This is a genomic window from Microbacterium sp. HD4P20 (genome assembly GCF_019449275.2).
Taxonomy (GTDB): domain Bacteria; phylum Actinomycetota; class Actinomycetes; order Actinomycetales; family Microbacteriaceae; genus Microbacterium.
This window is the reverse complement of the sequence record NZ_JAHZQZ020000012.1, coordinates 568,635-612,751: the sequence shown is the minus strand read 5'-3', so window position 1 is coordinate 612,751 and position 44,117 is coordinate 568,635. Positions and strand designations below refer to the sequence as shown.

Below are 44,117 nucleotides of genomic sequence, written 5' to 3'. Positions count from 1 at the left end.
GCCGCCGCGGACGCGACCGGGCCTGCTACGGGAGAAGTGCGCCGACCTCTTCGGCGAGCGCGGCGATCGCCTCGTCAGTCGTCGCGCGTCCCGCCGCGATCTCGCCGAGCGCGTTGTTGACGGCATCCTGAATCTGCTGCGCATTCGCGCCCAGCTCCGGAGCCACCGCCACCGCTTCGAGCGAGTCGAACACGGCCTGCCGGTTGGCCGGCGGCGTCTTCTCGAGGTAGGGGGCGAGCAGTGCCTCGTCACTGATCGCGGGCAGCTCCCAGCCGGCCTCGAGCCGCACGTCGACCATCTCCTTGGAGCTGCTGAGGTACTCCGCCCACTTCTGCGCGGCCTCCTTGTGCTCGGAATCGCCCGAGACCACGACGGCGTTCGAGAAGGTGGCGCTGGCCTTCTGCGCGTCGCCCGGCTCGACCGCGATGTCCCACTCGAACGGCAGATCACCGACCAGACCGATCATCCAGATGCCGGTGTGCCACATCGCGAGCTTCCCCTCCTTGAACAGGTTGAGGTCGAAGTCGGGTGTTCCGGCACCCTCGGCGGCGGTCGGCATGACCGTGCCCGACTTGCCCGCGAGCCAGTCCGCGGCGGCGATGCCCGCTTCGGAGTCGAAGGCGACGGTGCCGTCCTCGACGAACTGGCCACCGGCCTGTTGCACGCTCTTGTAGTACTCGTGGTACGAGATCGGCTGGTAGTCGCCCCAGACGCCGGCCGCGGCATCGGTCAGCTGCTCGGCGGCAGCCTGCTCGTCGGCCCACGTCCAATCGGCCGTCGGGTACTCGACCCCGGCCGCGTCGAAGAGCTCCTGGTTGTAGAACAGCACGACGTTCGAGAACGACGTCGGCAATCCGTACTGGGCACCGTCGACGTTGTAAGCGTCGAGCACCGACGTGCGGTATGCCGCGGCATCCACGCCTTCCAGCTCGGCGAGGACGCCGCTGGCCTGGATGTTGGCGAAGCTTCCGGCGTCGACGTCGAAGACGTCCGCCGCCGTGCCGGCTGCCAGATCGGTCTGCAGCTTCGTGAAGTAGTCGGCATAGGCCGAGGTGGTCACGTCGACCGTGATGTCGGGGTTCTCCTCCTCGAACGCGTCGACGATCGTCTGCAGGTTCTCTTCATTGCCCCCGTTGGCGATGAAGTTGGAGTAGGTGATCGTGACGCCGTCGCCGTCGCCGTCGCCGGCATCGCCTCCCGACGTCGTGCAGCCGGTGAGGCCGACCACCGCGAGTGTCGCGACGGTCGTCGTCGCGATGAGTGTCTTCTTCATGTGAGTGCAATCTCCTTCGATCGGTGTGGTGCGGGTCGGGTGAGGAATCGGGAACGGATGCCGGCTCTACTTGAGTCCGGTTCCGGCGACGCCCTGCACGATGTACTTCTGCGCGAAGACATAGAGGGCGAACATCGGAATGATGCTGATGACCGAGCCGGCCATGAGCACGTCCCACTCGGTGGAGTACTGGCCCTGCAGACTCGACAGGGCGACAGGCAGGGTCTGCATGAGCGGGTCGCGCAGGATGATGAGCGGCCACAGGAAGCTGTTCCACGTGTTGAGGAAGGCGAACACCGCGAGCGTGGCGAGCGCGGGACGAACCAGCGGCAGCACGATCTGGAAGAACACGCGGAAGTGTCCGGCGCCATCCAGCGTCGCGGCCTGATCCAGGTCGCGCGGCACGGTGTTCATCGCCTGCCTCAGAAGGAAGACACCGAACGCCGAGGCGATGGTGGGGAGGATGGCGCCGAGGTACGTGTTGATGAGGCCGAGCGCCTTCATCTCGGCGAACAGCGGCACGATGAGCACCTGGAACGGGATCATCATGGTCGCCAGGTAGAGGACGAAGATCGCGCCGCGGCCGGGGAACGGCATCCGCGAGAAGACGTACGCCGCCATGGCACTCGTCACCAGCTGCAGCACCGTGCTCACGACCGCGATGAGCACTGAGTTGACGATCACCTGTCCGAACGGCACGCGATCGAACAGCTCGAGGTAGGGCGCCAGCGACGGGTTGTCGGGAATGAGCTTCGGGGTCGTGGTGAGCGTTGCACCAGGCGTGATCGAGGTGACGATCGTCCACACGAACGGAAACACCATGATGAGGGCGCAGACGATGAGCACCGCGTACAGAAGAGTGCGGCGGAGGCTCGGGGCGGCCACACGGGTGCGGGCACGTGTTCGCGCGCGGGTGTCAGTCATAGTTCACCCACCTGCGCTGGCCGTAGAACTGGATGAGCGTGACGACGAGGATCACGAAGAACAGCAGCCACGACAGCGCCGAAGCCATGCCCGCCTGCCCGTAGCGGAAGGTGAGGTCGTACACCTGCTGCACGACGACCTGGGTGGAGTTGTTGGGGCCGCCTCCGGTCATCACGTACACCTGGTCGAAGACCTGGAAGCCGTTGATGAGCGACAGCACGATCACGAAGAACGTGGACGGCGACAGCATCGGGAGCGTGATGCCGAAGAGGCGCCGCCACCACCCCGCACCGTCGATCTCGGCCGCCTCGTACAGGTCCGCGTTGATCGACTGCAGCCCGGCGAGCAGGATCACCATGACGAAGCCGAGGTCCTTCCACGCCGATGCCAGGATGATCGACGGCATCGCCCACGCCGGGTCGGCCCACCAGCCGGGACCCTCGATCCCGAACCACGCGAGCACCGCGTTGACCACGCCCGTGCTCGGGTTGAGCAGCCAGCGCCAGACCAGGGCGACCACGACCCAGCTCGTGATGACGGGGAGGAAATACACGCCGCGCAGGAAGGCACGCCCCCGCAGCCGGGTGTTGAGCGCGAGCGCGAGCGCGAGCCCGCCGACGTAGACCAGTGGCAGGTACCCGACGATGTAGTAAACGGTATGAAGGAACGCCTGGTGGGTTGCCGGGTCGCTCAGCAGGCGGGCGTAGTTGTCGAGCCCCACCCACTGCATCGGACCGATCAGGTTCCACGAGTGCAGGCTGGTCCACGCCGCCGAGATCATGGGGCCGATGACGAACGCGAGCAGCGGGATGAGGCTCGGCAGCAGGAAGACCGCGATGGTGAGCGCGTAGGTGATTCGGCGCCGTCGCGACCGCGGGCGGGGCGCGGCGGCCAGCTCGTCTGTGACGGATTCGGATGCCTCAACCGCGACGGCGATCGTCGTCATGGCTTCGCCTCTATCGAAGCCACGAGCCGTTCCCGCACCAGGCGGCCTTGATCGCCGGCGAGGCCCTGCGCGTCGAACGGCGTCGCGAGCACGAGAGCCGCAGCACCCTGGGCCCAGCGGTCGTCCTGCCAGCGCTCGACCACGACGGGCGTGCCGCGCTTGCCGGGGACGAGGGCGCTGCGCAGAGCACGGTCGAACGATGCCGCCCAGTGGTTCCACGCTTCGACGCCTTCACCGAGCAGCACGACGATCTCTGGATCGAGCAGGTTCACCGCTCCGGCGAGGGCGCGGCCTAGCTGGTGTCCGGCGTGGGCGAAGATCTCGCGCGCGTCGGCGTTGCCTGCATCCGCGAGGGCGCGCAGCTCGTCGATGCCCTCGTCGGCACCCACGAGACGGATCGACCGGGCGTCGTTGACCAGGGCTGCCTGCCCGATGATCGCCTCGAGACATCCGCGATTGCCGCATTGGCACAGTGGGCCGTCCTCGCGCACCGGAACATGGCCGAGATCCCCCGCCCCGCCGGCCCGCCCGCGCACCATCGCGCCGTCCGACACGAGGCCCGCACCCACGCCGTTACCGATCGTGACGACCAGCACATTGCGGAACGAGCGTCCCTGACCGAAGAGCTGCTCAGCCACACTGAGCGCGTTGACGTTGTTCTCGACGACGACGGGAAGGTCGAGCGCGCGACGCAGCAACTCGCCGAGCGGCACCTGGTTCCAGCTCAGCTGGGTCGAGTCCACGATGCCGATGCCGCGTTCGGCGACGGTCCCTGGCAGCCCTACGCCCACGCCCAGGATGCTGCCGGCCCCCTCAGCATGGACGAAGGTGCGCACGAGCTCTACCAGGGCGGAGGTCGCCAGCGGAGACACCGCGTCGAACGGGCTGATCTCGGATCGGCGGACGGCGCCGTCGATGCCGACCTCGACCAGGGCGACGTGATCGGGCGCGACCTTGACGCCGACCGCCGTGAGGTCCTGTGAGACGAGCCCCAGCATGCGGGCGGGTCGCCCCCCGTTGCTGCTGGATTGCTCGAGCTCTTCGAGAAGTCCATCGGCGAGGAGGTCGCGGGTCAGTTGCGTGACGAGTGCCGGCGAGACATCGAGCGCCCGGGCGAGGTCGGCGCGCGAGGCCGATCCGTGGGCGCCGAGATGGGCGAGGATCGCGGTGCGGTGCACGTCGGCCTGCGGTCGCGTCGGCGCCATTACTTCACCCCTTTGTTAAGTCGTGAACAAAGAGTATGAACGTCAGCGCCAGCTGTCAAGCACGGTCACTCGGCGGGGCCAGCGTCAGGGCAACCCGGTCACGGTGACGCCGAGCCATTCCGCGAGGTCCGTGACCTCGGCGCGCACCATCTCGGACTCCTCCTCCTCGAACGGGAGGAACTCGTGGATCGCGTTGATCTGCAGCACGTCGCGCTTGCGGTCGACCCCGGCATCCAGCATCCCCACGAATCGATCCCCCATGAGGATCGGATGCGCGAAGAAGCCGTACTTGCGCTGCGGCTTGGGCTTGAACTGCTCGAGCACGTAGTCGAACTCGAAGACCTCCGACAGGCGCGGTCGATCGAAGAGCAGGCCGTCGTATGGGTTGAGGAGGGCCACACGTCCGCCGTCGTCGTCACCGAGAGCGGCAAGCGCGGCCGGGTCGACACGGAACTTCCACTTGCTGCCCTCGACGATCGCCGGCTCGCCGGCTTCGCCGACCGGCGTCCACGGCGACTTCTGCTTCACCAGGCCGGCCGCCTGAAGCCGTCGCTCAGCGAGCATCCGTGCCGCGTCGTCCTCGTCGTAGTCGGGCAGATCCGTCGGGTAGACGCGCTCTGCGAGATCCCAGATGCGGTTGCGTCCCTCACGGCCGGCGACCGCCACCTCACCCTGCCGCATCAGGAACTCGAGCATGTGCGGCACCTGATTCGTGCCGTACCAGCCGTCCGGCGCGCGGCTCACCTGCGCCGTGTCGGGGATCGCACTGGCCGGCAGCGGGCCGTCGGCGCGCAGGTGCGCCAGAACGTCGGCACGGAATCGCGCGTTGGCCTCGAGCCACTGCTTGCTGCTCTCGCGCTGCGGCCACCGCCGCATACCGGGGAGCATGAGTGGGAGCAGTGTGACCGGCCGGAAGGCGCCTTCGAACTCGAACAGCAGCCGGTCCCGCTCCACGGCCTTGGTGAGCTGCCCCGGTTCGTAGGACCAGCCGATCCGCGACCACAGCACGGTGTGCTCGCACGGCGCGATCGTCGCAGTCGGGTCGATCTTGACGTAGCCCAGCTGCTCAGCCACCTCGACGACGTCGCCCGGCCGATCGGCGTCGAGCAGCTGCGCGCGCACGATGAGCCGGCGCGCGTCGTCGCGGGTGAGCCGGTGCGCAGTCATCCCGACGAGGCTATGCCACGCGACGCACGAAGTCCCGAAGGAGGAGGTTGACCCGCACCGGATCACGCGCCTGCGGAAGATGCCCGCCGCCGTCGATGACGACGTGCTCGCCGCGCGTGATCTGCGCCAGCCGCCTGCCGCGCTCCGGATTCTGGCAGCGGTCGAGCGAACCGGTGATCACGAGCACCGCACATCGCACCGCTTCGGCGATCGCGACCGTCTCCGCCTCGTCGCCCGGATAGGGCGGCGAGTAGCCGGCCAGGATCATGGCCTCCGGGGTCGTCTGCAGCGCCCACCCGACGCAGTCCTCTCGCTGCTTGGTCGAATGCGGCTCCGGGAACATCTCGGTGAAGAAGAACCGCGCGAAGTCCGGCCAGTCCCTACGCCAGTAGTGGCGATTCATCTTCTGCCAGCCCTCGTAACGCTCGCGCGGCGCGTCGAAGTCGAACGCGACCTTGTGGGGCAGCGGCGCTCCGAGCTGCAATCCGGGGTTGATCGCGCAGACGCCGAGCACGCGTTCCGGCCTCTCTGCTGCCATGAGCACCGCGTACCCGGCACCGGTGCAGAGCCCGACCAGCACCGCCTCCGCGGCGCCGACTGCATCCAGCACGGCCCACGCGTCGCCGATCATGAGCCGGTCGTCGAACCCGTCGCGGGTCGAGGGGGTGCCGCTCCCCCCGTTTCCGCGCGGATCGCTAACGACGACGCGGAAGTGACGCGCCAGGAAGGGGATCTGTGCCTTCCAGCCTCGACTCTCCACGATCGTGTCGGGCATGAGCAGGTACACCGTCGGCGAGCCGTCGCCGTAGACCTCGTAGTGGATCGAGACATCGCCCCGGTCGACGTAGCCGGTTTCGCGAGGCTCCAGGGCACGCATCAGATCAACTCCCCGAGCAACTCGGCGGCGTGAGCGGCGCCGTTCGTCTCGACGGGGCGGTAATGCACCTCGCGCGACGCCTCGGCGACGAGCGCTGCGGCCAGCGCATCAGGATCGACCGCCTCGGCGTAGCGCATGCAGGTACCCGCGCCGTACCGCTCCAGGCGGTGGCGCACGTGGAGGTTCTGCTCGAAGTGGTTCTCGAGCGGCACGTACACGAAGGGTCGCCGCGCCGCCGCTAGCTCCATACACGTCGTCAATCCCCCCTGGACGAGAGCGACGTCGCAGGCCGCGAGCGTGCGGTAGAGATCGGGGACGAATCCGCGGACGGATGCGGCCCGCCGGCGCGGCATCGACGCCGGATCGATCCGCGGGCCTGTGACGACCAAGAAGCGCAGTCCCGGCAGCATCCGTCGCGCCACCGGCACGGCATCCATCACACGACGCAGGAGTGCACCGCCGACACCCGATCCGCCGACGGTCACGACGCACAGCAGTTCGCCGGGTCGGATGCCGAGCCCTGCACGGACCGCGGCACGCTCCTCCTCGGACGGCGGTGTGAACCCGGTGACGTAGCCGGCGAAGTCGTAGTTCTCCTCCGTCCACTCGCGGATCCGCGGCAATCCGGGGCCGAACGAGGCTTCGACGATGTCGTCGGGATTGCCGACGAAGACCGACCGATCGCGAAGACGCCGGTAGCGGGCTCGCTGCTCGATCATCTCGGCGTTGTAGTCGGCGGTGAGCTCGGCTTCGGCATCCCCTCCTGCCGGCATCGGCAGCCATCCGACGAAGTCGGTCATCCACGCGAACGCGAACCGCTTCAGCTCCGGGTTCTCGTGCAGGAAGTAGTCGACGTCCCACGCCTCGTCGCCGATCACCAGGTCGTAATACGTCTCGTCGACGACGTCGTTGAAGACCATGAAGTTGTTCACCAGGATCTCGTCCATCCGCCGGATCGCCTGGAACGCATGCAGGTCGTGGTCGGCGGACTCGTCTTCGATGTGCGCCGACTCATTGGCGAGGAAGGCGGATGCCGGATGCACAGGTTCTCCGGCATCCGCCAGCACGCGCGTGACCGGATGCTGCGCCAGCCACTCGATCTGCAGGTCGGGGTGGATTCTGCGCAGCTCGTGGGCGACCGCGACATCGCGCCGCGCGTGACCGAGCCCGATCGGGGACGAGAGGAACAGGGCCTTCTTCGGGCGGCGCTGCGCCCGCACCCAGGTATGGCTCTTCCCCATGGTCGCCATCCCACACTCCTCTGACGGGTCCAGTGTGCCCCTCTCGTCCCCCCGGCGTCAGGGCCTTGCCTCGATGACGCGGTTGAAAGGCGTCTCGGCGACACTGCGGAACCGGGTGAACCCTCCGGCGGCGGTCACATCGCGGATGCGCGCCGGACCGGCTTGCGTGCCGAGCGCGAGTCCGACCTCCTGGGACAGCGACGAGGGCGTGCACAGCAGCGTCGAGAACCCGTAGTAGGCGCGTCCGACCGGGTTGAGGTTGTCTTCGACGTGGTCACCGGCCATCGGCTCGACGATCATCCACGTACCGTTCTGCGCGATGACCTCCCGCACGCGTTGTGCGGCGCCGACGGGGTCACCCATGTCGTGCAGGCAGTCGAACATGGCCACCAGGTCGAACCGCTGTCCTCCCGGTGCGGCTCCGAAGTCCTGCGCGGAGGCGACCTCGAAGCGCACGTTGTCGACACCGGCCTCGGCGGCGCGTGCCCGAGCCGTGCGGATGGACTCGGCGTGGTAGTCCGAGCCGATGAACGTCGAATTGGGGAACGCCTTCGCGAGCAGGATCGTGGACGCCCCGTGCCCGCAGCCGACGTCGGCCACGAGCGCCCCCGCCTCGAGCTTGGGCTGTACCCCCTCGAGCGCCGGGATCCACGAACCGACGAGGTTCGCATGGTAGCTGGGACGGAAGAACCGCTCGCAGCCGACGTGCACGTCGGAGTCGTGCTGGTGCCAGCCGTAGCCGGCACCGCTGCGGGCGGCATCGACGATGTGCTGCGTGTCGTGTACCGTGCCGAGCGCGATCTGGAAGAAGCCGGGCAGGAATGCCGGGCTGTCGGCATCCGTCATCGCAAGCGCGTGCTCGGGCGGCAGCATGTATCGCTTGGTGGATGGGTCGTACGTGACGTAGGCGCCCGCGGCCTGCGCGTTCAGCCACTCGCGGGCGTACGGCTCGGCGGTCTGCGTGCGCTCTGCGAGCTGAGCAGGCGTCGTGGGGCCGTGTGCGGCGAGGTCGCGGTAGTAACCCAGCTTGTCGCCCATGACGACGAGCGCAGCGTTGAGTGTGGCCCCCACCTCATCGACGGCCCTGAAGACGAAGCCCATGAGCTTGTCGGTGTCGATCGCGGGAGCATCCGCCGATGTGCTGGCGGCGGTTTCGGTGGTGGACATCATCGTCTCCTTCGTGGAATGTCCGGATGCCTCGACCGTAGGAATCGCGCGTTGCGCACCGCATCCGGGAGCCCCCCTAGTCGTTTTCGGCCAGGTGCCTAGACTCAGGGCATGCTGGTGGGTCGGCAGGCCGAGCAGCAGGCGATCGATCAGGTCCTGGCGGCCGCGCGCCTGGGTACGAGCGGCGTGCTCGCGATCACCGGTGAGGCGGGTGTCGGCAAGACCGCGCTCCTCGACGCCGCCATGGGCGGCGCGACCGAGATGCGGGTGCTGCGAGCGACTGGCATCGAGTCCGAGCGCGAGATCCCGTTCGCGATGCTGCTGCAGTTGCTGCGCCCCGCACTCGGCGCGCTCGAAGGCATCCCCACCGCCCAGGCCGACGCTCTGGCCACCGCACTCGCGCTTCCGGTGCCCGACGCCGCCGCGATCCCGGGAGGACGTGACCGGTTCACGATCGGAGCGGCGGCGTTGAGCCTGATCTGCCGCTTTGCGGAGGACGGGCCGGTGGCAGTCGTCGTGGACGACCTTCATCTGGCCGACACGCCGTCCGTCGACGCGCTCCTGTTCGCCGCCCGCCGGCTGGCTGCCGACCCGGTCGTCGTGCTCGTCGGCGTCCGCAGCCCCGAGGGCGATGAACTGGTCGCGGGTGTCCAGGTGCTGCGGGTGAGCGGCCTCGACCTCGAGGCCGCCCGGCTGCTCATCGAGCAGGAGACCGGGCGCGCGGAGTCCGACGACCGCGTTCGCCTGCTCCACCGCGCGACCGCGGGCAACCCGCTCGCCCTCCTCGAGCTCGGCAGCGACCGCGATGTCGTCGAGAGCCTCGAGACCGAGCTTCCGCTGCGGGTTCCGCCGGCGCTCGTGGCAGCGTTCGGCCGCCGGCTGGAGCGAGTGGACGCCGAGTGCCGCGCAGCGCTGCTGGTCGCGGCAGTGTGCGGCGGAGGCATCCGGCTGATCACCGACGCGTGCGAGGTCCTCGGGATCGATGTGAGCCGTCTCGGCGAAGCCGAGGACGGTGGACTGGTCGCTCTGACGCAGGGGCGGGTCGAGTTCCGGCATCCGCTCGTGCGGTCCGCCGTCTACTCTGGCGCCTCGGTGCAGGCGCGGCGGGCCGCGCATCGTGCGGCGGCCGATGCGCTGCCGGCGGCGGACGTGGACCGACGCGCGTGGCACCTGTCGGAGGCGGTGTGGTACGCCGACGAACACGTCGCCGCCCTGCTTGCCCAGGCGGGCGATCACGCCGTAGCCCGTGCAGCGTACTCGGTCGCCGCCGGCGCGTTCGAGCGATCGGCAAGCTTGACTCCTGAGGCGCACGAGCGCCGCACCCGGTTGCTGCGCGCCGCGGACGCGGCGTGGACCGCCGGAGACGGGTCGCGTGCACTGACACTGCTGGATCAGCGCAGCGCGGTCGGATCGTCGCCCGTGGAGGACGGTGATGTGCGTGAGATCGAGCTGCGGGCGTCGATCGCCGCGCGCAGCGGCTCGCTGCGCGAGGCGCTCGAGCTGCTCGTCGCCGCCGCGGACCGCGCTCCGTCGGCGGACGCCGAGGCACTCGCGCTGGCCGACGCGGTGCACGCGACGTACTACCTCGGCGACGCACGCACCGCGGCCGCCCTCGCGGACCGGATCGACGCGCTCCAGCCGCGGATCGCCGGCACCCGCCCTCGGGCACTCGGGCTGATGGCGATCGGCATGGCCCGCACGCTGGCTGGTTCAGGCGGCGCGGCGGAGATCCGCGCCGCTGTTCCGCTGCTCGAAGCCGACCCCGAACTGCGACACGACCCGCGTCGCCTGTCGTGGCTGCTTCTTGCACCCCTGTTCCTGCGCGATGCGACCGGAGGTGGGCACCTGCGTGGACTCGTCGAAGAGGTGCGCGGCGCGGCCGGGGTCGGGGCGCTGCCGGCCGTGCTCTTCCATGTTGCCCGTGATCAGTCGACCACGGGCGCATCGTGGGCGCGGGCCGAGGCGAACTACGCAGAGGCGATCCGGCTGGCGACCGAGACCGGTCAGGAGACCGAGCTCGCGATGTCGCTCGCCGGGGCTGCCTGGCTCGACTCGCGCGCGGGACGCCCCGCTGCCTGCCGCGCGCACGCAGCCGAGGCTCGCGCACTCTGCGCGGCGCGGGACATCTACGTCGGGGAGGCCTGGGTCTCTCACGCCGTTGGTGACCTCGAGCTGTCGCTCGGACGCACCAAGGCAGCCGTCGACCACTTGTCGGAGCTCGTCGCGCTCCTCGCGCGACTGAGCCTCGACGACGTCGACCTCTCGCCGGCACCCGAACTGGTCGACGGCCTGCTTCGCGTGAACCGAAGATCGGATGCCGCGGCTGCCGCGTCGGACTATCACGAGCGCGCCGCGCGCAAGGGGCAGCCCTGGGCGCTCGCCCGTGCCGACCGCGCGCGCGGGCTGGTTGCAGAGGTCGACTTCGATTCGCTCTTCCACTCGGCGCTGGCGTCGCACGAGGCGACGCTGGACAGATTCGAGACCGCGCGCACGCGCCTCGCTTTCGGCTCTCGGCTGCGACGTGCCGGGCGGCGCGTCGACGCGCGGACACAGCTGCGCGAGGCGCTCGACACCTTCGATGAACTCGGGGCTGCGCTATGGCGCGACCACGCGGCCACCGAGCTCAGGGCGACCGGCGAGCACGTCCGCGCGGCGGGCGCGAGCGTGTTCGAAGCCCTGACGCCGCAGGAACTGCAGGTGGGCCTGCAGCTCGCCGAAGGCAGGACGACGCGCGAGGCCGCCGCAGCACTGTTCCTGAGCCCGAAGACGATCGAGTATCACCTGCGCAAGGTGTACACGAAACTCGGGATCGGCTCGCGGTCCGAGCTTGCCGATCTGCTGGCGCCCACTGATCGCACCAGCGCAAAGACCCCCGCGCACCGTGACGCCGGTCAGTGACCGGGAAGCCGCCCCGACCGCGCCGGCGTGCGCGGGATCCTCACGATCCCTCTCCGTCCTCGTGGCGGGCATGCCGCAAAGGGGATGCCGCAGCCACCGCGGCCGCGGCGACGAAGACGACCACGACGCCGACGAGCGCCGGCGCGATCCCGGCGACGCCGACAGCCAGGCCGGCCGCCAGGGCGCCGAGAGCCGCCATGCTGCGGTTGGCCGACCTGATGGTCGCACTGGTGCGACCCAGCAGCGCGTCGGGCGTCACCGCCTGGCGGTACGCCATCTCGTTCGGGTTCTCGAGTCCCGCGACGAAGCCCTGCAACGCCATCGCGACGAAGAGCGCGACGAGTGCGCCAGAGCCTCCGGCATCCGTGATCGCCGCAAGCGCGATCACAAGCCACGCCACGGGATAGACCGCGCGGGTGATCACGATCGAGCGCCCCGCGCCGATGACCCGACCGGCCCACGGCGCGACGGCGGCCCCGACGAGCGTCGTGATGCCGGCGACGGCGAAGAGCAGGCCGAACGTCGCCGGCGACAGGTCGAGGTCGCGGAGCACGAAGAGGGCCAGCACCGTGAGGGCCCCCGCGTTCGCGAAGAACCACACGTGCGTCGAGATCGCGAGCGGCGCGAGCGAGACATGCCGGTAGGTCCACCTGAGCCCCTCGGCGACCTCGCGGCGCACGCTCCGCCGCTGCGGCGACGGTTCCCCGGTTCCGGCGGTGCGCAGGGGCTTCGTCAGTCGCAGACGCGCGACGAGAACTGCCTCGACGAGGTAGCTCACCGCGTCGATCGCGATCGTGAGGGGAGCGCCGAGCAGCCCGACCAGACCGCCGCCCAGGGCGGGACCGGCGGTCTGGGCCGCGGCATCCGACTGGTCCAACCGCGAGTTGGCTCCCAGCAAGCGCGATCGCGGCACGACCTGCGGGAGGAGGGACTGGGATGCCGCGAAGCCGAACACCGCGAACGACCCGAAGAGCAGCAGCAGCAGCACGAGTGACCAGATCTCAAGCACCCCGGCGAACCACAGCACCGGAATGAGCCCGAGCGCGAGGCCCCGCCCGACGCTTGACCACACCAGCACGCGCACGCGACGCCAGCGGTCGACGTAGACACCGGCCAGCAGCCCGAGCACCGCGTACGGCACGAATTGTGCGGCGTTCGCGATCCCGACTTCGATGGGCGACGCGCCGAGAACCTGCACCACGAGCACCGGCATCGCGACGGCCGTGATGGCGGTGCCGAAGGAGCTGATCGTGGCTGCGACCCAGTAACGGGTGAAGGATGCTCCGCCCCTGGGCTCTGCCGCTGGCATCGAGTCGTGCTCCTTCCGCGCGCTCCGCTCCCAGCCTAGGCAGGGCCCGCCTGCCGGAAAGCCGCGCGCAGCACGCGCTCCCAATCCGCGTGGAACGCGCGCGTGACGCCGGCATTGCGGAAGACCGCATCGAACCCGTGGAACGCTCCGGGCACCACATTCAACTCGCACAGCACACCGGCCTCCTCCAGCCGCCGCGCATACGCGACGTCCTCGTCGTGGAAGAGATCGAGCGTGCCCACGCCGATCCATGCCGGCGGCAGACCGCTCAGGTCTTCCCGGCGCGCGGGAACGAAGGAAGAGGGGATGCCGGGGGCTCCGGCATCCGTGCCGAGATACGCCGACCAGGCATACCGGTTGCTCTCGGCAGACCACATGCGCAGATGACGCTGATCGATGTCGTCGCGGAGGACGGTGCGGTCGTCGAGCATCGGGTAGACCAGCAGCTGGAAGACCGGCTGGGTGCCGCCTTCGTCGCGCAGGCGCTGGGCGAGACCGGCGGCCAACCCCCCTCCCGCGCTCGCGCCGCCGATTGCGATCCGTGTCGGGTCGATGCCGAGCTCGTCGGCACGGGCGACCAGTTGACGGAATCCGGCGGCAAGATCGTCGAGGGCGGCGGGTGCGGGATGATCGGGCGCGAGCCGGTACGCCGCCGAGAGGACCGTGATGCCGAGGTTGCGCGCGAGGGCGAGGTTCGAGGCGTCGTCCTGCTCGGGCGTGCCGAGGATGAGCCCGCCACCGTGGATCCACAGCAGGGCGGGCGTCGGCCGCGTCGACTCGACCGGGCGGAACACGCGATAGAGCATGTCGCCCGCCGGTCCGGCGAAGGGCACGGTGTCGACGCTCATGTCGGCGACGGGACGGATGCCGGGCGGCGACAGCCGGAACATCCACAGGGTACGCGGCCCGGCGCTGACGAGCGGCAGCCAGCGCGCGAGGCGCAGGTCGGGGTGGAACGGCTCGGGTTTCGTTCCTGTCGGCACCGGACGATGCTATCCGGCCCGCGCGCCGTGTGCGGGTAGGCGTATCGAACTACGCTCTCACCATGACCGCGCACGCCGACCCCGGCTGGTACGACGACGGCACCGGCAAGCAGCGCTGGTGGGACGGGACGCGCTGGACCGAGGAGTACATCGACCTTCGCGAGCCCGACGTCGAACTGCACCGCGATGCGGCGCCGACCGCCGGCGCGGCCGCAGCCGGCTGGTACGACGATCAGCGCGGCCGCCTGCGCTGGTGGGACGGCCGCCAGTGGACGACGGCAGTGCGCTACAGCGGCGAGGAACAGGAGTTGGCGGGTGTCGTGATCGACGGTCGCTGGGTGCATTTCGGCGAGTCGAGCCAGCCGGTGGCCGGGGCGGAGGCATCCGTCGAAACCGGCGATGCGCTGCTGCGGCGGCCCACATTCACGCGGAGTGCCGTCGAGCGTCGCTTAATCGGCCCGCTCGGGCCGATCACGCCGCGCGCGCTGAACCGCCTCATCCAGCGGCCGCTCGTGTACCTCGTCGTCGCGGGCACCCAACAGGTCTGGGTGACCGCCGTTCCGCAGGGACAGGATGCCGCGGCGCGGCGCTTCGCCGGCTGGGTGAACACGAGCGCGGAGCACTACCGCTACCGCTGAAACGGGTGCACATCCGGCGCAGACGGAGCCTCGATCGACGCCCTCGTGGAGGCGGCGCAGCACGCGACGTCCAGGAAACACACCGGAACCGTCCAGAAAACCCGGGCAGACTCGCAGACTTGTGCGCCGCCGGAGCGGTGCACGGCGCCGTACCCGACGGCGTGGATCTATACGGAACTCAGGTTTTCATGCGCTCGATCACGTCCTCCGCCCCCATCCGCCGCGTACGCCGAGAGGCTGCCCGCCGCTCCCGCCGCCGCCCCGCGATCGTCGCGACCGGAGTCGCCTTCGCCGTCCTCGTGACCGCGGGAGTGACCGCGACCGCGCCGACATCGCAGGCTGAGGCGTCCGGGTCGCTCGCGAACTTCGCGCTCGCGTCATACACGACCCCGATCCTGTCAGACGCGCCGGCCGGGGCCATCGGCGCCGACGAGATCTCCACCGCGGCTCGCGAGGCGCTGGCCGCTGCCGACACCTCCATCGCCGCCGCCACCACCGTCACCGCCGACATCGCGGCGTCGGGCCTGGACGTCGGACGAGCCGACACCGCCGTCGACACCGCGGCGCTGCAGGCTGCCGCCGAGCGCCTCGAAGCGGGCGATCTGCTGCCCGCGCCGCTCGTGCCCGCCCTGACCGACGACGTGACGGCGCTCATCGCCTCGGTCGACGAGCATGTCGCGGGACTTCGCGGCAGCCTCGACGCCGCCGTCGCGCTGAAGGCCGAGCAGGAGGCTGCCGAGAAGGCGCGCCTGGAGGCCGAGGCGGCAGCCGCAGCTGAGGCCGCCGCGGCGAAGCAGTCCCCCTCGTCGGGATCCTCGGGATCGTCGGGTTCGTCCGCACCCTCGCCGGTCTACGCGGCGGCTGGAACGAGCGCCGCCGAGGCGCAGGCCATCGCCCGCAACATGATCGCCGGCTACGGCTGGGGGGACGACCAGTTCGCGTGCCTGGTGTCGCTGTGGCAGAAGGAGTCGGACTGGAACACGCTCGCACACAACCGCTCGAGCGGTGCCTACGGCATCCCGCAGGCTCTGCCGGGAAGCAAGATGGCCACGGCCGGTGCCGACTGGCAGACCAACGCCGCCACGCAGATCTCATGGGGCCTCGGCTACATCTCGGGTCGCTACGGCACCCCGTGCGGCGCGTGGTCGCACTCGCAGTCCGTCGGCTGGTACTGACGTCGAAGGCGAGTAAAAGGGCGGATGCCGCGAGTGCGGCATCCGCCCTTTCGCTATCGGGCAGCTACTGCGTGGTCGCCCGTTCGATCGACATCACCAGGATCACGCGGTCGGCCTTGTCGCGCGGTGGCGTGGTGCTCGGATTCCCGTAGAGGTTCTGCAGCCGCACGTAGAACGCGCCCTCGGGATCGGGGATCACGTCGACGAGCTTTCCGGCGACCTCGAGGTAGCGGAACGGGTTATCGGGGTCGAGGATCGACAGCGACATCGACGGATTGTGCTGCAGGTTGCGGTACTTCTGCCGGTAGTTCGTGTGAGTGAAGCGGATGTGCTCACCGTCGAACTCGAACCACATCGGGTTGACCTGCACGGTGTCGTTCGGGCGGATCGTGCCGAGGTGCCCGTAAACGGGAAGGTCGAGCAGATGACGGCGGTTGGTGGGGACGATCTCGTCAACGGAAGGCATGAACCCATCCTGCGGCGGCTCGGGATCAGTCAGGCAGCGCGAGGGGCAGCTCGCGGGAGTCGTCCCAGGGCTCGGTCCATCCGAGGCGGTCGAAGAGTCCGTCGAGCACCATCCCGGTGAATCCCCATACAAGGTGCTCGCCCATCCGATTGCTCTGCGCATCGAAGCGCGGCACGAGGAAGCCCGGACCACGCCATTCCTGTCCGTCTCGCCTGATCACGGTGACACCGCGGTTCGCGGGGTCCAGCAGGTCCGCGACGGGCGCCCGGAACACGTCAGCGGACTCGGCCTCGTCGACGACGCGGACCGGTGACGGATGCCGCCACCACGCCAGCACCGGTGTGACCAGATGCAGCGAGTACTCGAGGGGGATGTTCTCCAGCGTCCCGAGCACCTCGACGCCGGCGGGATCGAGCCCGGTCTCTTCCCACGCTTCCCGCAGCGCTGCCTGCACCGGCCCGTCGTCGCCGGGATCGAGGCGTCCGCCGGGGAAGGCGACCTGACCGGCATGGGACCGGAGCGTCGTCGCGCGAGCGAGGAGCAGCACGTCGAGGTCGCGCGAGACGGCACGAGCGTCAGCGTCGTGGTCGCTCGGCAGCGAGTCGAGCACACCGAAGAGGATCAAGACGGCGGCGGCACGGGAATCCGCCGGCGTGGGCAGGTCGGCGAAGGCCCCGAACCCCCGCGAACCGTCGCCCGCCGCCGCTTCGGCCACCGCCGCCAGCTGGGCTCGGGCGCTCTGTTGATCCCGGACGCTCTGAGGACGCGGATCGGCAGACACCCGTTCAGGCTAGTCCCGCCCGCCGACACCGCGGGCGGTGACAGACGCCGGGGGCCGGCATCCGTCATCTCAGGAAGTCGGCGGGGTCGAACTCGTCGATCGGGATGACGCGCACGCGCGGCAGGGGAGCGTCGAATGCTTCGGCGTCGTACTCGATGTCGAAGAACTCGACCCCGGGCAGCCCTGCGAACTCGCTGCTGCGGAACTCGTGGAAGGCGACCAGTCCGACGCGCCGCTCGCCATCGGCGAGGCGCGCCACGTCGTCGACGAAGTCGCGGTCGTGACTGACGAGCACGACGTCGCCCTCACGCGCGGCGAGCTCGCGAAGCGTGCGCTGGATGGCGATGTCGACGATCTTCTCGTCGGCGGGCCCCGACAGCGGCACTGGCTGGTAGCCGAGCGCGAGCAGTGCCTGCACGAACGGCATCGGCAGGTGCGAGCTCGCGTTGAGGAAGAACAGGCCGCGCGCCGGCTGGTTCCACCGGTCGGTGACGAAGCTGAGCAGCCGGTCCCAGCGCGGTCGTTCCTCGGGCTGCGGCCGCCGGCCGAGGATCTGTCCGCCGAGCGTCGCGTCGATGTTCTCGCCGTCGACGAGTACCCAGCTGATCCGCTCCGCCATGTTCCGCCCCCGCTCCGCGCCGACTCGCTCGCCGGCGCGTTCCCGACGGTATCAGGACGGGTTCAGGCGGCGCGCAGCACCTTCTCCATCGCCTTGCCCTCGGCGACTCGTCGACCGATTTGTCGATCCGCCACTCGATCACCTGCCTCTCCTCGCTCCCGAACCTCGTCCGACCGTTGCCCACAGTGCCGCCCACTGCTCGGGTCGCAACTCACGCGGCAGCGCGTCGTCGGGCACACCGATGCCGTGCAAGGCTGCCCGCGCACGTGCCCGGCTGATGCCGTTGCGATGCTGCACGATCGACGCCAGCCCACTCCCCCGGCCCGTGAACACCTCATGCACGAAGCGGTCGTATGCGCCGCGTTGGCGGGGATCGATCAGCGGCGTGCCTCGGCGCGTGATGCTCAGGATGCCGCCGTCCACGCTGGGCATCGGGGTGAAGTGCCGCGCGGGCACCCGTCCATGGAGGACGAACTCGAACCACGGAGCGGCTTGCGCCGTCATCATCGTGCCGCCGCCGACACCGGCCCGCTTTCGCGCCACTTCCCACTGCGTCAGCAGTATGGCGTGGCGCCACCCGCCTTGTGACAGCAGACGCCGCATGATCGGCGTGGTCAGGTGATACGGCACGTTGCCGACGACGACGGGTCGGTCGAGCGGATGCCCCAGCGCGTCGCCGTGCTCCACGCGAGCCTGCGGGAGCCGTTGCCGAAGCCGCTGCACGCGGCGTTCGTCGATGTCGATCGCCTCGATCTCGCGCCCGAGGCGGGCAAGCGGAATCGTCAGCGCGCCATCACCAGCGCCGATCTCGAGGATCGGCCCGCGGGTCGCGGCGACGAGCTCGACGATGCGGTGGATCGTCGGGCGGTGGTTGAGGAAGTTCTGGCCGAGTTCGTGTCGGCCGCCGTGAAGGGAACGGTGACGCATGAGGGCGCTCCAGGGAAGAAGGATGGAGCACCCCGACGCACGCTGCATGCGGCTGTGTTTCGAGAAGGACGGTCGTCGGAAGGACCGTGGATCCCGATCATGTCGGAGGGGCGCGCGACCGGGGTGCGAGGACTCCCGGATGACGGCGCGCTACGCGAAGAACCGCGAAGACGCCGTCAGGCGCGGCGGTCGCGGATGTACCAGGCGCACGCCATCATCGGCGCGCTGCACAGAGTTCCCATGCCGAAGATCCTAGCCGACGGGTCTGGCGGGCGTCCGGCGCCCGGAGTAGAACCGAGGAATGACGAAGGCAAGCGAATGGCTGGACGGTTACATCACCGCGTGGACCTCGAAGGATGAGACCGATGTCCGCGCGGTCTTCACCGAAGATGCCGAGTACTGGTTCCGGCCGGACGACGATTCACCGGTGATCGGAATCGACGCGATCGTCCAGATGTGGCGCGACCCGGAGCCGACCGAACCCGTTCACGATCTCGACGTGCTCATCGAGGACGACGAGCTCGCCATCATCAAGGGCACGGTCGACTACCCCGGGCACGAACGCTATTCGAACATGTGGGAGGTGTGGTTCGCCCCGGATGGGCGCGCGAAGAAGTTCGTGGAGTGGTTCATGACTCCGCGCAAGGCCGAGTGAGAGCGGGCGTCGCTGGTCATTCCGCCTCGGGCACGGGAGTCTGCTGGTAGAGCGCGAGGCGCCACTGGTCGCCCTGGCGCACGTACGCGCTGGTCATCGCGCCGACGAATGCGGGACCGCCGGCCGCACGAAACGCGCGGCCCGTGTACACGAGGGCTGCGGCATCCGGCCCGATCTCGACCAGGCGTTCGTCCGAGATCTCGAAACTGTTCCACGTGGGCGCGTCTCGCAGCGATTCCACGACGCCCTCACGGTCGCGGATGGAGCCGTCCGCGAGAACCATGACGCCGTCTTCGGTCATGATCCTGCCGTAGAAGGCGTCGCCGGTGCCATCGCACAATGACGTCCAGCCGGCGTGCTCGAGGCGCAGCAGTTCGGTGATGTCAATAGCCATACTTCAGGGTCGGCCAGGGGATCGCCGGGCCGCAAGGGGTTGACGAAGGCCCCGAGTGAGTCGATATGGTCTGCTCCGATCGAGTGGATGGTCCCGGCGGGAAGCCCGCCCACCGGGACCATCGCGCGGTGACGGGAGTCTGCCGACGACCCGAACGTCGATGCTCGACCGTTCCGCGTGTGTTGCTCTGCAAGCGTACGGACCGGCGACAAGAACCTTCCGACCATTGACTCCCACCCACGCGGGCTGCTAAGGCGCAGTCGGCGGCGGGCTCAGCGCCCGCCAGCGGCGAACTGCTGCATGCCGAGCACACTGAGCAGCCGGATCTTCTCCTCGCCCTCGCTGCGGGGCTCGGGCGTGAGCACGAGAAGCGCCTGCGCACGGTCCTCGGTGAAGAGCACCTGGCAGTCGACCTCCACCGCGCCCACCTCGGGGTGGATCAACACCTTGTGATCCGCGAAGCGCTGCGCCACCTCCTGCCGATCCCACAGCTGGCGGAACTCGTGGCTACGCTGCAGCAGCTCGGCGACGAGCTCACCAGCGCGGGATCGCGGGCCCATCGAACCGAGCGCCGCCCGCAGGCCGGCGACCTGCGCGCGGCTGTGACGCGGGCGATCCTGCTCGGGGTAGCGCTGCCGCTCGGTCTCGGCGAATACGAACCAGCGGAACGGCTCATATCGCTCCCATCCCGTCGCGCCCGCGTTGTCACCCAGCAGAGCAGCGGCGAGCGCGTTCTGCACGAGGGTCTCACCGAGGTTCGAGATCACGAGCGCCGGTGTGTCGGAGAGCCGATCGAACACGCGTCGCAACGCCGGCGCCACATGGTCGGTCGTGCTGAGCCGGTCGGGCACGGCGTGGCCGGCCATGCGATAGAGGTAGTCACGCTCATCGGCGGTGAGCCGCAATGCGCGAGCGAGCGATGCGACATCTGCGTGCTGGGCTGAGGACCGCGCTGCTGCTCGAGCCGCGTGTAGTAGTCGGTCGACATCAGCGCCAGCTGCGCCACCTCCTCGCGGCGCAGGCCCGGCGCGCGCCGTCGCGGTCCGGCGGCGAGCCCGACGTCTGCGGGCTGCAGCTGTTCGCGGCGCGTGCGCAGGAACTCGGCGAGGGCTTCGCGATCCATGGGTCCATCATGCGCGCGCACGAGCGCGGCATCCAGGGACTCCCGCTCCCCCGATAAACGCTCTCTGCCACGCGGCGCGCCGGCCTCGAACACTCGAAGCATGCGAATCAACGGAAACACCATCTTCATCCCGGGAGCCACGAGCGGCATCGGCCTTGCTCTGGCGGAGCGCCTGCACGAGGCCGGCAACACCGTCATCGTCGGCGGGCGTCGCCGTGAGCTCCTCGGCGAGATCGCGCAGCGGAAACCCGGCATCGACACGATCCAGATCGACACGACGGATGCCGCGTCCATCGCCGCGGCGGCTGCCGAAGCGATCGCGCGCCACCCCGAGCTCAACGTGCTCGTGACAATGGCAGGCATCATGCGTCTCGAGGACTGGACCACTCCCGCCGGCTTCGTCGAGACCGCCGAAGCGACCGTGACGACCAACCTGCTCGGCCCGATCCGGCTGATCGGCGCCTTCATCGAGCACCTGCGCGCTCAGCCGGATGCCACGATCATGACCGTTTCGTCGGGGCTCGCCTTCGCACCGCTGCGCGTCACGCCGACCTACAACGCCACGAAGGCCGCCATCCATATGCTCAGCGAGTCGGTGCGACTGCAGCTGGCGGGAACGTCGGTGCGCGTCGTCGAGCTCGAGCCGCCGTCGGTGGCCACTGATCTGATGGCAGGGCAGCGCGAGAGTGCCTTCGCCATGCCACTCGACGAGTTCGCCGACGAGGTCATGCAGATCCTGCGCGACGAGCCCGACGCGACCGAGGTGCAGGTGGAGCGCGTGAAGTTCCTGCGCTACGGCGAAGCCCGCGGCGACTACGCGGACGTGGTCGCAACGCTCAACGCCCACGACCCGCACGCCGCGGCGTGAGAGCACAATGAGACACAGACGAGAGGACCGATCATGACGACACCCGATCTTCCGGGCGCGGTCCAGCAGTTCGTGGACGCGATCAACTCCGCCGACACCGACGCCTTCGTCGCGGCGTTCACCGAGGACGGCTTCGTCGACGACTGGGGTCGCGTGCTGCGTGGCCACGACGGCGTGCGCAGCTGGGCGGGTTCGGATGCGATCGGCGCAGGCGCGCGCATGACCGTGCTCTCGGCATCCGTCGACGGCAGCACCGTGCGCATCCACTTCGACTGGCGCAGCGACGTCTTCAACGGCGAGTCGGACGGGATCTTCGAACTCGACGGCGACCGCATCGCCGGATTCACGATCCCACCCGTGCACTGAAGTGTGATGCGAGGGGGTGCCGCGACCGGGGCCGCCCGGTACCGTCGGGGCATGCGCTGCGTCGCGTTCCTGCGAAACGTCAACCAGGGTCAACGGGGTCACCCGTCGACCGCCGACATCCTGGCGGGGTTCGCCGATGCCGGATGCCCCGAAGCGGTGCCGTTCCAGAGCAACGGCACCGTCGTGTTCGAGGCCGACGACCCCGACGAGGTGATCGAGACCGTGGTGGCAGCGACCGCCGCCCGGGCGGGGCTGGATCGTGACGGGTTCTGGCTGCCGCTCGAGGAACTCAACCGCGTCGTCGACGCTCACGGGGCGGCCGGCGACCCGCGCCGGTTCGAGTTCACGGTCCACGGCGGCGGCATCATCGACATCGGCGATCCGGGAGTCGTCGAGGCCGCCGCATACCGGCGCTGCGAGATCGTCGACTCGGGCCCCGGCTGGACCCTCACACGCAACCAGCGCGAGGGGGAGGCCAATGCCACCCCGGTGATCGAGCAGCTGACCGGTGGCCGGGCGTCATCCCGCGGCCTTCCGACGCTCGTGCGTCTCGTGGACCGCTTCGCACCGGAATCGTGAGATCGGCGGAAGATTCTCGACGCCATGTCGATTTCGTTCTCACCCGTTCGACGCGATAGTGAGAAGGAGCGAACGGTTCCTTCCGAGAGAACCGAACAAGGAGCGAGCAATGAAGCACATGCTGATCATGCGGGCGACGCAGCAGGCCGTTGAAGACTACGAGAACATGGATTTCGAGGCCATTATCAACGCGATGGGAGCCTACAACGAGTCGATGATCAAGGCCGGCGTCCTCGTCGCGGGCGAGGGTCTGGCCCAGGAGGCCGGCTACGTCGTCGACTTCGCCGGCGAGACGCCGATCGTGAGCGACGGCCCCTACGGCGAGGTTCACGAATTGTTCAACGGCTTCTGGATCGTCCAGACCGCGACGGCCGAAGAGGCGCTCGAATGGGCCAAGCGGGCGCCCCTCACCGCGGGCAACAAGCTCGAGGTGCGCCGCGTGACCGACGAGACCGACTTCGCGGGCTTCGAGGGCAACGAGTTCCTCGAGAAGGAGAAGGGCTGGCGAGCAGAACTCGGCACCGAGTGAGCTTCGACCGGGACGCGTAGGAATCATGAACGACACCCGGCGCACGGTCGAGGCCGTCTGGCGAATCGAAGGGCTTCGGATCGTGGCATCCGTCGCCAAGATGACCGGCGACCTCGGCCTCGCCGAGGATGTCGCCCAGGAGGCGTTGGTCGAAGCCCTCGGCTCGTGGCCGAGGGACGGCATCCCGTCGAACCCCGGCGCGTGGCTGACCGCCGTCGCAAAGCGCCGTGTGATCGATGCGTGGCGGCGGCGCGAGAAGCTCGACGAGCGCTACGCGGCGATCGCGCACACGCTCGACGAGGCCACCGACGACGAGTGGCAGCCGATCGATGACGACGTGATGCGCCTGATCTTCACCGCGTGCCACCCCGCGCTGTCGCGCGAATCGCAGGTCGCGCTGACGCTGCGCGTCGTCGCGGGCCTCTCGACGGAAGAGATCGCACGGATGCTGCTGACCACGGTCCCGACCGTGCAGGCACGGATCACCCGCGCCAAGAAGTCGCTGGCGGCCGCGCGAGTGCCGTTCGAGACACCCGACCCTGCAGAGTGGAAGGCGCGGCTGTCGGCCGTACTCGGCGTGGTGTACCTCGTATTCACCGAAGGCTATGCGGCCACCGGCGGCGACCGGTGGGTTCGCCCCGACCTCGCCGACGAGGCCCTGCGCCTCGGCCGCATCGTCGCGGGGCTCCTGCCGCGCGAGCCCGAGCCGCTCGCGCTGGTCGCGCTCATGGAGTTCCAGCGCTCCCGCTTCGCCGCGCGCGAGACCCGGACCGGCGAGCCGGTGCTGCTCGCCGACCAGGACCGTTCGCGGTGGGACCGTGGCCAGATCCTGCGGGGTGTGGAAGTGCTCAAGAAGGCGGATGCCGCAGCCGCGGCACGCGGCATCGGGCGCGGTTCGTACGCGCTGCAGGCCGCGATCGCGCAATGCCATGCGGTGGCGCCGAGCGTCGAAGAGACCGACTGGCAGCGCATCGTGCTGCACTACGAGGTGCTCGGCCGTCTCGCTCCCAGCCCAATCGTCGAGCTGAACCGCGCGGTCGCGGTGTCGATGGCGTACGGCGCGGCCGACGCCCTGCCGATGGTCGATGCACTCGAGGCATCCGGCGAACTACGGGGTTCGCACCTCGTGCCGAGCGTGCGCGGCGAACTGCTCGCGCAGCTGGGCAGGGTGGATGAGGCTCGTTCCGAACTGCTGACGGCGGCCGGTCTGACGGCCAACGCCGCGCAGCGGAGGGTGCTGGAAGCGAAGGCCGACGCGTTGCGCTGAGCGCGGACGCCCTCCGCTAGGCGATCCGGACCTCGCGCGCAACCGGGTGCCACTGATCTGGCGCCGCACGTACGCTTTCGCGACATGAGCACCAACCGCGACTACGACATCGTCCTGCTGGGTGCATCCGGGTTCGTCGGCGGGTTCACGGCTCGGCACCTGGCGCAGTCCGCACCCGAGGGCGCGCGGATCGCGATCGCCGGTCGCTCCCCGGTACGCCTTCAGGACGTGAAGCGCGACCTCGGCGTCGATTGGCCGATCATCCACATCGACACCGCCGACGACGCGGCGGTCGCCCGCCTCGCGGCGTCGACCTCGGTCGTCGCGACGACGGTCGGCCCGTATCTGCGCTACGGCATGGGCGTCGCCTCCGCGTGCGCTCGCGCGGGCACGTCGTACGCCGACCTCTCAGGCGAGAGCATCTTCGTCGCGCGCAGCATCGAGCGCAATCACGACGACGCCGAGAAGAGCGGCGCCAGGATCGTCCATTCATGCGGCTTCGACTCGATTCCCTCCGACCTCGGCCTGGGTCTGGCTCACCAAGCTGCGGGCGGCGTGCCGATCGTCGCCGCGACACTGCGGGTGCGGTCGCTGCGCGGCGGCGTCAGCGGTGGGACCATCGACTCCCTGCGCCAGCAGATGAAAGAGGCGAAGACGGATGCCTCGGCCCGCCGTGTCATCCGAAACCCCTACGCCCTCACGCCGGGACCGTCGGTGCGCCTTCCGGGCCACGGCGGCAGCGGCTGGGGCAAGGAGCGGGGTGCGTGGCAGGCGCCGTTCGTCATGGGCGCGTACAACCAGCAGATCGTGCAGCGCAGCAACTACCTGACCGGCTGGCGCTACGGCGAGCTGATGCGGTACCGCGAGGTCGTGACGACCGGCAGCGGGTTCGCCGGGTTCGCACGGGCGGGAGCGCTCAACGCTGGGACCGCCGCCCTGGTCGCCGGGTTCGCCTTCCCGCCGACTCGGGCGCTCCTCGACCTCGTTCTGCCGGCCCCGGGCACCGGGCCGAGCGACAAGGCGATCGAACACGGCCGCTTCGTGCTCGACGTCGACGTCTACCCCGTGGAGGGTCAGCCGGTGCGCACGCGGATCGCGGCTCCGTTCGACCCGGGTTACGGCGGGACCGGCGTCATGCTCGCCGAGTCGGCACTGAGTCTCGCGTTCGACGAGCTCCCCGACCGCGCCGGCGTGCTGACCCCGATGGTCGCGATGGGTCCATCGCTGGCGGAGCGCCTGCGTGCGCACCGGTTCACGCTGGACGTCAGCGCCCTGAGCTGATCAGCGCAGCGAGCCGGCGCTCGCAGCGCGAGCGACACCCTTCTCAGCGGTTGTCGCCCGAGACATCGATGAGCACCTTGCCGACGGCCCCGTTCTGGACTGCGTCGTGGGCCGCCCCCGTCTGCTCCAGCGGGAACCACGACAGCGGGAGCCCGGCCTGCTCGCCGACCGGAAGCGCACCGTCGCGCAGAGCAGCGGTGATGTCCTCGGCGGCGGCTGACAAGGCCGCGTCTCCGACCGTGTAGAGCAGCAGGCCCTGGATCCGCACGTTCTTCGCGAACGTGGGCAACACCGGAATGGCGGCCACCTCGCCACCCTCGGTTGCGTAGTAGGCGATCGAGCCGTGATTGGCGACGACCTGCCCGTCGAGTGCGGCGTTCTTCGCGATCGACACCTCGACGATGTGGTCCACGCCGCCGGGCGCGAGCGCGGCGATCTGGTCTGCGGCATCGGCATCGCGGTAGTTCACGATGTGGTGCGCGCCCGCGGCTCGTGCGAGCGCTGCCTTCTCGTCGCTCGAGATCGTCGCGACGACGGTCGCGCCGGCCCAGACCGCGAGCTGGATCGCGGCGTGCCCCACGGCGCCCGCTCCCCCTGCGACCAGCACGACGCGTCCGTCCAGCGACCCGCGTGACAGCCGCCCGGGCCCGAACTCGTGCACCGTGAGCGCCCGGTGAGCCGTCATCGCCGGCACGCCCAGACTCGCGGCGACGTCGAAGGGGATCCCCTCGGGCAGCTTCACGGCTCGCTCGGCAGGAACCACCGTGTACTCCTGCGCGGTTCCCGTCGGCCTCTGATGCTGGGCGAGGTACAGCCATACGCGGTCGCCGACCGCGAGGTCGCTGACGCCCTCGCCGACGGCATCCACGACGCCTGCGCCGTCCTGGTTCGGCACGATCTCATCGAACGCCAGGGCGGTGCCGCTTCCTGCACGTGCCTTCCAGTCCGTCGGGTTGACGCCGGAGACGGCGACCCTCACGCGCACCTCCCCCGGACCGGGATGCGCGGGCTCACGCTCCGCGAGGGAGAGAACGGAAGAGCTGCCGGCGCGTGAGTAGACGATCGATCGCATACGAGTGACCAACGCGTCCGCCCCTGCCGGCATTTCCGATCGAAGACGAGCACGTCGCACCGGTGCGCTACCGCCATCGCACCCAGCGGCGAGCAAGCCTGAGCCGACCGACACCGGCACCGGCCCCGGCATCCGTCGTCGTCAGACCCCGACGTCGCGCACGGCGAGTGGCAGCTCCCGCGCCAACTCTCGCGCAAGGAATCCCAGGCCGAGGCGCGCGCCCAGCAGCCGTCCCGCGCGCCCGTGCGCCCACGCACCCCATACCGCCGCCTGAGCCGGCTCGACTCCGCGAGCGGCGAACCCGGCGATCGCGCCGGCGAGCACATCTCCGCTTCCGGACGTCGCCAGGCCGGCGTCGCCCTCGTCGACGCGCCATGTGTGCTCGCCCGGACCGGCGACCATCCCGTAGCAGTTCACCACCGCATCGAAACGGCGCGCGATCTCGCGCACGTCGCTCTCATCGTCGTCGAGGTCGCGCCCCAGCAGGATGCCGGCCTCCTCCTTGTTCGGATTCAGCACGAGCGACCCCGGAAGAGCGCTGCGATCGACGTCGCCGAGGATTCCGAGGGCGAACGCATCGAGGACGAGGAGCTGGGGACCCACCGCGGCCACGGCGAGCAGCGTGGCGCGAGTCTCGGCGGCATCGGAGAATCCAGGGCCCAGGAGCACGGCATCCGCCGATGCGATCCGCTCGGCCAGCTCGCCCTCGAGCGGGTCGTCGGCGTCATCGGGGAGGGCGACGATCCCTGCCTCGGGCAACGCGATACCGACGTGGGCATCGATCGACTGCGGCACGGCGAGCGCCACTCGTCCGGCGCCGACGCGGAGCGCGGCTTCGCCGGCCAGCAGAACTGCGCCGGGCGACGCGCGCGAGCCGCCGACCACGACGAGATCTCCGCGCGACTTCTTGGAGTCGCCGGGATCGGGCAGACCCCAGCCGCGCAGCAGCGACTCGGTGACGCGCTCAGGCCGGCTCGACATCGGGACTCCCCGGGTGAGCGGTGACGTCGGCGCCTTCGCGCTGGAGGTGTGCCACGCCGGAGAACTCGACGAGCTCCCAGCCGGCGTCCCCTCGCACGAGGTGAGTGACCGATGCGTTGAGCACGGTGTGGTCCCCAGCGAACGCCAGCAGCTCCTCTTCGCGAAGCGGCAGGAGCACGTACAGCAGCAGCATCACCACCGCGTCGTGGGCGACCATCATCACGCTCTCGCCCGGGCCGCCGAGCGCGTCACGCAGGAAGGACCGCAGCCGCAGTGCCACATCGGCCCACGATTCTCCGCCGGGCGGCCGGTGATAGAACTTGCCGAGGTGCTTGCGTCGCGCCATCTCGTCGGGATGACGGCGTGCGACACCCGCCCGTGTGAGCAGATCCAGGATGCCGAGCTCGCGGTCGCGCAGACGCTCGTCCACGAGCACCGTCGTCTCGCCGCCGGAAGCATCGAGGGCGAGCGTCAACGTCTCGCGCGCACGCAGATACGGTGACGCCCAGTACGCGTCGATCGTCGCCCGCCGGTCTGACAGCCACTCGCCGAGCGCCGCCGACTGCTCGCGGCCGGTGTCGGAGAGCGGAACGTCGGCATCGCGCGCGTCGAGAGGAATGACCTCGAGTCCTTCGATCTCGGCTCTCGTCGCGGCGACGTTGCCGACGCTCTCTCCGTGCCGCACCAACCACAGTTCCTTGACCGCCATCCCCTCAGGGTATGGAGATCAGACGCCGCGGTCACCCGGTTGACACCGGCGTCAGTCGTGTCTGTCTGCTCCCCGCTCGGCGTCGCGGTCCGCGACGCCGTCGGTGCTGTCAGGCTGAGGCGTGGGCGTCGAGGAACGCCACTCCTCGCACCGGCGCCCCATCCCCGTCGAGCCGCAGCGGGAAGAACCCCACCCGCACGCGCGACGGCAGGTCCTCCAATCCGCGCACGTTCTCGACGATCAGGCCATCGCCGCCCAGCACCACCTCGTGCACGGGGAACGCTCCGTCCGAGGCACCCGTCGGGTCAGGGCTCAGCGTATCCACGCCGAGCACCCGCATCCCTCGCCGCATCAGCTCTCGCGCCGCCGCCGCATCCAGCGAAGGGTGCCGCAGGGCACGCCCGTCGCCGAACCACTGGGCCCAGCGAGTGTCGATGATCACGATCGGCGGCAGCGACGCCGGTATTCCACCCTCGACCACGAGGTCGTCCCACCCGTATGGCTGACCCTCGGCCGCGCCCGGCACGCGCAGCACGATCGCGTCGCCCACCAGTTCGTCCAGTGACACGTCGGCCAATGTGCGACCGCCCGGCACGGTGTGCGCCGGCGCGTCGACGTGGGTGCCGGTGTGCGAGCCCATGTCGAGCCGCGCCACCGCGACCCCGTCGGACGCCAGCGTGAGCGCCGGGCCGATGGACACCCCGGGGTCGCCCGGGTAGACCATCATGCCGTCGCGGACGGGGTGGCTCAGATCGCGCAGCATCCTCTGATCATGCCTTCGCGGTGGCCGAGGCATCAGTCTCGTCTGACAAGTTGCCTACACGGGTGATCCGGCCCTTCGAACGCGAAGGCCACGACACCAGCAGGTACACCACGAATGTCACGATGAACGCGGGCGCGGTCGACCCGAACGGCAGCGGCCACACGTACGCCCACACGTACGCGAGTACCGCGCCGATCACCCACGCACCGATCGCGAGCCAGTTGATGCCGCCGGTGTACCAGTAGCGGCCACCGGTCGGCCGCAGGATGTCACGGTCGTACGTGCTGCGCTTGATCACGTAGTAGTCGACGATCATGATCGCGAAGATCGGGGCGAACAGCGCGCCGATCGTCACCAGGAACGTCGTGAACTGCGCAAGCAGACCGAAGAACGTCGACCCGATGATCGAGATGACGCCCAGCACGAGCGCCGTCGGGAGGAACTTCAGGCGCGCCCCGGGCACGGCGTTGACCACGGTCGTGACCATGCCGTAGACCACCATCGTGTTGGTCGCCATCACCGACAGGAAGATCGCGACGCCGAACACCCAGCCGAACGGCGCGATGATGGTCACCGGGTCGAACGGAATGGCCTCGCCGCCGCTCAGGATCACGTACGCCATCGCGGTCGCACCGAGCGACATCGACGTCACTGTCGACAGCGTGTAACCGACGCCCGAGCCGACGATGCTCGCCCGCGTGCTGCCCGCGAAGCGATTGAAGTCGGCGGCGAGCACCGTCCACGAGATGGCGGTCGCGAGGACCACATCGAACACCAGCCCCGGCGAATAGAACGGCTCGGTCGGCGCTTCGATCGCTCCGAACTCGGCGGGGCCGAACGACATGAACGCCATGACGAAGATGTACGCGGCGATCGCGAGAATCACCACGGCGAACCAAGGCTCGACCCGTGCGACGCCGGCGTGACCGAAGATCGCGAGGATCACCACGATCGTCTGGCACAGCACCGCGAAGATCACCGGGCTAGAGAACCCCGTGAAGGTCATCACGATGTAGTCCAGCGCGATGCCGGCGAGCATCGCCTGCACCCAACTCCACCCCATGAGGATGATCACGTTCGCCGCGACGGGCAGCAGGCTCCCGCGCGTGCCGAACGGTCCTCGCGTCAGCGCCATCGTCGGCAGACCCGTGCGCCGTCCGATCGTGCCGACGGCGACGAGCACGGCAGCACCGGCGACGGTGCCCCCCACGATCAACAGCAGCACCAGACCGTACGGCACGTCGGGAATGAACAGCGTTCCGGTCAGAAGCGTGGTGACGACCAGGTTGGCTGCGAGCCAGATCATGAAGAGGCGGCCGGTCGAGTACGTGCCGCGGACGGGGCCGGCGTCATCGGATTGGGCCTCGAGCCGGTGTTCGAGGCGAGTGTAGAGCGACATCTTCGGGCTCCTTCGAGGTTCGGGGATTCGGTTGTTCGGGTAGCCGAACGGCCACCGGATGGGACATTCGACGAGCGACTGAGTTGGTCAGCCGGCGAAGGGTGAGAGGTGCTCGTGGATGGCGACCAGGCGGTCCCGGTCTGTCGCGAACACGATGGTTTCGCGCTCGCGGTACGACTCGGCGCCGTCCGCGGTCTCGACGGACGTGTCGACGGTGTGCGTGAAGACCGCGCCGCCGTCGAACACCTGCACGCGCGCATCGCTCGACCGGCACGACGTCACCCGCCAGCCGCTCGCGACCCACTCCGCCCACACGCGCTCGTATTCGGCGCGATCCTCGAGGCGACGCGGTTCGGGGTGAAACACGAACGTCGCGTCGGGCGCGAACGCCGCGAAGTAGCGCTCGGCGTCGGTAGCGGCGAACGCGTCGACGATCGCGGATGCCGCAGCCTCGACGGCGGCCGGCTCTGGTGTTGTCATGGTTTCTCCTTCGACGTCGGAACGGATGCCTCCGACCGCGGCGCCATCGCGCTCAGCAGCTCGTACACGACATGGCTGGCCGCCACCGCGGTGAGCTGGGCGTGGTCGTACGCGGGCGACACCTCGACCACGTCGGCTCCGACGATGCGCAGATCCACCAGGGACCGCAGCATCCGGAGCAGTTCACGACTCGTGAGACCGCCGGCCTCGGGGGTTCCGGTGCCTGGGGCATGCGCGGGATCGAGCACGTCGATGTCGATCGAGACGTACAGCGGCCTGTCGCCGACGCGGGCGCGGATGCGCGCGATCGCCGCAGGTATCCCGTGCTCTTCGATGAACTCGCTCGTGACGATCGCGAAGCCCAGCCGCGCGTCGTCTTCGAGGTCGCTCTTGGCGTAGAGCGGGCCGCGGATGCCGACGTGCATGCTCGCTGTGAGGTCGATGAGTCCCTCCTCCGACGCGCGGCGGAAAGGCGTGCCGTGAGTGGTCGGCGCGCCGAAGTAGGTGTCCCACGTGTCGAGGTGGGCGTCGAAGTGCAGCACCGCGACAGGTCCGTGCTCCGCGTGTACCGCGCGAAGCAGCGGCAGCGCGATGGTGTGGTCACCACCGATCACGACGAGCCGGTCGGCTCGGTCGCGGAGTTGCCGTGCGCCCGCTTCGATTTCGGAGACCGCCGTGGCGATGTCGAACGGATTGGCCACGATATCCCCGGCGTCTGCGACCTGTTGGGTGCCGAAGGGGAAGACGTCCTGCGCGGGGTTGTAGGGCCGCAGCAAACGGGACGCCTCGCGCACGTGCGCCGGGCCGAAGCGTGCTCCGGGCCTGTAACTGACGCCGCTGTCGAACGGCACCCCGGCGATCGCGACATCCGCCCGCTCAACCTCGTCGAGTCTCGGGAGACGGGCGAAGGTCGCGATGCCCGCGAACCGCGGGACGACGCTCGCATCGACAGGTCCGACCGGACCGTGGAGCTCCGCGGCTTCGGGCGGAACCGGGTTCTCGGCCGCGGCACGATCTTCGGGGTGTTGCATATTTGACAACCTTTGATACTCTGGAAGCAACCTTGTCGAGAAGCTACGCTCCGAAGCACCACCGCGTCAAGTAGGTCCGAGTCGAGAGGTCGCGATGCGCGCCATCCATCCCGAAGCAGACGCGAACGCGACACCGATCGGCGCGAAGCTACGGGCCGCGCGCACCAGCCAAGGGCTTTCGCTCGGCCAGCTCGCCGAGACCACCGGGCTGTCGAAGGGGTTCCTCAGCCGTGTCGAGCGTGATGAGACCTCGCCCAGCGTCGCGACGCTCGTGCAACTGTGCCAAGTGCTCTCGCTGCCGGTCGGAGCGCTGTTCGCAGAGCCGGACATTCAACGCGTGTCGTATGCTCAGGCGCCCCGTATCAACCTCGGCGGCGTGCACGCGGATGAGCGGCTGATGTCGCCCCGAAGCGAAGATCGCGTACAGCTTCTGCGATCCGAGCTCGAGCCCGATGCCCACGGCGGCTCGGATCTGTACACGATCAACTGCGACCTCGAGGTGTTGCACGTCCTCGCCGGCGTGGTGACGGTGAGGTTCACCGACCGCTCACTCACGCTCAGTGCCGGTGACGCGCTGACATTTCCCGGGCGAGAACCGCACACGTGGCATGTCGAGGGCGGGAATGCTGCGACCGTCGTCTGGGTCATCGTTCCAGCCCCGTGGAGCGGATCGGCCTGATCACCGTCGCCGCGTCCCCGCCAGTCGGCATCCACCTTCGTGAAGCAGGCACCGCAGTCAAGGGTCTGGGCGCGGTCGATCGCTTGCGATGAACTGATCGCGTGCCGGACCTCCTCGACGTGTCGGTCGTCATCCCCGTGAAAGACGACGACCGCGAGCTCGCCCGCTGCCTGCGAGCACTCGCCAGGCAGTCACGGCCAGCCGACGAGGTCATCGTGGTCGACAACGGATCGACAGATGCCTCGGCCGCCGTGGCGAGGGGGTTCGGCGCGCGTGTGGTCCGATGCGAGATCCCGGGCATCCCCGCCGCGAGCGCAGCAGGGTATGACGCCGCCACGGGAGAGATCATCCTGCGCCTCGACGCGGACTGCGTGCCGGACGAGGGATGGGTCGAGGCGATGACCGACGGATTCCGAGCGCGACCCGACGTGGTGGCCTTCACCGGACGCGCGCGGTTCATCGACGGACCCCGCCCGCTGCGCGGTCCGCTGGCCACCTTCTACCTCGGCGCCTACGCCGCCGTCATGGCGCCGACGCTCGGCCACCTGCCCTTGTTCGGCTCCAACATGGGGCTGCGCCGGGATGTGTGGCGGCGCATCAGTCGGTCCGTGCACAGACGAGACGCGAGTCTGCACGACGACATGGATCTGTCGTTCCACCTCGGCGAGCGCGGACGGATCGCGTACCTCCGCGGAACGGCCATGGGGATGTCGATGCGTCCCTTCGGCAGCGGACGCGCGTTCGCGCGTCGCACGGCGCGGGGGCTGCGAACGGTGCTGGTGCACTTCCCGCGGGACTTTCCGCCGGTGCGGTGGACACGACTCGCGCTACGCAGAACGGTCCTGCGTCACCTTCCGTGACTTCGGTGGGGCCGCTGTCTCCGTGTCAGGAACCGGCGCGAGCGGCGGTGATGTGCGTGTGCACGCACACCCACCGCGCGTCGCGAAGCGCAAAGACGTCGGTCGTCCACTCGTCCGCTTCGAAGGTGCGCCCGCCGAAGTGGGCGGTGTTCACCACGCGCGCGAGAACGACAGCGGTCCGGCCGTACACGCGGACCTCGATGTCGGCGGACGGTCGCATCATCGAGTGCGTGAGCTCACCGCTTCGCACGACCTCGAGGAAGCGGGCGCGAGTGGTCGGGCCGTCAGCGTCGATCAAGCGCCATTCCTCGCCGAGCAGCGCTCCGATGCGATCCGCGTCGTTCGACACGATCGCTTCGGCGAGCGCAGCGGATGCCTCGGCCACCGCCTCACTCTGGGACCGCCCGCCAGGGGTCTCAGCGGTATCCACCGTCACTCCGCACCCGCACGGGGAGCAAGGGCGCAACGGCCTCCCCCAGCACGTCCGCCAGCTCGGCGCTCATCTCGGCAGTCATATGGTGCGAGTCGCGGTACACCAGCGTGCTGCCGATGATCGGCGGGCACCAGTCGTCGTCACACAGGTACTCGTTCAAGTCGATGAGCGGGATGCCACGGCTCGCCGTCGCCGAGATCTGAGCCTCGCGCGCGGGCCCGTCCAACGCCCGGTCTCGTGGCTGGCCGCACGCTTCGGCTGACGAGAGGTTCGCCGACAGGCACGGCGCCGGGTCCTCGAGCATGTCCGGCGTGTCGGCGAGCACGACCGCCGGCGACTCGAGCGCATCGAGCGTGCGCCCCCACGCGGCATCCCACATGGCCGGCTCGTCCTTCACGTCTGGGGCCAGCTCCGCGTCCGAGAAGGTCGCGAGCAGCACCAGCACCGGCTGTGACTCGTTGATGCGATCGATCACCGCGTCGCGCCACTGCGGACACTGCGGGTACGGACTGCCCTGGCGCAGCGTCTCGATGTCGGCAGCCGGGCACGAGCTCTTGGTGTGCACCTCGACCGCATACCCGGCGTCTGCCGCGAAGCCCTCGACGGCGGGGAACCAGTGTGCCGCGTGCGAGTCGCCGAAGAGCACGATGCGCGGCGCCTCCGGGTCGCCGTAGACGCAGCCCTCGGCGTTGGTCACCCCCGTCCCCCGGTTGCAGCCGTCGTCATAGATCTCGGGAAGGCTTTCGCGCGCTTCGCGCAGTTCGGGCGCGAGGTTCTCGGGCACATAGGCGGTGCCGCGCGGCGAATCGACGATGACCGTCTCGGATACCGCCCGTTCGACGTTGAGCGGGCGCGCGTCCGCGAGGGCGTACGCACCGGTCGCGATCCCCAGGCAGGCCACCGACCCCGCCGCTGCGCCGACGAGCGTCAGCCGAGCGCGAGCCCGAGTGAGCACGGGGGCCTTGCGCACCGGGTCCTCTACGTACCGATACAGCAGCCACGCCGCAGGCACGCACGCCGCCGCGATCAGGAGCGTTGCCCACAGGGGCAGACGCCCCGCCATCGATGCCTCGGGCAGCACGAGGGCCGGCCAGTGCACGAGGTACAGCGAGTACGAGATCGCCCCCACGAACACCATCGCGCGCGTCGACAGCATGCGCGTGGGCCCGCCGGCCGTCTCGCCGGCGACGATGACGGCGGCCGTGCCCAGCACCGGAAGTGTCGCGGCGGCACCGGGAAAGAGCGTCTCACCCGAGAAGAAGACAACGGATGCCGCAACCGCAGCGATCCCCGCCCACCCGAGCGCCGGCGCGAAGCGCGCGGGCACGGCGCGTGCCCGATGCTGCAGGAGCACCGCCACGATGCCGCCGACGCCGAGTTCCCACGCGCGGGTCGGCAGTGAGAAGAATGCCCATGGCTGCGACTGGACCGTCAGCCACACGCACAGTGCGAACGAGGTCACGACGACGACGACCAGGACGCCGGTGAGGGCGCGCCGGGTGCGGACCAGCGCCCAGGTCAGGGCGAGCAGCGCCGGCCACAGCAGGTAGAACTGCTCCTCGATGCCCAACGACCAGTAGTGCTGGAACAGCGAAGGCGTCGACACCTCGGCGAGGTAGTCGGCGTCCGCCGCTGCGAAGAAGTAGTTCGGCACGTACAGCGCGGTGGCCACTGCCCCGGCCCACACGTCGCGCATCAGCAGCGGCGGGTACCAGATGAGCGCCGCGACCACCGACAGGATCAGCACCACGAACGACGCGGGAAGGATGCGACGGGCCCGGCGCGCATAGAACTCGCCGAACCGCAGCTTGCCGTGCCGCTGCAGCTGGTCGAGCAGGTGCGACGTGATCAGGAAGCCCGAGATGACGAAGAACACGTCGACCCCGACGTAGCCGCCCGGCACGAACGGCACACCGGCGTGGTACAGCAGCACCGCCCCGACCGCGACCGCGCGCAAGCCCTGGATGTCGGCCCGGAAGCCCGGGCGGACGGGCTGCGCTTGTCTTCGCTCCGTCACGCCAGCGACACTAGAGCCCCGAGGTGAATTCCGGGTACCCCTTGACGAGCGCCGGCCAGACCACCACGGCGGCGGTCAGCTCGTGGCATCCGGCTTCATGGCGGGGCACACCCCGCCCGGCTGCGTGGCGAGCGCGAAATGCCAGCGCTCGTTCGCGTAGGTCTGGCAGATGCCGTAGCGGGCGCCGTGCTCCATCAGCCACAACTGGGCGTCGAGAGGGACGATGTCGACCGCCTCGCCGGTGACGTGCTGGGACTTGTCGGGTGTGGCGACGAACTGGCCGGCGATCGCTTCGTCGCCATAGCGCTCGACGGCATCCTCGAGCAGCCACCGCTGGTATGCCTCGCTGCGCCAGCCGCTCGTCACCTGGAACGACGGGACGCCCTCGGCCGTGGCATCCGCCTGCGCCTGTCGCATCGCGGCGAGAAGCGCCGGGTCCAGTCGCGCGATCGCCGCGACGTGGTCGTCGGCCAGCGTGACGACCGTTCCCTCCGGGATGTGACCCGCTTCCGCGCTGAGCGCCGACGCGGTAGCCGCCGAAGCGGCATTGACCTGCGCGAGCACGGTGGCCAGGGCTGCGAGAAGCGTGACGACGCACACGCCGAGTGCGGCGAGGGTGAGGCGGCGCGCCCCGGACGGCTTCGGCCGGGTCGGCAGGACGGGGGCGGGCGAGTCGAGGACGGGATGCGGCATGCTTCTCATCCCACGCGTGCGCGCGTTGCCGCACCGTACGCGAAAACACATACCTCCGCGATATGCCCCGCCGCCTAGGCTGGGCGCATGCGCGTGCTGATCGTCGAGGACGAGCTGTACCTCGCCGAAGCGATCCGCGACGGATTGCGACTCGAGGCGATCGCGGCCGATATCGCAGGCGACGGCGACATGGCGCTCGAGCAGCTGTCGATCAACAGCTACGACGTCGTCGTGCTCGATCGCGACATTCCCGGGCCGAACGGCGATGCGATCGCCCGCCACCTCGCTGGGGAAGCGGAGAGCCCGCGGGTGCTGATGCTGACCGCCGCCGACCGCCTCGACGACAAGGCGAGCGGATTCGAGAGCGGCGCCGACGACTACCTGACCAAGCCGTTCGCGCTGCGCGAGCTCGTGCTGCGCCTGCGCGCCCTGGGCAGGCGCCCCGCGGCTGGGACGCCTCCGGTGGTCGAGTTCGCGGGCGTACAGCTGGACCGGTTCCGCCGCGAGGTGTTCCGCGACGGCCGGTACGTCGCCCTGACCCGCAAGCAGTTCGCGGTGCTCGATGTGCTCATGACCGCCGGCGGCGGGGTCGTGAGCGCCGAGGACCTGCTGGAGCGCGCGTGGGACGAGAACGCCGACCCGTTCACCAACGCCGTGCGCATCACGATCTCGACGCTGCGCAAGCGCCTCGGCGAACCGTGGGTGATCGAGACGGTCCCGGGCGTCGGGTATCGGATGAGCACGTGACCGGCGAAGGGTCCGGGCGGCCGCCGGGCCTCTCGGTGCGGATCAAGCTGGCACTGAGCTACGCGGCCTTCCTCGTCGCCGCCGGCATCGTGCTCTTCGCCGTCAGCTTCCTGCTGCTGACCCGGTTCGTCCCCGAGGGCGCGGTGTACGTCGTGGGCGGCGGGTGGGCTCCCAACCGCACCAATCTGCTCGAGGTGTTCGTGCGCTACACGTGGTGGGCGGTCGGCGGGCTCGTGGTCTTCGGCCTCGTTGGCGGGTGGCTGCTCGCCGGTGTGATGCTGCGACCCCTGGACCGCATCACCGATGTCGCCCGCCGCGCTCGCGACGGCCAGCTGGCGCAGCGGGTCGACCTCCCCGGGCCTCGCAACGAGCTCACCGAGCTCGCCGACACGTTCGACGCGATGCTCGACCGAGTGCAGCACACCATCGACGAAGAACGGCGTTTCGCCGCCAATGCCTCGCACGAACTGCGAACCCCTCACTCGATCATCCGGACCTTGGTGGAGGTCGCCCAGGCCGACCCCGAGGGCCGCGACGTCGATGTCGTGCTGCAGCGCATCGGCACGACCAACGACCGCGCGATCGCGATGACCGAGGCCCTGCTCCTGCTCGCCCGGGCCGGCAGGGGCTCGGCGCTGGAGACCGACTCGGTGGATCTCGCCGACGTCGTGGGCGGGTGTGTCGACGACGAGCGAGCGGATGCCGAGGCCCGCGGCATCCGTATCGACACGGCGCTGGCACCCACTGTCGTGACCGGCAACCGCGCGCTACTCAGACAATTGACCGCGAACCTCGTGCACAACGCGGTCGTGCACAACAGTGTTAGTCAGAACAGCGCCGGCCAGAACAGCGACGGCGGGTGGGTGCGCGTCTCGGTCTCGGCCTCGCCCGCCGCGCTCGTGGTCGCGAACAGCGGGGCGGTGCTCGACCGGAGCGTGCTGGCGACACTGACCGAGCCTTTCGTCCGCGCCGCCGGGCGCACCCGCAGCGGCGACGGCCGCGAAGGTGCGGGCTTGGGCCTTGCCATCGTCGCTTCCATCACGCGGGCCCATGGCGGATCGCTCGACCTCACGGCTCTTCCCGAGGGAGGGCTTCAGGCGCGCGTCACACTCCCGCGCTGACCCGCGTCTCGGCTCGTGTGCCCGTGCGGCGGTGGCGCGTGCGCGCCACGGCCGCGGCGATCAGCCGCGGGCCGGTGACCAGGAGCACCCCGATCCCCCCGCCGACGGTGTTCCACAGCACGTCGGCGCCGTCCGGCACGCGGCCGGGAATCGAGGCTTGCGCGTACTCGACCGTCGCAGAGAGCGCGAAACCGGCGAGGATCGCGATCGGCCACACGCGGCGGCTCAGCAGCAGGGCGATGGTGGCGCCGAGCGGCACGAACAGGATCATGTTGAGTACCCGGTCGGGGTTGCCCCACGAGATCCCCTGGACGACGGGTTCGGCGAACTCCGCGACGAGCCGCATGAAGGCCCCGCGAGCGGGAGCTGCGATCGACGGTGGTGCGAGCGTGAGGATCGTGATGACGCCGGCCACCAGCGCGGCGGCGAGGAGGCGGATGCCGCGGCGGCGGCTTGTCGTGATGTTGTCGGTCATGGCGGGCCCTTCTGGCCGGCGTCGGGTGCAGCCGGCCTGGGTTCAGTCCACGCGGTGCGATGTTGCGTCAGCGTATGCGCACCGCACGTGCGACCCTCGCGACGCGGCGCAGCCGGGATCACTCCGGGCGTACTGCGACGACGACCTTGCCCAGCGCCCTGCCCCCACCGTGCCAGGACAACGCGGCCGGCACGTCGTCCAGACCGAAGACCCGGTCGATTCGCACCCTGATCTCACGGCCCACACACTTCTGCGCGACCGAGGCGAGTGGGCGGGACCCTGGGGCACCATGAGCACTCCGCGGTGCGCGCCCGTCATCGCGCCCAGCAGCGGACCGTTCACCCTACGAATGCGCCCGACCGGGCGTCAGCCCGCCCGGGTGTCGTCTCATCCGCCGACCATCTCGGCGCTGCGGTCCCACAGCATCTTCGCCAGCGCGGGGTCGTCGGCGAGGCGATTCGTTCGTGCCACTCGATTGTTCGCGTAGAAGACTCCCGGCTGCCAGTCCACGCCCGGCTTGCCGAGGGCGAGCCACGTCAGCCGCGACCCGCCGACCTCGTTCGAGGCGAGGAACGGTTTGGTGAGCCTGCTGGTGTAGAACCAGCGCATCGCGCCGTGGGTTGCCCCGGCGAAGCCGCTCGCGATCACGCCCGGGTGAAACGCCACGGCATGGAGTCCGCCGTCCACGTATCGCCGATGCAGCTCTTTCGTGAACAGCACGTTGGCGAGCTTGCCGTTGCCGTACGCCGCGCCGGCGGAGTAGCGCCGCTCGCCCTGCAGATCGTCGATGTCGAAGCGCGCGAACCTGCGAGCCGCCTCACTCGATGTCTGGATCACCGACGCGCCGCTCGCGAGCAGGCGCTCAAGCAGCAGAGTGGTCAGCAGGAACGGGGCGAGATGGTTCACCTGGAACGTCGTCTCGAAGCCGTCGACGGTCATCTGGCGATCGGCGAAGATCCCGCCGGCGTTGTTCGCCAGCACGTCGATCCGCTCGTACCGGTCGAGCAAGGCTGCGGCGAGGGCCCGAACCTGGGCGAGGTCGCTGAAGTCGGCGGTGAACGAATCCGCGCCCAGGGCACGGGCCACAGCATCCGTCTTCGCCGGACTCCGCCCCACGACCACCACGCGCTCCCCCGCTTCGTGCAGCTGGCGCGCGGACGCCGCACCGATGCCGTCGCTCGCTCCGGTGATCACGATGGTGCGGGGCATCGGGCTCCTCGGGTCGTCGAGCTCCGGGCTATGGGTGCGTGGGGGGCACCGAGCAAGCCCGCCTCAGAGCGCGATCAGGCGTACGTTCTGGATCCTATTGTCGGCGACCTCAGCGGTCATCATCGTGTGCACGGGCTGCCTGCGGCGGTCGGTGGGCGAGCCCGGGTTGAGCAGGCGCATGCCCTGGGGCGTCGTCGTGTCCCACGGGATGTGGCTGTGGCCGAACACGAGCACGTCGATGCCGGGGAACGCGGCATCCATCCTCATCTCCCGACGGTCGGAAGGGCCCGTCTCGTGGACCACCGCGAACGGCACGCCATCGATCGTGCGCCGAGCGATCTCGGGCAGCCGCGCGCGAAGGTCTGCGCCGTCGTTGTTGCCGTAGACACCCAGCACCGGCGCGTGCTGTTCGAGCTCGTCGAGGACGGATGCTGAGACCCAGTCGCCGGCGTGGATGACGAGGTCCGCGGCATCCGCCTGGTGCAGAACCGCGTCGGGGAGGCACCTCGCGCGCCCGGGGATGTGCGTGTCGGAGATCAGCAGGAGCCGCGTCGTCATGCCCCGATTCTCGTCGCTGACAGCGCCGCGATGCGCCGTCAGCCTCGCCGAGACGAGGGCCGCACTATCGAGCGGCCCACCTTGAACACGACCACGGCGGTCAGCACCCAGGGACCGACGACCACGATCGGGTCGAGCCACGTGTGCTTGAGATCCACCCGCCCGCGGCGGAAGCGCGACGCGAACGGACGACGGCCGCGCTCGCCGAGCATGCCGGACTGGGTGATCGGGTCGTCCGGGTGCCGCGAGAAGAGCGACCTGGCGTGCGCGGTCACCGAGTCGACGCGGTCACCCACGATCAGCAGCAGCCAATGCGCCGCCTGTCCCTCGCTGTATCTGTCGTACGCGAATCGTCGCACGTGCCCCGCGAGGCCGTGAAGCGGCTGCGCCGTCCCGAAGACCGGCGTGAGGCGCTCATGCTCGACGGACTTCTCGCGTGCGCGACCCTGCCAATGCTGCTGTTCAGGCATCTGCCAGTGCGCACCGGTCACCAAGCCAGGCTGTTCGCGCGGGAACGCTGGTCGATCGGCGGGGTTGAGGTCGGCGCCCCAGCCCGGGATGCGGGCACGAAGCTCATCGACGGCCGGGGTGCGCCCGGGCTTGTCGGCGGTGTACGGCATGGCCTTCTCCTTCGGAATCGTCATGGGCCGTCGTCAGGCAGCCGGCGTGATGACCGGCTTGATGATGTCGTCGAGCTTCGACGAGAAGACGTGATAGCCCTCGGCGATCTCGTCGAGCGGGAAGCGGTGGGTGATCAACTCGCTGGGCTTCACGTACCCGGCACGGATGTGCTCGAGCAGGCGCGGCCACTGCCGCTTGACCGGCGCCTGATTCATCCGCAGGGTCAGCCCCTTGTTCATCGCATCACCGAACTTCACGGCGCTGAACATCGGACCGTAGGCGCCCATCACCGACACGGTCCCGCCCTTGCGCACCGCGTCGATCGCCCAGTTCAGCGCAACGGGCGAGCCTCCTTGCAGCTTGAACTTCGCCGAACTCACGTGCTGGAGCACATGCCCGTCGGCCTCTGCACCGACCGCGTCGATCGCGGCATCCGCTCCCAGTCCGTCGGTCATCTTCTTGAGCTCGCGCACGACGTCGCCCACCTGGCCGAACGCCACCGTCTCGGCGAACGCGAACTCCTCGGCCTTGCGCAGGCGGTAGTCGAGATGATCGACGACGATGACGCGCCCCGCACCCATCAGCCAGCACGACCGCGCCGCCGCAAGACCGACCGGACCCGCCCCGAACACGACCACCGTGTCACCTTCGACGATGTCGGCGAGCTGCGCCCCGAAGTATCCCGTGGCGAACGCGTCGGTCAGCATCAGCGCGTCCTCGCCTGCGATGTCGGCGGGGATGAGGGAAGGCCCCACGTCCGCGAACGGCACCCGCACGAGCTCGGCCTGCCCGCCGTCATACCCGCCTGCGGAGTGCGAGTACCCGTAGATACCGCCGATCGCGGTCGCATTGGGGTTCACGTTGTGACAGTTCGAGAAGAGACCTCGGGCGCAGAAGAAGCACGAGCCGCAATAGATGTTGAACGGCACCATCACCCGGTCGCCGACGGTCAGGGTCTGCACCGAGCCGCCGACCTGCTCGACCGTGCCGATGAACTCATGGCCGAACGTATGCCCGATCCGGGTGTCGGGCATCATGCCGTGGTACAGGTGCAGGTCCGACCCGCAGATCGCCGCGAGCTCGACCCGCACCACCGCGTCGTTCGGGTGCTCGATCTTCGGCTCGGGCTTGCTCTCGACGCGGAGCTTGTACGGTCCGCGGTACGTCATCGCCTTCATTCGCTCCTCCAAGGGTGTCCCCGACACCTTCGTCGCACGATCTCAGATCGAGGAGGGGGTTGCGCCCGGCGCCATGACCTGTCACGGTCCGCCCTTCCTCCCCAGGCCCTGCCCGGGCCCCGCTATCCCCAGATCGCAGCGCACAGCGGAATCGCCCTGTCACGGACTCCTATCGTCGACGCATGCGCTCCCCCTCCCTCCGGCAGGTCATCCCGCTCCGCCTCTCCCTCCTCGGCACCAACCCGGGGATCTGGCGCGAAGTCATCGTCGACGCCGACCTGACACTCGAAGAACTGCGGCAGGTCGTGCAGTCGGTGTTCGACGGCTTCCCCTGCCGCCACCACCTGTTCACGGACACGCTCGAAAGTCCCCATTGGTCGCACGACCGGCGACGATGGGGCGACCGCTGGACGATGATCGACTTTCGCGACCCGACGGTCATCGACGCGGCCACCGCACGCGTCGGCAGCGCGTTTCGCGGCAGCGCGCCGATCTTCTTCACCCACACATGCGATGCCAGCTGGATGGTCGAGATCGTGGCCGCGGCGGATGAGATGTCGATGGCGTCCGAGCCGCGCGCCGGGGTGGTCTCCGGCGAGGGGCGATCCCCCTTCTCCTGCGCCCGAGGACCCTACGAACACGAAGTCCTGACGGCCATGCTGAACGATCCGGGCGATCCGCGGCACGACGCTGTGCGCACGCGCATCCAGCAGACCGTCGGACCGTGGGGCTCCTACGATCCCGACGTGTTCGACCTGGGAGCCGCCCAGCGCGCCCTCGAGCAGTCGTTCGTCACCGAGCGAGCATCGGCGCGTGAGACCGGGATCCTCGCCTCTGTCGTGAACGACCTCCCTCGCCTGGCACAAACCGGCCTGCGCGCACACCTCGAAGCCTGTGCGCTCGACCTGCCGGTCGTGGTGACCGCAGACGAAGCCGCCGACGTGACGCGGCACTTCCACTGGCTGATAGATCGGGCCGACCGTGGGGACGTCCTGCTCGAAAAGGGAGAAGTCAGCCCTGCGTTCCTCGCCGAAGGCGCCGCCGAGCTGGACTGCCACAAGGATCACGTGCAGCTTCTGGTGCGCGCGGCACGTCAGATGCGCCTCCTCTACCGACGCACGGGCAAGCTCCTTGCCAAGAGGGCCATCGTGACCGCCGCCTCGTCGCCGACCAAGCTCTGGGCAGTCCTCGCCGACTCGGTCACCTCCTTCTCGATCGTCGACCGCAGAGCAGGCCAGCTCTTCCTCATGGCGATCGCCGACGGCAGCCTGCGCGAAGCGGGCGCAGGGCTCGAGCGCGCGGGTCAGACCCTCATCCTCACCGAGAACACCCGGCAGGCGAAGTGGCACGATCACCGCTACGGCGGCTATGGCTACAGCGGCGACCGTGCGTACCGCGATGCCGACTGCGGGGGCCTGTGCGACTGCCCGCAG

45 protein-coding genes and 2 pseudogenes (1 of these 47 only partly in view) are annotated in these 44,117 nt (G+C 69.6%); 15 read left to right on the top strand and 32 right to left on the bottom strand.

The features are described from left to right. Positions 1–25 precede the first annotated feature (25 nt). The 8 genes from K0817_RS07935 to K0817_RS07900 form a co-directional block, all read right to left on the bottom strand. Positions 26–1,273: a sugar ABC transporter substrate-binding protein gene (locus K0817_RS07935; protein ID WP_219980818.1), complete on the bottom strand. Its 1,248-nt coding sequence runs from the start codon at positions 1,271–1,273 to the stop codon at positions 26–28. A 66-nt stretch (positions 1,274–1,339) separates the two neighbouring features. Next, positions 1,340–2,197 carry a carbohydrate ABC transporter permease gene (locus K0817_RS07930; protein WP_219980817.1) on the bottom strand — a complete coding sequence of 286 codons (858 nt, stop codon included), beginning with the start codon at positions 2,195–2,197 and terminating at the stop codon, positions 1,340–1,342. Then, complete coding sequence (locus tag K0817_RS07925; RefSeq protein WP_219980816.1) at positions 2,190–3,143, bottom strand: carbohydrate ABC transporter permease; 954 nt, start codon at positions 3,141–3,143, stop codon at positions 2,190–2,192. The genes K0817_RS07930 and K0817_RS07925 overlap by 8 nt, the downstream gene beginning before the upstream one ends. Next, entirely contained in the window at positions 3,140–4,348 is a 1,209-nt protein-coding gene (locus K0817_RS07920) for an ROK family transcriptional regulator (RefSeq protein WP_219980815.1), read from the bottom strand. Before K0817_RS07920 ends, K0817_RS07925 begins: the two co-directional genes overlap by 4 nt. 84 nt (positions 4,349–4,432) lie before the next feature. Further along, positions 4,433–5,515, bottom strand: a complete 1,083-nt coding sequence (locus tag K0817_RS07915; protein ID WP_219980814.1) for a DNA glycosylase AlkZ-like family protein — start codon at positions 5,513–5,515, stop codon at positions 4,433–4,435. A gap of 10 nt (positions 5,516–5,525) precedes the next feature. Continuing rightward, positions 5,526–6,392 carry an alpha/beta fold hydrolase gene (locus tag K0817_RS07910; RefSeq protein WP_219980813.1) on the bottom strand — a complete coding sequence of 289 codons (867 nt, stop codon included), beginning with the start codon at positions 6,390–6,392 and terminating at the stop codon, positions 5,526–5,528. Further along, positions 6,392–7,642, bottom strand: a complete 1,251-nt coding sequence (locus K0817_RS07905; protein ID WP_219980812.1) for a glycosyltransferase — start codon at positions 7,640–7,642, stop codon at positions 6,392–6,394. The genes K0817_RS07910 and K0817_RS07905 overlap by 1 nt, the downstream gene beginning before the upstream one ends. A 48-nt stretch (positions 7,643–7,690) precedes the next feature. Then, positions 7,691–8,800 carry a class I SAM-dependent methyltransferase gene (locus tag K0817_RS07900; protein ID WP_219980811.1) on the bottom strand — a complete coding sequence of 370 codons (1,110 nt, stop codon included), beginning with the start codon at positions 8,798–8,800 and terminating at the stop codon, positions 7,691–7,693. 111 nt (positions 8,801–8,911) lie between these two features. On the opposite strand from K0817_RS07900, the gene K0817_RS07895 reads away from it, so the two are divergent. Beyond that, the gene (locus tag K0817_RS07895) at positions 8,912–11,698 is read left to right on the top strand and encodes an AAA family ATPase (RefSeq protein ID WP_219980810.1); all 2,787 of its coding nucleotides are present in this window, start codon (positions 8,912–8,914) and stop codon (positions 11,696–11,698) included. A gap of 40 nt (positions 11,699–11,738) precedes the next feature. Here K0817_RS07895 and K0817_RS07890 read toward each other — a convergent pair whose 3' ends face one another. Next, a complete protein-coding gene (locus K0817_RS07890; RefSeq protein ID WP_219980809.1) occupies positions 11,739–13,007 on the bottom strand; it encodes an MFS transporter in 1,269 nt (422 codons plus the stop codon). Between the two features lie 35 nt (positions 13,008–13,042). After that, positions 13,043–13,990, bottom strand: a complete 948-nt coding sequence (locus tag K0817_RS07885; protein WP_219980808.1) for an alpha/beta hydrolase fold domain-containing protein — start codon at positions 13,988–13,990, stop codon at positions 13,043–13,045. A gap of 62 nt (positions 13,991–14,052) precedes the next feature. Between K0817_RS07885 and K0817_RS07880 the strand changes: the two genes are divergently transcribed. Then, entirely contained in the window at positions 14,053–14,628 is a 576-nt protein-coding gene (locus K0817_RS07880) for a DUF2510 domain-containing protein (RefSeq protein ID WP_219980807.1), read from the top strand. A 188-nt stretch (positions 14,629–14,816) separates the two neighbouring features. Beyond that, positions 14,817–15,803 carry a lytic transglycosylase domain-containing protein gene (locus K0817_RS07875; RefSeq protein WP_219980806.1) on the top strand — a complete coding sequence of 329 codons (987 nt, stop codon included), beginning with the start codon at positions 14,817–14,819 and terminating at the stop codon, positions 15,801–15,803. Between the two features lie 64 nt (positions 15,804–15,867). Here K0817_RS07875 and K0817_RS07870 read toward each other — a convergent pair whose 3' ends face one another. From K0817_RS07870 to erm, 4 genes are all read right to left on the bottom strand, one after another. Then, complete coding sequence (locus K0817_RS07870) at positions 15,868–16,269, bottom strand: PPOX class F420-dependent oxidoreductase (protein ID WP_219980805.1); 402 nt, start codon at positions 16,267–16,269, stop codon at positions 15,868–15,870. Between the two features lie 25 nt (positions 16,270–16,294). Continuing rightward, positions 16,295–17,050 carry a CoA pyrophosphatase gene (locus K0817_RS07865; protein ID WP_374209534.1) on the bottom strand — a complete coding sequence of 252 codons (756 nt, stop codon included), beginning with the start codon at positions 17,048–17,050 and terminating at the stop codon, positions 16,295–16,297. A gap of 64 nt (positions 17,051–17,114) precedes the next feature. Continuing rightward, on the bottom strand, positions 17,115–17,669 hold the full coding sequence (locus tag K0817_RS07860; protein WP_219980804.1) for an NYN domain-containing protein: 555 nt from the start codon (positions 17,667–17,669) through the stop codon (positions 17,115–17,117). Positions 17,670–17,807: 138 nt separating this feature from the next. Further along, positions 17,808–18,596, bottom strand: coding sequence for a 23S ribosomal RNA methyltransferase Erm (gene erm, locus K0817_RS07855; protein ID WP_219980803.1), 789 nt, complete (start codon positions 18,594–18,596; stop codon positions 17,808–17,810). A 301-nt stretch (positions 18,597–18,897) separates the two neighbouring features. On the opposite strand from erm, the gene K0817_RS07850 reads away from it, so the two are divergent. Further along, complete coding sequence (locus K0817_RS07850) at positions 18,898–19,251, top strand: nuclear transport factor 2 family protein (RefSeq protein ID WP_219980802.1); 354 nt, start codon at positions 18,898–18,900, stop codon at positions 19,249–19,251. Between the two features lie 16 nt (positions 19,252–19,267). Here the strand turns inward: K0817_RS07850 and K0817_RS07845 are convergent, their stop codons facing one another. Both K0817_RS07845 and K0817_RS07840 read right to left on the bottom strand, forming a co-directional pair. Next, complete coding sequence (locus tag K0817_RS07845) at positions 19,268–19,645, bottom strand: nuclear transport factor 2 family protein (RefSeq protein ID WP_219980801.1); 378 nt, start codon at positions 19,643–19,645, stop codon at positions 19,268–19,270. A 272-nt stretch (positions 19,646–19,917) separates the two neighbouring features. Then, positions 19,918–20,768, bottom strand: a pseudogene (locus K0817_RS07840) (helix-turn-helix transcriptional regulator). A 100-nt stretch (positions 20,769–20,868) separates the two neighbouring features. On the opposite strand from K0817_RS07840, the gene K0817_RS07835 reads away from it, so the two are divergent. From K0817_RS07835 to K0817_RS07810, 6 genes are all read left to right on the top strand, one after another. Further along, positions 20,869–21,636 carry an SDR family oxidoreductase gene (locus K0817_RS07835; protein WP_219980800.1) on the top strand — a complete coding sequence of 256 codons (768 nt, stop codon included), beginning with the start codon at positions 20,869–20,871 and terminating at the stop codon, positions 21,634–21,636. Between the two features lie 33 nt (positions 21,637–21,669). Further along, positions 21,670–22,002 (top strand): nuclear transport factor 2 family protein, encoded by a 333-nt coding sequence (locus K0817_RS07830; RefSeq protein ID WP_219980799.1) that lies wholly within the window; start codon positions 21,670–21,672, stop codon positions 22,000–22,002. A gap of 51 nt (positions 22,003–22,053) precedes the next feature. Next, positions 22,054–22,581: a DUF1697 domain-containing protein gene (locus K0817_RS07825; RefSeq protein ID WP_219980798.1), complete on the top strand. Its 528-nt coding sequence runs from the start codon at positions 22,054–22,056 to the stop codon at positions 22,579–22,581. A gap of 109 nt (positions 22,582–22,690) precedes the next feature. Continuing rightward, positions 22,691–23,110: a YciI family protein gene (locus tag K0817_RS07820; protein ID WP_219980797.1), complete on the top strand. Its 420-nt coding sequence runs from the start codon at positions 22,691–22,693 to the stop codon at positions 23,108–23,110. A gap of 25 nt (positions 23,111–23,135) precedes the next feature. Then, positions 23,136–24,377 carry an RNA polymerase sigma factor gene (locus K0817_RS07815; protein ID WP_219980796.1) on the top strand — a complete coding sequence of 414 codons (1,242 nt, stop codon included), beginning with the start codon at positions 23,136–23,138 and terminating at the stop codon, positions 24,375–24,377. 84 nt (positions 24,378–24,461) lie between these two features. Then, the gene (locus tag K0817_RS07810; protein WP_219980795.1) at positions 24,462–25,658 is read left to right on the top strand and encodes a trans-acting enoyl reductase family protein; all 1,197 of its coding nucleotides are present in this window, start codon (positions 24,462–24,464) and stop codon (positions 25,656–25,658) included. Positions 25,659–25,701: 43 nt separating this feature from the next. Here K0817_RS07810 and K0817_RS07805 read toward each other — a convergent pair whose 3' ends face one another. The 7 genes from K0817_RS07805 to speB form a co-directional block, all read right to left on the bottom strand. Continuing rightward, on the bottom strand, positions 25,702–26,730 hold the full coding sequence (locus K0817_RS07805; protein WP_219980794.1) for an NADPH:quinone reductase: 1,029 nt from the start codon (positions 26,728–26,730) through the stop codon (positions 25,702–25,704). A 141-nt stretch (positions 26,731–26,871) separates the two neighbouring features. Further along, complete coding sequence (locus tag K0817_RS07800; RefSeq protein ID WP_219980793.1) at positions 26,872–27,711, bottom strand: ADP/ATP-dependent (S)-NAD(P)H-hydrate dehydratase; 840 nt, start codon at positions 27,709–27,711, stop codon at positions 26,872–26,874. Beyond that, entirely contained in the window at positions 27,695–28,420 is a 726-nt protein-coding gene (locus K0817_RS07795; RefSeq protein WP_219980792.1) for a histidine phosphatase family protein, read from the bottom strand. The genes K0817_RS07800 and K0817_RS07795 overlap by 17 nt, the downstream gene beginning before the upstream one ends. Positions 28,421–28,529: 109 nt before the next feature. Next, positions 28,530–29,183, bottom strand: coding sequence for a cyclase family protein (locus K0817_RS07790; RefSeq protein ID WP_219980791.1), 654 nt, complete (start codon positions 29,181–29,183; stop codon positions 28,530–28,532). Between the two features lie 7 nt (positions 29,184–29,190). Continuing rightward, positions 29,191–30,582, bottom strand: a complete 1,392-nt coding sequence (locus tag K0817_RS07785; RefSeq protein ID WP_219980790.1) for a cytosine permease — start codon at positions 30,580–30,582, stop codon at positions 29,191–29,193. An 87-nt stretch (positions 30,583–30,669) separates the two neighbouring features. Continuing rightward, entirely contained in the window at positions 30,670–31,062 is a 393-nt protein-coding gene (locus K0817_RS07780; RefSeq protein ID WP_219980789.1) for a nuclear transport factor 2 family protein, read from the bottom strand. Beyond that, entirely contained in the window at positions 31,059–32,093 is a 1,035-nt protein-coding gene (gene speB / locus K0817_RS07775) for an agmatinase (protein ID WP_253735241.1), read from the bottom strand. The genes K0817_RS07780 and speB overlap by 4 nt, the downstream gene beginning before the upstream one ends. Before the next feature lie 94 nt (positions 32,094–32,187). On the opposite strand from speB, the gene K0817_RS07770 reads away from it, so the two are divergent. Further along, positions 32,188–32,772 (top strand): helix-turn-helix domain-containing protein, encoded by a 585-nt coding sequence (locus K0817_RS07770; RefSeq protein ID WP_219980788.1) that lies wholly within the window; start codon positions 32,188–32,190, stop codon positions 32,770–32,772. Positions 32,773–32,873: 101 nt separating this feature from the next. After that, the gene (locus tag K0817_RS07765; RefSeq protein WP_219980787.1) at positions 32,874–33,632 is read left to right on the top strand and encodes a glycosyltransferase family 2 protein; all 759 of its coding nucleotides are present in this window, start codon (positions 32,874–32,876) and stop codon (positions 33,630–33,632) included. A 25-nt stretch (positions 33,633–33,657) separates the two neighbouring features. On the opposite strand, the gene K0817_RS07760 is transcribed toward K0817_RS07765, so the two are convergent. The 3 genes from K0817_RS07760 to K0817_RS07750 form a co-directional block, all read right to left on the bottom strand. Beyond that, the gene (locus K0817_RS07760; protein ID WP_219980786.1) at positions 33,658–34,017 is read right to left on the bottom strand and encodes a nuclear transport factor 2 family protein; all 360 of its coding nucleotides are present in this window, start codon (positions 34,015–34,017) and stop codon (positions 33,658–33,660) included. A 31-nt stretch (positions 34,018–34,048) separates the two neighbouring features. Continuing rightward, positions 34,049–36,082 carry an acyltransferase family protein gene (locus tag K0817_RS18695; RefSeq protein WP_219980785.1) on the bottom strand — a complete coding sequence of 678 codons (2,034 nt, stop codon included), beginning with the start codon at positions 36,080–36,082 and terminating at the stop codon, positions 34,049–34,051. A gap of 75 nt (positions 36,083–36,157) precedes the next feature. Continuing rightward, complete coding sequence (locus K0817_RS07750; RefSeq protein ID WP_219980784.1) at positions 36,158–36,775, bottom strand: M15 family metallopeptidase; 618 nt, start codon at positions 36,773–36,775, stop codon at positions 36,158–36,160. A gap of 87 nt (positions 36,776–36,862) precedes the next feature. Between K0817_RS07750 and K0817_RS07745 the strand changes: the two genes are divergently transcribed. Both K0817_RS07745 and K0817_RS07740 read left to right on the top strand, forming a co-directional pair. Next, a complete protein-coding gene (locus K0817_RS07745; RefSeq protein ID WP_219980783.1) occupies positions 36,863–37,522 on the top strand; it encodes a response regulator transcription factor in 660 nt (219 codons plus the stop codon). Beyond that, positions 37,519–38,643, top strand: a complete 1,125-nt coding sequence (locus K0817_RS07740) for a HAMP domain-containing sensor histidine kinase (RefSeq protein WP_219980782.1) — start codon at positions 37,519–37,521, stop codon at positions 38,641–38,643. Before K0817_RS07745 ends, K0817_RS07740 begins: the two co-directional genes overlap by 4 nt. Here the strand turns inward: K0817_RS07740 and K0817_RS07735 are convergent. The 6 genes and pseudogenes from K0817_RS07735 to K0817_RS07715 all read right to left on the bottom strand — a co-directional run bounded on the left by K0817_RS07735 (position 38,627) and on the right by K0817_RS07715 (position 42,684). Continuing rightward, positions 38,627–39,118 (bottom strand): VanZ family protein, encoded by a 492-nt coding sequence (locus tag K0817_RS07735; RefSeq protein ID WP_219980781.1) that lies wholly within the window; start codon positions 39,116–39,118, stop codon positions 38,627–38,629. The genes K0817_RS07740 and K0817_RS07735 overlap by 17 nt on opposite strands. A 118-nt stretch (positions 39,119–39,236) precedes the next feature. Further along, a pseudogene (locus tag K0817_RS18785) lies at positions 39,237–39,383 on the bottom strand (hypothetical protein); the annotation flags it as partial. A 122-nt stretch (positions 39,384–39,505) separates the two neighbouring features. Then, on the bottom strand, positions 39,506–40,327 hold the full coding sequence (locus K0817_RS07730; protein WP_219980779.1) for an SDR family NAD(P)-dependent oxidoreductase: 822 nt from the start codon (positions 40,325–40,327) through the stop codon (positions 39,506–39,508). A 63-nt stretch (positions 40,328–40,390) separates the two neighbouring features. Further along, positions 40,391–40,885: a metallophosphoesterase gene (locus K0817_RS07725; protein WP_219980778.1), complete on the bottom strand. Its 495-nt coding sequence runs from the start codon at positions 40,883–40,885 to the stop codon at positions 40,391–40,393. Positions 40,886–40,923: 38 nt separating this feature from the next. Beyond that, positions 40,924–41,505, bottom strand: a complete 582-nt coding sequence (locus K0817_RS07720; RefSeq protein WP_219980939.1) for a hypothetical protein — start codon at positions 41,503–41,505, stop codon at positions 40,924–40,926. 33 nt (positions 41,506–41,538) lie between these two features. Beyond that, complete coding sequence (locus K0817_RS07715; RefSeq protein WP_219980777.1) at positions 41,539–42,684, bottom strand: zinc-dependent alcohol dehydrogenase; 1,146 nt, start codon at positions 42,682–42,684, stop codon at positions 41,539–41,541. Positions 42,685–42,866: 182 nt separating this feature from the next. Here K0817_RS07715 and K0817_RS07710 point away from each other — a divergent pair, with 182 nt between their 5' ends. Continuing rightward, positions 42,867–44,117: the 5' portion of a plasmid pRiA4b ORF-3 family protein gene (locus K0817_RS07710; protein ID WP_219980776.1), read on the top strand. It continues 387 nt past the right edge of the window; the window shows 1,251 of its 1,638 coding nt (coding positions 1–1,251); its start codon is at positions 42,867–42,869; its stop codon lies beyond the right edge, outside the window.

Bases quoted from the DNA above. Each gene is read 5' to 3' on its own strand.
- K0817_RS07935 (WP_219980818.1), bottom strand. From the start codon at position 1,273: ATGAAGAAGACACTCATCGCGACGACGACCGTCGCGACACTCGCGGTG.
- K0817_RS07930 (WP_219980817.1), bottom strand. From the start codon at position 2,197: ATGACTGACACCCGCGCGCGAACACGTGCCCGCACCCGTGTGGCCGCC.
- K0817_RS07925 (WP_219980816.1), bottom strand. From the start codon at position 3,143: ATGACGACGATCGCCGTCGCGGTTGAGGCATCCGAATCCGTCACAGAC.
- K0817_RS07920 (WP_219980815.1), bottom strand. From the start codon at position 4,348: ATGGCGCCGACGCGACCGCAGGCCGACGTGCACCGCACCGCGATCCTC.
- K0817_RS07915 (WP_219980814.1), bottom strand. From the start codon at position 5,515: ATGACTGCGCACCGGCTCACCCGCGACGACGCGCGCCGGCTCATCGTG.
- K0817_RS07910 (WP_219980813.1), bottom strand. From the start codon at position 6,392: ATGCGTGCCCTGGAGCCTCGCGAAACCGGCTACGTCGACCGGGGCGAT.
- K0817_RS07905 (WP_219980812.1), bottom strand. From the start codon at position 7,642: ATGGCGACCATGGGGAAGAGCCATACCTGGGTGCGGGCGCAGCGCCGC.
- K0817_RS07900 (WP_219980811.1), bottom strand. From the start codon at position 8,800: ATGTCCACCACCGAAACCGCCGCCAGCACATCGGCGGATGCTCCCGCG.
- K0817_RS07895 (WP_219980810.1), top strand. From the start codon at position 8,912: ATGCTGGTGGGTCGGCAGGCCGAGCAGCAGGCGATCGATCAGGTCCTG.
- K0817_RS07890 (WP_219980809.1), bottom strand. From the start codon at position 13,007: ATGCCAGCGGCAGAGCCCAGGGGCGGAGCATCCTTCACCCGTTACTGG.
- K0817_RS07880 (WP_219980807.1), top strand. From the start codon at position 14,053: ATGACCGCGCACGCCGACCCCGGCTGGTACGACGACGGCACCGGCAAG.
- K0817_RS07875 (WP_219980806.1), top strand. From the start codon at position 14,817: ATGCGCTCGATCACGTCCTCCGCCCCCATCCGCCGCGTACGCCGAGAG.
- K0817_RS07870 (WP_219980805.1), bottom strand. From the start codon at position 16,269: ATGCCTTCCGTTGACGAGATCGTCCCCACCAACCGCCGTCATCTGCTC.
- K0817_RS07860 (WP_219980804.1), bottom strand. From the start codon at position 17,669: ATGGCGGAGCGGATCAGCTGGGTACTCGTCGACGGCGAGAACATCGAC.
- erm (WP_219980803.1), bottom strand. From the start codon at position 18,596: ATGCGTCACCGTTCCCTTCACGGCGGCCGACACGAACTCGGCCAGAAC.
- K0817_RS07850 (WP_219980802.1), top strand. From the start codon at position 18,898: ATGACGAAGGCAAGCGAATGGCTGGACGGTTACATCACCGCGTGGACC.
- K0817_RS07845 (WP_219980801.1), bottom strand. From the start codon at position 19,645: ATGGCTATTGACATCACCGAACTGCTGCGCCTCGAGCACGCCGGCTGG.
- K0817_RS07835 (WP_219980800.1), top strand. From the start codon at position 20,869: ATGCGAATCAACGGAAACACCATCTTCATCCCGGGAGCCACGAGCGGC.
- K0817_RS07830 (WP_219980799.1), top strand. From the start codon at position 21,670: ATGACGACACCCGATCTTCCGGGCGCGGTCCAGCAGTTCGTGGACGCG.
- K0817_RS07825 (WP_219980798.1), top strand. From the start codon at position 22,054: ATGCGCTGCGTCGCGTTCCTGCGAAACGTCAACCAGGGTCAACGGGGT.
- K0817_RS07820 (WP_219980797.1), top strand. From the start codon at position 22,691: ATGAAGCACATGCTGATCATGCGGGCGACGCAGCAGGCCGTTGAAGAC.
- K0817_RS07815 (WP_219980796.1), top strand. From the start codon at position 23,136: ATGAACGACACCCGGCGCACGGTCGAGGCCGTCTGGCGAATCGAAGGG.
- K0817_RS07810 (WP_219980795.1), top strand. From the start codon at position 24,462: ATGAGCACCAACCGCGACTACGACATCGTCCTGCTGGGTGCATCCGGG.
- K0817_RS07805 (WP_219980794.1), bottom strand. From the start codon at position 26,730: ATGCGATCGATCGTCTACTCACGCGCCGGCAGCTCTTCCGTTCTCTCC.
- K0817_RS07800 (WP_219980793.1), bottom strand. From the start codon at position 27,711: ATGTCGAGCCGGCCTGAGCGCGTCACCGAGTCGCTGCTGCGCGGCTGG.
- K0817_RS07795 (WP_219980792.1), bottom strand. From the start codon at position 28,420: ATGGCGGTCAAGGAACTGTGGTTGGTGCGGCACGGAGAGAGCGTCGGC.
- K0817_RS07790 (WP_219980791.1), bottom strand. From the start codon at position 29,183: ATGCTGCGCGATCTGAGCCACCCCGTCCGCGACGGCATGATGGTCTAC.
- K0817_RS07785 (WP_219980790.1), bottom strand. From the start codon at position 30,582: ATGTCGCTCTACACTCGCCTCGAACACCGGCTCGAGGCCCAATCCGAT.
- K0817_RS07780 (WP_219980789.1), bottom strand. From the start codon at position 31,062: ATGACAACACCAGAGCCGGCCGCCGTCGAGGCTGCGGCATCCGCGATC.
- speB (WP_253735241.1), bottom strand. From the start codon at position 32,093: ATGCAACACCCCGAAGATCGTGCCGCGGCCGAGAACCCGGTTCCGCCC.
- K0817_RS07770 (WP_219980788.1), top strand. From the start codon at position 32,188: ATGCGCGCCATCCATCCCGAAGCAGACGCGAACGCGACACCGATCGGC.
- K0817_RS07750 (WP_219980784.1), bottom strand. From the start codon at position 36,775: ATGCCGCATCCCGTCCTCGACTCGCCCGCCCCCGTCCTGCCGACCCGG.
- K0817_RS07745 (WP_219980783.1), top strand. From the start codon at position 36,863: ATGCGCGTGCTGATCGTCGAGGACGAGCTGTACCTCGCCGAAGCGATC.
- K0817_RS07735 (WP_219980781.1), bottom strand. From the start codon at position 39,118: ATGACCGACAACATCACGACAAGCCGCCGCCGCGGCATCCGCCTCCTC.
- K0817_RS07730 (WP_219980779.1), bottom strand. From the start codon at position 40,327: ATGCCCCGCACCATCGTGATCACCGGAGCGAGCGACGGCATCGGTGCG.
- K0817_RS07725 (WP_219980778.1), bottom strand. From the start codon at position 40,885: ATGACGACGCGGCTCCTGCTGATCTCCGACACGCACATCCCCGGGCGC.
- K0817_RS07720 (WP_219980939.1), bottom strand. From the start codon at position 41,505: ATGCCGTACACCGCCGACAAGCCCGGGCGCACCCCGGCCGTCGATGAG.
- K0817_RS07715 (WP_219980777.1), bottom strand. From the start codon at position 42,684: ATGAAGGCGATGACGTACCGCGGACCGTACAAGCTCCGCGTCGAGAGC.